The following is a 57,671-nucleotide window of genomic DNA, read 5'->3' on the forward strand; positions in this document are numbered from 1 at the left end:
TGAGATAGAGACAAACAAGTCTAAAAGAAGTTCCAACATGTTATCTCCTCCTTTCATGCATTAATGAAATCATGTTTTAATGCAATTATCCAATTGATATAGAGACAAACAAGTCTAAAAGAAGTTCCAACATGAAATCACCTCCTTTAAAGACTGAACATTCAGATAAATATTGTTATTTTTTAATATTACATTTGAAGATCGAACTCTCTTTAATTCATATTGCAAAATAATAACTCCACAAGAACCCTCCTCTACCAATTTACATAAAATTACACTTAAGGTTTATGTGGACTAATTGAGTAAATAATATCATGAGTTGGAATTTTAGTAAATACTTTAAATTTCTCTTTTTTAATATTTTTGTAAATATTCTGTTATTTTATTTTAATAGTAAAAAGCTTGAAGAGAAAATCTTCTCTTCAAGCTTAGACTTTACCATATACCTAGTACTTTCCACCATAACCCGCCGATCACAAGCCATGTGACAATATGAACGATCGACAGGATAAATCCGATAGACCACCATTTGCCTTGCGAAATGTAGCCTGCTCCGAAGAAGACCGGAGCCGCTCCAGAACCGTAGTGGGTTGTTGACCCGAACAGATTGCTGAAGAATGCGAGGCTCAGCGCTGCTAAAAGCGGCGGTGCCCCCGCTGCCACGACTACAGCCAAAAATGCTGAATACATCGCACTGATGTGAGCCGTCGCACTTGCAAAGAAGTAGTGAGAGTAATAATACACAACAATTAAAATTAAAAATGCCACAATCCAAGAGAATCCTGATACAGATGATTTCATGGCGTTGCTAAACCAAGAAACCATGCCTAATTCATTCAGGAAGTTGGCCAGCATAACGAGCGCCGCAAACCAAGTGAGCGTATCCCAAGCGCCCTGTTCTTTCTTGATATCATCCCAAGTCAGAACCTGTGATAATAAAAGAACTGACAACCCGATCAATGCGGTTGTGGTTGCGTCGATGTTGAAGCTGCCGCCAAAAATCCAAAGAACAAGCACTAAAAGAAACACAATAACCATGGAAAGCTCTGATTTTTTAAATGGTCCCATTTCTTTCAGTTTTTCGGTTGCGATTTTCGCTGCGTCCGGTGTTTCTTTAATTTCCGGCGGATACAGCTTGTAAATCACAAGCGGCGTGATGATTAAACTTACAAGTCCCGGAACAATCGCGGCAATTGCCCAGCTTGTCCATGTTAAGTCCACCCCTGCGACATCATGGGCCAGCTTGGCAATCAGCGGGTTTGCCGCCATCGCCGTCAGGAACATAGCAGATGTAATCAAGTTTCCCTGAAAACCGGTTTTTAATAAGAAAGCACCGATTTTTCTTTCTGTTCCATCTGCCGGGCTTGATCCGAATGTTTCGGATAATGATCTGATAATAGGAAATATAATGCCTCCTGCACGCGCCGTATTACTTGGAATAGCAGGTGATAATATTAAATCACTGAACAGCAGTGAATAAGAAAGTCCAAGGGTTTTCTTCCCGAATTTCTGAACGAATACATACGAAATTCTCGCACCTAGCCCGGTCTTGATAAATCCCCGGGAAATAAAGAATGCGATCACGATAAGCCAGATGGTCTTATTGCCGAATCCGCTTAATGTATCCTCAATTGATAATGTTCCAGTTAGTGCAGTAACCGCCAATGCAAAAATTGCAATTGCACCCATTGGCAAGGGCTTGGAGATAAAGCCGATAATTGTCGCGACGAAAATCGCAAACAAATGCCATGCTTTAGGTTCAAGTCCGGACGGAGCGGGAATAAACCAGATGATTAGTCCCACAGCGACAGTAATAAGCAATGGAACAAGCTTTACTGATGACTGTTTTCCTGCGTCTTTTTCTGAAGCCATAAATAGGTCTCCTCCTATATACTTGTTTTCCGATCCCCTTTTCCATTCTACTCCTTAACTAAGTTAATAAACATTTTAATTAATTAAAAAACACAAAGGTGAGCAGCCCTTTGTGTTTTTTTCATTTCTTAATTTAGTTTACCCGCGCCCGCTTGAGATGTAACATTTGACTTCACATTGGCGGAAGCATCAATTGATCCGTGCAGAGATGGCGTCCATCCGACAGAAGAGCTCAGCCCGTTTGCAGCCGATGCGTTGATCTGCGTACCGTTCAGCAATGTGCCGGAATCATATAAGGCCGTTCCTCCGCTGAATACGCTGATCGTTTTAGCAGCGGTCAAACCCGGAACGTCAATGGCATTGTTTTGTGCGTAAATTTTAGATGATTTTCCGATTCCCCAGGCATAGCTGAAAGCATAACTGGAAGAGCTTGTACTGCCTTCATAATAGTTGTTGTAAACGTGTACCTGTCCAAAACGGACTCTCGGTGCGCGCTGAACGATATTTTTGTAGCGGTTGTGGTGCAGTGTGATTTTTAATTTGCCGTCATCAGAAGTTTTGCTGTCGCTTGATCCGAAAATGGAGCTCTTATCATGATCGTGATAGAAGTTATAAGACATTGTAATATAGTTAGCGCCGTTAGAGGCATCAGTTTGGCCGTCATGGTGCTGATATTCTCTTCCAAAATATTTTGGAGAGGTGCTGTCTGGGCGGGATCCGTCATTAAATGTACAGTGATCGATCCATACATGTGTACCGCCGTTTATTGTGATGTTGTCATATTGTGAGTTCCAGTTTCCTGAACTTCCGTCAGTCGGGTCCCATTGCGGAAAATAGTCATATGCGTCTTGGAATTCGATATTGCGGATAATGACGTTATCGCTCTTGATCTGGAAGTTCCCGCCCAGAATTTTAGCATTTGACCCTGAACCGACGATCGTCGTATTTGCAGGGATATCCACCATCACGCGTGCTTTTTGATTTTTCTGTGAGCGTGCTCTGGCCTCTTCCTGTGTTCCGGATGGTTCTTTTTTGCCCCATGTGCTTGGGTCATAGGCCTTCAAATATTTGTTCAGATCGTACTCTGGATCTTTATAATCATTCAGACCAAGCGGCTTCAGATTGTCATCAACATTCATGTCAATCGTTCCCTTGATATAAATGATTTTTGGCGTTGTGTTTGTGTCCTTACCCAAAGCCGAAACGAGCTGGTTCCTGTTGCTGACTGTATACACGTGGGATGACGAGGCTTTTGATCCGCCTGTTGTGCCGGTCGAGTAGGCTCCCCAGCCATCATTCGATCCTAACGTCTGATGGCCCAAATCCGCTGCGTTCGCCCCAACCGGAGTCAAGCCTAATAACAAAGCCGTAGCTAACATCACTTTTTTCATTCAGTATGAACCCCCATTTTCTATTTTGTGAGAATTTGTTCCATTTTCTCACAAAAAACATAATAGCAAATTCATGGGCATCCATAACCGAAAATATGCCGCTTTTTATTGCGGCATCCTGCAAAAAAACACCGCAAAGACCGCAAATATAAAAAACCCCAAAAGGACGATAATCGCCTTTTGGGGTTAAAATTCTACATTACGCCCAAGATTTTACTTTTTCGTTGTCTGTCACAAAGAGAAGGACTTTCCCTTCATCGAGCCGTTTTTCAAACTGAGCCGCTTCGTCTTCTGAAAAACCGATTTCATGGATTTTATTGCGAAGCTCGTCCCCTTTTTTGTTAAACATGTTCCCTACCGCGTGTTTGAAACCTGTTTCTTTGGCTCCGATCGTGTTGGCATTGGTGTTGTCTGCCAGTCGTTCCGTTCTGTCATCGTCGTGAGTTAAGACGTATACATCCTCTTTTGCGACACCCATTTGCTGTAGTTTTTCTACATCCTTCATGAGCTGTTCGTCGTTTGTATATTCTCTTACAACTGGTTTCATTTCCAATTCCTCCTTCATCATGTCTATGTTATATTCATACCCGATCCTGTTTCTATGAAACAGCATCCAGAGCATTAGGCATAAAAACAGGAAGAATGGTAGTAGATATTTATTTTCTAATCATGGTAAAGTGATAGGAACATAGTATTTTCAGAATAGTCTTAAATCAAAACCGCTGCACGGAGTGTCCGATTTTGAATCGTCATCTTTATCCGTACAAGCAGGAGGTATGTCCAATGCAATACTTTTCACCAAAACAGCAATACAATGCGTGGGTTGTGAGTGATTTAGTAAAACAGGTCTTCCATCAGCGTGTCGGCTATTCAGCAGGCATTCATCAGCTTGCCATCTTCGCCGAGAAAACATTCCACATCGATATTGACTTTGTTTTCTCTATTGTTATGAATATCGGAGACATTGAATTTGCGATCTCTGAAGAAATAGAAAAAAAATTGTCCGGCTATCTCAGCGTTCTCCTTCCCCATGTCAGCAGAGATATGCTTGAAGCCTCTAAAGCCAACGCCAGTTCGTTTTTATCCCACAGACATGGCGATGCTGTGTACGATTTATTTGTACCAGATGACGCTTACATCAAAAAAACATAAAGCAGAGGGCTTCTGTTTCTTTATTTAAAAAATATTGACATAGAAAGCCATACTATTATAGTGTTTATTTGTGATAATGATTCTCATTATTAAATTCAGAAAAAAAGGAAGAAAACAAATGCGCACCTATCCTAATAAGTTTATTGCCATCATCAGTGTTTTATTAATCGCTTGTTTCCTTATATCCGGCTGTTCATCAAGTCAGGATAACAGCGGCAGCAAAGCCGGAAGCAAATCTAAGGATTCAAGAGTCATTCAGCACGAAGACGGGAAAACAACAGTGACCGGCACACCTAAAAGAGTCGTTGTGCTTGAGCTTTCATTCCTGGATGCTGTCTACAATCTCGGCATCACGCCGGTCGGCATCGCCGATGACAACAAAAAAGACATGATTCAAAAGCTGGTTGGCAACTCGATTGATTATACATCAGTAGGCACGCGAAGCGAACCGAATCTTGAGGTCATCAGCTCCTTGAAGCCTGATTTAATCATCGCTGACGCTGAACGCCATAAAAACATTTACAAACAGCTGAAACAAATCGCGCCGACCGTTGAACTAAAAAGCCGGGAAGCGACTTATGATGAAACAATGGACAGCTTCAAAACCATTTCTAAAGCATTAAATAAAGAAAAAGAAGGAAAAGAAAAACTCGCCGACCATACAAAGGTCATTAACGATCTGAAAGCGGAGCTTCCGAAAGATGAAGACCGCAGCATCGTTCTCGGAGTGGCAAGAGCCGATTCCTTCCAGCTTCATACGTCATCTTCTTATGACGGAGAAATCTTCAGCATGCTCGGCTTTACGCACGCCGTGAAGTCAGATAACGCGTATCAAGAGGTCAGCCTCGAGCAGTTAAGCAAAATCGATCCTGATATTTTGTTTATTTCAGCCAACGAGGGTAAAACAATCGTAGATGAGTGGAAAAAGAATCCGCTCTGGAAAAACCTAAAAGCGGTGAAAAACGGGCAAATCTACGATGCAGACCGCGACATTTGGACAAGATTCAGAGGAATCAAATCCAGTGAAACAAGCGCCAAAGACGTGCTCAAAAAAGTGTATAATAAGTAGGACAAAAGAGAAGCGAGGAGAATCCTTGCTTCTTCGTTTTTGCAAACAGACGCAGTAAGGAAGTGAGACTGTTGTATTACTCAGCCAAACGGCGCTCATCATCAAGATTAATGGTTTTTATCATTGCACTAATCATCCTTATTTTCGGACTTGGGCTGAATCTCTCAGTAGGCGCCTCAGACATCGGCATCATTGATGCTTTGACATATCTTTTTGTATGGGACGGATCAAAAGAACAGCTTATCATCTCTACTCTTCGCCTCCCCCGCACATTAATCGGTGTTTTCGTCGGCGCCAGCCTGGCTGTAGCTGGGGCGCTGATGCAGGCCATGACAAGAAACCCTCTGGCTTCACCTCAAATTTTCGGTGTGAATGCGGGTGCATCGCTGTTTGTCGTTGCTTCTCTCGTCATTCTGCCGGCGTCGTCCTACTCATCGGTCGTGTTTGCTTTTGCAGGTGCGGCGGCAGGCGGCGCAATTGTGTATATGATTGCCTCTTCCGGTGGAATGACACCTGTCAAACTAGCGCTGTCAGGAATGGCGGTGCATTTGTTCCTGTCCTCCATGACACAGGCGATTATTATTTTAAATGAGTCGGGAGAGGATGTGCTGTATTGGATGACGGGTGCGATTGACGGCAGCAACTGGCAGGACGTCATGACCATTGCCCCGTTTTCTGTCATCGGCATCGGGCTTGCCCTTGTGTTTTCAGGTCCCGTTTCTGTTCTCGGACTTGGTGATGAAACGGCAAAAGGACTCGGGCAAAACATGAATGGCATGCGGATTCTGATCAGCTTTATCATTTTAATTCTTTCCGGCGCTTCTGTGGCGGTTGCCGGCCCAATCGGCTTTGTCGGGCTGCTGGTCCCGCATATCGTCCGCAAGCTGATCGGAGAAAATTACAAATATGTGCTGCCGTTTTCGGCGCTGTTCGGCGCCATCTTATTGGTGTACGCAGATGTCCTGGCTAGGTGGATTGCATTCCCTTATGAATCCCCGGTCGGCATTGTCACCGCCATTATCGGCACACCATTTTTCTTATATTTAGCAAGGAAAGGGCGAAATCTGAAATGAAGAAATCAACCAGAAAACAAAAACGCCCCTTGCTGGCCATCCTCATATTGGCTGTCATCTTGCTAGTGCTGTCCGTGATCAGCATCGGCTTCGGGGCATTGTATATTTCACCTGATGCGGTGGTTACGAATCTGTTAGGGATGGATCATTCCTTCGAGTTTATTATTCAGCAGTACCGGCTCCCCCGCATTATACTGGCAATTTTGGCAGGCGCCGGACTGGCCGCTGCCGGAGCCATTTTGCAGGGTGTCATCCGAAATCCCCTTGCGTCTCCGGACGTTGTCGGAATTTCAAAAGGGTCCGGACTGGCCGCCATGGCCGTTATTCTCATTTTCCCTGAGTCTCCGGTCTACGTGCTGCCGTTCTCCGCATTTGCCGGAGCAGCCATTATTGCGGTAATATTATTAATGATAGCCCGCAAAAAAAGCATTCAGCCTTCTTCATTGGCTTTATCAGGCATTGCCTTAGGCGCGGTCTGCCACGCCGGCATGCAATATATGATGGTCAAATTTCCGGGGGACGTCAATGCAGCGCTCATTTGGCTGACAGGCAGCCTCTGGGGGAGAAACTGGGAAGAAGTCAAGCTCCTTGCGCCATGGCTTCTTGTCCTGTTGCCGATTGTCTGCATCCTCATTCCGAAGCTGGATCTGATGTCACTCGGAGATGAGCTAGCGCAGGGTCTGGGCGAAAACGCAAACAGGCTGAGATTCATTCTGATTTTCACCGCAGTTGCGCTGGCGGGGAGCTGTGTAGCCGTCGTCGGATCAATCGGTTTTATCGGGCTGCTCGCTCCGCATATCGCCAGAAGGATTGCCGGAGAAAAAGCTAAATATTTACTGCCTGCATCGGCATTAATCGGTGCTATTATATTACTAATCGCAGATACATTAGGACGCGGCATCATGCCTCCAGTTGAGATACCAGCCGGCATATTGACAGCTGTGATCGGCGCGCCTTATTTTTTATATTTATTGAAATTCGAAGCGAGGAAACAGTAGGGAGAGGATACCATGGGAAAACTGGCTGCAGACCAGCTCACTCTTTCATATGACAGCACAGTGATTATTGACGGAGTCGATTTAAAGATTGAAGAAGGAAAGATCACTGTGCTTATCGGCGCCAACGGCTGCGGAAAATCAACAATCCTCAAATCGCTTGCCAGGCTGATGGCCCCAAAAAGCGGCACGGTTCTGTTAGAAGGAAAAGATATTCATCGCCAGCCGTCCAAAGAAGTGGCTAAAAAGCTGGCGATTCTTCCTCAGTCTCCTCAGGCGCCAGAAGGATTGACGGTACAGGAACTATGCTATTTCGGCAGACATCCTCATAAAAAACTGTTATCCAAGCATACGCAAGAGGATCACGATATGGTAGAGTGGGCGCTTGACGCAACCGGGATGAATGAGCTGAAGGATCGGACACTTGATGCCCTTTCAGGCGGTCAAAGACAAAGAGCCTGGATTTCCATGGCGCTTGCACAAGGCACTGATTTGCTCTTGCTCGATGAACCGACCACTTACTTGGACATCTCGCACCAAATTGAGGTGCTGGAGCTGCTGAAAAAGCTGAACCGGGATCATGGACGCACAGTTGTCATGGTGCTTCACGACTTAAACCAAGCCGCTCAATATGCTGACTATCTGATCAGCGTACTGGACGGAAAAATCTACAATGCCGGAACACCGGAAGACGTCTTTACCCAGCCATTTTTCCGGGAAGTCTTCGGCTTGGAATGCTGCATCATGAGAAGCCCGATCGACCAGAAGCCGATGTGCCTGCCGATGGGACTGTGCCCGAAATTACGGACGTGATGAAAAAGGAGAGGATACCCTTTCCTTCAGACTGTTGACAAAAGCTCAAAACGGTTATCGTTTTGAGCTTTTGTCATCTTCAGCGTAATTGAAAAATCCTTGAAATCTAGGAAGGACGAGCATCGGAACAGCGAATGGTAGATTCGTGAGCACCGACGCACAGTTTCTGACAACGATTGCGAGGTTTTGTCGACACACTGAAAAGGAGAGGAATCTGCCTCTCCTTTTTTTATGCGGCTTACTTTTTGTATTTCATCACTTGTCCGTGTTACATTGGTGTCAATCAAATGATAGGAGGATGAATATGACAACAGCTCAACAGCAGATTCAATTAGCCAGACGTCCGCAAGGGGTGCCTGTTCACGAAGACTTCCGCTTTGAAACGATATCCATTCCTGAGCCGAAGCAAGGTGAGGTGCTTGTCAAAACACTCTATGTGTCAGTCGATCCTTACATGCGCGGGCGAATGCAAGACACGAAGTCATATGTAGAGCCATTTGCCTTAGACGAAGCGCTGTCAGGCGGTGTTATTGCTGAAGTCGTGTCAGACGGAGATAAGCTGAAACAAGGTGAAATCGTCATCGGAAACCTGAACTGGCAGGAATATTCCGCTGTCAGCGAGTCCGCCGTGCGAAAAATTGATACAAGTCTCGCTCCTGCTTCAGCATATCTCGGCATTTTAGGAATGACCGGTTTGACGGCTTATTTTGGCCTATTGGACATCGGCAGCCCGAAGGAAGGCGAAACCGTGGTTGTCTCCGGAGCTGCAGGGGCTGTCGGTTCCACTGTCGGACAGATCGCCAAAATCAAAGGCGCACACGTCGTCGGTATCGCAGGCTCTGATGACAAAATTGACTACTTAAAGAATGAATTGCAATTTGACGAAGCAATTAATTACAAAACCGCAGATAATATTCAAAAAGCGCTCGCTGACGCTTGTCCGAACGGTGTCGATGTGTATTTTGACAATGTCGGCGGGCCAATTTCAGATGCGGTCATGAACCTCCTTAATGAGTTTGCCCGCATTCCTGTGTGCGGCGCCATTTCTTCCTATAATGCAGAAAGCGAAGCAGATGACATGGGCCCTCGTGTTCAATCAAAACTCATTAAAACGAAGTCGCTGATGCAAGGGTTTATCGTAAGCGACTACTCCGATCGTTTTTCTGAGGGAGCAAAACAGCTAGCCGAATGGCTGAAGGATGGTAAACTTCATTACGAGGAAACCATCACTGAAGGCTTCGAAAACATTCCTGACGCGTTTCTCGGCTTATTTAAGGGAGAAAATAAAGGAAAACAGCTAATCAAGGTCAGCGATCCGAGCTGAGATTATACCAAAAAAAGGAGGGCTTCCCGCCCTCCTTTTGTTTTTGAGGATACGTCAATGACGAAGAGTCAAAGTGAAAAATCCATCTTCATCCGGCTCTGTTTCTTCCAACATAAACCCGGCTGCTTTAAAACAGGATAAACTGATTTGGTTTTCTTCTTCAATGCAGGCAGCCCATTCACTCACCCTTGCAAAATCGGGATCATCAATTAATTTACGTAAAATCCTTTTCCCATAACCTTGAAGATGATGCTGAGGATTTACGATCAATCCAATATACGCCTTATCCCCTTCAAACTCAATGATGACCACCCCTGCCGGCAGCTGTTGGTCATATGCCATCATGACAGCATTGTTTTCCTCATTACTCACTCGGGCGTACCACTGATGTAATGGCAGCAATCCATCCATTCTCCGCCTGACATTCTCATTATCAAACCAATTTTCAATAATGTTCAGGTCAGACTCCTTCAAGAAATGAAAACTGTCTATTGAAGCCATCCCCTCACCCCCGCTCACATTTCTATTATTTTACAACAAAAAAGAAGGGTTTTTCGCCCTTCTTTTTATTTTGTCTTCAGATTGCCGCCTGAATAAACAGCTTCACTCAGCTCCACGCCAAGCTTCTTCGCCATTTTCTTCAGCTTTGATTCCTCCAGTTTTGTAACGAGACTCAGCACGTTGCCCTCTTTTCCGGCACGGCCTGTTCTCCCTGATCTGTGAACATAGCTGTCTTCATCAGGAATATCGGCGTGGATCACATACGGCAGGTTTTCAATATCCAAACCGCGCGCGGCAATGTCAGTTGCCAATAGCAGCGGAAACTCGCCCTGCTCAAACGCTTTAATGATTTTCGCACGCTCCATTTTTTTCGCCTCACTGTGAAGGATGCCAAGGTCGACATGATGGTACGCCAGCTTTTCCGCGTACACACTCAGGTTGCCGATATCTCTTACAAACACAAGCGCCTGCATGCCTTGAAGCCTTGAAAGCTTTTGCAGCAGCTTCACTTTGTCGCGCTGGTCACAGATGATGTATTGATGCTTCACTTTACCCGCTTCCGCCTTGCTGCGTTCTACCTTCAGAACCTCGGGCTCTTTCGTCATGTCGCGGAGCACATCTTCTGTTTCTTTCTTCAGTGTGGCAGAAAAACAAAGAAGCTGGCGGTCTCTTAATGTCGTTTTAATGATTTGCTTGATCGTTTCACGATGCTCCGGCAGGACAAGCTGATCGGTTTCATCAAGTACGATCGTTTTTACTTCATGCATCTTGAGCTTTTTCGCTTGAATCAGCTCAAACACCCTGCCCGGCGTCCCGACGATCAAATGCGGATGATTCTTCTTCAGCTTTTCGACCTGCTTCTTCACATTCGCCCCGCCGATTAAGGAAACTGCACGTAATTCTGATCCCGTTTTCCAGTCCTGAATCACCTGAAAAATCTGCATCACCAGCTCACGTGAAGGTGCTAAAATCACAGCCTGCGGATGCTTCTGATCAGGTTTGATGCGTTCCAATACCGGCAGTGCGTAGGCAAGTGTCTTCCCCGTTCCTGTCGGCGATTCAGCGATGACATCCTTACCTTCCATGATGAGTTCGGCTGCCTGCTCCTGTACAGGAGTCGGCTCTTGGAAGCCTGAAGCGTTCCAATTCTCTTTGATAAATGATTGTGCATTATGTAAAAATGGCCAAGTTTGCGTCATTTTGTTCTCCTCGATTCTTAAAATCTATTCCATAGTATCTCAAAACAGCGCGCGGAACGCAATTTTTCTTTTTCTTTCCTATGCCTTTCAACAATCGACTTCCTCCTTTATAATCAAAAGGGTGAATATTACACGCCGATTGTGCGTGTTTGATAACGATAGAGGTGTAAACATGAGTATTTTATCTGTAAAGGACTTAAGCCACGGCTTCGGTGACCGGGCCATTTTTAATAATGTATCTTTCCGTCTTTTAAAAGGCGAGCACGTCGGTCTGATCGGCGCAAACGGTGAAGGAAAATCGACCTTCATGAATATTATTACCGGAAAGCTTGAACCTGATGAAGGAAAAGTCGAATGGTCAAAAAATGTCCGTGTCGGCTACCTGGATCAGCATACCGTGCTGGAAAAAGGAAAATCCATCCGTGATGTGCTGAAAGACGCATTCCATTACTTATTTGCGATGGAAGAAGAAATGAATGAGATTTACAACAAAATGGGTGAAGCTGATCCTGACGAGCTTGAAAAGCTTCTTGAAGACGTCGGTGTGATTCAAGACGCGCTGACAAACAATGATTTTTATGTGATTGATTCCAAGGTAGAAGAAATCGCCCGCGGACTTGGCTTGAGTGATATTGGACTTGACCGTGACGTTACTGATCTGAGCGGGGGTCAGCGCACAAAAGTGCTTCTCGCCAAGCTGCTTCTGGAAAAACCGGAAATCCTGCTTCTTGATGAGCCGACCAACTACCTTGATGAACAGCATATCGAATGGCTGAAACGCTACCTGCAGGAGTACGAGAATGCGTTCATCTTGATTTCCCATGACATTCCGTTCTTAAACAGTGTCATCAACCTGATTTATCATGTAGAAAATCAGGAGCTGACACGCTACGTTGGTGACTATCATCAGTTTATGGAAGTCTACGAGGTGAAGAAACAGCAGCTTGAAGCAGCCTACAAAAAGCAACAACAGGAAGTCGCAGAGCTGAAGGATTTTGTTGCCCGCAACAAAGCCCGCGTCAGCACGAGAAACATGGCGATGTCCCGCCAAAAGAAACTCGATAAGATGGATATGATCGAGCTTGCGGCAGAAAAGCCAAAGCCGGAATTCCACTTCAAGCCGGCGAGAACGTCAGGCAAGCTGATTTTCGAAACGAAGGATCTCGTGATCGGTTACGATTCCCCGCTCTCTCGTCCGCTGAACCTCCGCATGGAGCGCGGCCAAAAAATTGCCCTCTACGGCGCAAATGGGATTGGGAAAACGACATTGCTGAAAAGCCTGCTTGGTGAGATCCAGCCGCTCGAAGGCTCTGTTGAACGAGGCGAGCACCTCTTTACCGGCTATTTTGAGCAAGAGGTCAAGGAAACAAACAACAATACGTGTATTGAAGAAGTTTGGGGCGAATTCCCTTCGTATACTCAGTATGAAATCCGTGCCGCTCTGGCAAAATGCGGACTGACGACAAAGCATATCGAGAGCCGCGTCTCTGTCTTAAGCGGAGGCGAAAAAGCGAAGGTCAGACTGTGCAAGCTAATCAATTCGGAAACCAACCTGCTGGTGCTCGATGAGCCGACAAACCACTTGGATGTTGACGCCAAGGAAGAACTCAAGCGCGCCCTTAAAGAATACAAAGGCTCCATTCTTCTTATTTCTCACGAGCCTGATTTCTATATGGACATCGCGACAGAAACATGGAACTGCGAGTCTTGGACGACGAAAGTGCTTTAATGTTACGAAAAAACCCGCCTGGTGAAGGGCGGGTTTTTAAATGTATTTAGATGTATTGTAATTCTGCCAATAGATCCAAGAAGTCACGAAAATCTTCTTTTTCAATCGATGCATCCTTCTTTTTGACACCTATTAAAACAGACAATTCCTTTTCTAACCTCTCGTACATTCCTTGAAATGTAATATTACTGATTTCTTTACCATTCTTAATCTCTAGTATAATATGAACTCTTTCTCCTTTTTGGATATCATCCCATAATAAAGCTGTTTGATATTCCTCTTCACTGTCATAAAGATTTCTTTCTACAGGGTCTTCTTCAAGAATCGGCAGCATTTCTTCTAATTCTATCTGTTCTTCTCTTGTTCTCAAATCTCTTAACACATTTAAGTCGGTTATCTCTAAGCACTTTGATATGCTTTTATAATGAACCATTGGATCATTTCTTAAATCAGATACCTTTACTTTATCAAATTCACAAGCATTATATTTTTGTTTTAAGACAGTACATATTTCTTCAAGTGTGTGTGATAAGGGAAAGTTCCTCTTTATAAACCTTTTATGTAAACTTTCATACCTTTTTTTATCAAGTTCTTTCATACTTACACCTCAATTTAATAAAATGAGTGTCCGCCCTTTCTTTTATAGGCATGATAATGCCAATAATAATCTCCTTTTCTTTTCTTTCCCGTTTTTGGATTGATACGATGATTCTCCGGTCCTACCGGCTTTTTTCCATGTCCAGCTTTCTTAGCAACAGTGTAAGCCTTAGATTTTGAGAGTGAGTAAACATCACCTGATTTGAGTCTTTTTACTGCTTGAGTTTGTGAAAGTGCAGGACCTATATATAATTTACCATTCCCTTTATTTAATGTTGCGGCATAATGATAATACTTCTTTTGTTTTTTGATTTTTTTGGATACTTCAGAATAAACAGTATAAGTAACTCCTGCTATAACCATTGCCAGGGATGCTGCTACTAAATGCTCAACTAAAGCTCCGCCTACTACAACTGCAATAGGTGCTAAAAAAGCAAAAGATGCTTGTGCTTCTTTAGTATTTACATTATAAACCTGATCGGTTTCAATATCTCTGAAAGTAGCCACAATATCGTCGCCGATGGCCTCTTCGATATCCACTTCATATTTTTTTCGATGATTCCAATAGAAATTAAATAACCTGAGCCTATGTACATATAGGACTCAGGTCGTTTAAAACCTTTTTATTCCTGCCTACTTGACAGGAATAACTATTCCTTTTTAATGCCCCGCCTTAATTCCGGCAAGATGTTTACGTCCCATGAGAAGAACAAGCATGCCGACAAAAACGACGATTCCGCCAACTGTATACGGCGTGCTTGCGGTGAAGTGTTCTGACAGCATTCCCGCAATCCACGGAGCGAGCGCGCCGCCGATGAAGCGGACTGAGCTGTAGGCTGAAGATGCGATTGATCGTTCAACAGGCGCAGCCCCCATCACAGCGGTTGTCATGATCGTGTTGACCATACCAAGGACAGCACCAGCGACAACGATACATGTAATAATCAAAGTCTGATGGTCTGTCCAGATCCCCATGATGATCAGAATGACCGCAAAGGCGATAAAGAGAACAACCAAGGAACGCATTGTGCCCAGCGCTTTGTGCACGAGCGGCGCGGTAAAGACTGATGTAATGGCCAGCAGAAGGCCCCAGCCGAAGAAGACATATCCAAGACCGTGCTCATCTAAATCCAGAACGAACGGAGAATAAGCGAGCAAAATAAAAAATCCAAAGTTGTATAAGAAAGCCGATACCGCCATTGTCAGCAGGCCTTTATATTTGAGTGCCTTCATGGCGTCAAATACCCCAACGCGTTTTGCCGGTTTCTGCAATTTCGGCAGCATGAAAGAAATCGCGATTAACGCAATAAACATCAGGACCGATACCCCGAAGAACGGCGCGCGCCATGAGATGCTTCCAAGCTCTCCGCCTGCAAGCGGTCCGACTGAAATCCCGAGTCCGAGCGCTGCCTCATACAAAATAATCGCTTGAGCGCTGCCGCCGACAGACACGCCGACAATGACCGCAAGCGCTGTTGAAATAAATAAAGCATTCCCTAGTCCCCAGCCGCCCCGATAGCCGACAAGCTGAGCAATTGAGCTTGAACTTCCGCCAAGCGCTGCAAAGACAATAATAAAAATAAGTCCGAGAATTAACGTCCATTTTGCGCCGATCCTGCTGGAAATGGCACCTGAGAAAAACATCATAAATCCGGTAACGAGCAAATAACTTGTAAATAAGAGTGATACTTCACTAGGTGAAGCATGTAATTGTGCGGCAATCGCCGGAAGAATAGGATCGACCAGCCCGATTCCCATAAAGGAAATCACACAGGCAAACGCGACAGCCCATACAGCTTTCGGCTGACTGAGCAAGCCCGTTTTCTGATTTACTTGTTTTGTCTTATCCATTTGACCTAACCTCCATCTTTATTCCATTAAAAGAAACGCTACAAAAATAGCGTTTGGCAAACTTTTCATTCGATTGATTGAATGGCACGCTCCGCTTTGTTTTTCATGCCGTGCAGACGTTCCTTAAAGCTTTGGAATGTGCGGATTTTTTCATCAATCAAATCCAGCTGGTGATTAAGCGTTTCCTGAATTTCCTCCAGCTTCTCTTTCCGTTCCTTTGGATCCAGTGACAACAAATACCCCTCTTTTTTTAACTCTAGCTGGCGGCTGGTCTCCATGAAATGCTGAAGCTCCTGAAGGGAAAAGCCAAGCACTTCCTTTGTGCTGATCACTTTCTCGAGCTCTTCCATATCATCCTCTGAATAAAGTCTTACGCCGCCGTCCGTCCGTTTCGGTGCTGGAATTAAGCCGATTTCTTCATAAAACCGAATGGTCCGCTTTGTCAGCCCGCTTCTTTTGGCAACTTGATCAATCTTCATCCATTCCAAGGTAAATCCCCCTTCGCCGTTTCTGTTACCATTATACACCTTTTATACCTTAACGTAAACGTTAAGTTTTGAAATGCAATAAAAAAGACGAGTACCATAAAGCACCCGTCCTTCATTAGCCTATTTTAAGCTAAGCTCCCTGTCACTGACAAAGACTGCTTTTGCATGCTTTCAGAAAACAATCGATACGCAATGACTTTCTTCTTATACTGTTTCACGACGTCGATATGGTCGTCGTAGCTGTACACAAACAGCTTTACATCTTTTTTGCCTTTTTTTGTATCTATCACAAGCGGTGTTCCGCCGTTTTCAGGGTATAAATAACGCTCTTCGTCGCCTGGGTAAATATAATATTTCTCCAGAAAGACAGCTTCGTTAAATTGATCAATCATGTTCCTTTTCTCTTCACCCTCGAGACGTTTTCCATCTACAGAGAGAACAGCATCTTCTTTGTTCACCTTGGCGTGCACCTCAAATTTGCTGAGCAGCCATTCTATGACGCCTGTTGGAAGGCAGGTTAAAACGATTTTTACCAGACTCATGAGGATTAACATCACGATAGCCCATGTCATACTTCATCATCTCCGTTAGTTTTCCATGTGCCGCTGACACACAATTCCATCCTATCATAAGCTGGCCGTTTCGTTTTTGTACATTATGTGAAAAAAAGTGCGGCCTGCTGCAGGCCGCACTTTTTTAGCTTTCCAGCTCTTCTATCATGAGGGACAATTCTGTCCAGCGATCCATCGCTGCCTCAAGCTCTTCCGCTGTTTTTGCCTGCTCGGCCATCAGCTCTTGAATTTTCCCGAAATCACTGCCCGCCGCGGCGATATCCGCTTCGAGCTGTTCATGCTTTTCTTCAAGCTCGGCAATTTTATCTTCAATGCCGTCCCATTCAAGCTGATCTTTGTAAGAAAGCTTTTTCCGTTTTTTCTTCGGTTCCGCCTCAGCTGTTTTGACTTCAGCTGCGGGTTTTTCAGCCATTTTTCTTGCTTTGGCCTGCTCCATATAGTCACTGTAGGAGCCTTGGAACCGTGAAATCACGCCATTCCCTTCAAATACAATCAAACGGTCTACGACGCGGTCAAGGAAGTAGCGGTCATGGGATACGGTGATGACAACGCCAGGGAACTGTTCAATATAATCCTCAAGCACGCTTAACGTTTCTGTATCCAAGTCGTTCGTCGGCTCATCGAGAAACAGCACATTCGGCTCCTGCATCAGAACCTGAAGCAAGTATAAACGCCGCTTTTCTCCGCCGGACAGCTTGCGGATATAGGTTTGCTGCATGGAGCGCGGGAAGAGGAAGCGCTCAAGCATTTGTTCAGCGGTGACGATATCGCCGTCCTCTGTTTTCACGACTTCCGCTGTTTCTTTAATGTATTCAATCATCTTCAGCTCACCGTTCATTTCACTGTGATCCTGGGTATAGTAGCCGATTCGTACTGTCTGGCCGATCGTAATATGGCCGCCGTCAGGAGTGATTCGTCCGGCAAGGCTGTTTAACAGCGTTGTTTTTCCAATGCCGTTCGGCCCGATGATCCCGATTCGTTCACCCGGTATGACCAGTTCATTGAATCGATCGACGAGTACGTTTCCTCCGTAAGCGATCATCACGTTCTCCGCTTCGATTACTTGCTTTCCAAGGCGGTGGGAGCCAATCGCAAAGTCGAGCGAGCCGGCTGACTGAGGGCCTTTCTGCTCCTTAAGCGACTCTACCCTGCCGATTCTCGCCTTTTGTTTTGTGGAGCGTGCTTTCGCTCCGCGTCTGAGCCAGGCCAGTTCACGGCGCAGCAGATTTTGCCGCTTCGTTTCTTTTTGCTCAGCCTGCGCTTCACGTTCCGCGCGCTTTTCCAAAAAGACTTCATAGTTGCCTTTGTAGGTATAGAGACTGCCCCGTTCAAGCTCATAAATGCGGTTTGTCACGCGGTTTAAGAAGTACCTGTCGTGCGTCACCAGCATGACGGCGCCTGGATATTGCGCCAAATACCCTTCAAGCCATTCAATCGTTTCATTATCCAAATGGTTCGTCGGCTCGTCTAAAATCAGAAGATCAGCGGGTTGAATTAAGTTTTTCGCAATCGCCACCCGTTTTTTCTGTCCGCCTGAGAGCTCGTTGACAGGCTTTGTCACGTCAGTTACTCCCAGCTTCGATAATACTGTTTTCGCCAAGGTATTCGCATCCCACGCATTGTTTGCATCCATTTTCGCCTGCGCCGCCAGCAGGTGTTTCTGGCGTTTTTCATCTTCCGGGTCTTCTCCCAGCTCATAGAGCGCCTTTTCGTATTCACGGAGCGTTCTCATGACAGCCGATTCACCGGAATAAATATGCTCCAGAACAGTTTGTCCAGCAGGCAGCTGCGGGTCCTGGTGAAGAAATTCAACATGCACGCTGCCGGATTTGGCGATGTCGCCTTCTTCAACAGATTCCAAGCCGGCAATCACTTTCAGCAGCGTTGATTTTCCGGTGCCGTTCGGCCCGATTAATCCGATTCTCTCATTCTCTTCAATATGAAAGGAGATATGGTCAAATAACGTCTTATCTCCGTATGTTTTGTAAAGGTTCTCCGCTTTTAATATGCTCATGGTTCCTATCAATCCTCACGTAAGTTCATGTGTACATTTTAAATCAGCCGCTGGAATAAAACTAGTAAAAGAGCAGACAAATTTCATGGGACAGAAAAAAAGACCGGGGACTCTGTCCCCAGTCTCTTACTCTTCTTCAAGCGCTTTTTCTGCCATTTTAGCGAGATGCTGCGCACTGCCTGAGATCTCCTGCATCGTGGCGGAAATCTGTTCAACAGCAGCAGCTTGTCCGTCAGTATGCTGATTAATCGATTCAATCGATTCTTCTAGCCCTTTTAACAGGCTGTGGATTTTTTTCGTGATCTGATCGATCTGGCCGACATTTTCTTTCGAATGCGTCGCAAGCTTTCTGATTTCATCCGCTACGACAGAAAAGCCTTTTCCGGACTCTCCTGCTCGTGCCGCTTCAATCGCAGCATTTAAACCGAGAAGATTACTTTGATCAGAAATGCCTTTCACGGTTACTGAAATATCGGCGATTTCTCCCGCGCTTTCGCTTACCTTTTTCGCTTGTGAAGAAATGCCCGACATTTGCGATGAGAATCCGTTAATGGAGTCAGAAATATCGGAAATGGCCGCAGCCGTTTGTTCAACGACAGCCGATAAGCTTTCCGCTACATCATGAAGCTTAGAGGACTCCTCAAGGCTCGTGCCGAGGCCCACTCCTCCAATTACTCTTCCGTTCTGGTCATGAAGCGGGATGGCGCGTGCGATCAATGGGAAACCGAATAATTCCTTCGGCACCATGCTCGTTTTTTTCTGATTGCTGCGGATCGCGTCTGTGATGATATCTCCTTCTTGCAGCGGATCTCCGGCTTTTACGTTAAGGGAAAAGGTTTTTGCCGGAATATTGACCAGCAATTTCTCCGTATCATAAATGCCGATTGTAATATCATCCTGAACCAGGCTGTTTAAATAAGGAGCTACTTTTACAAATGCGTCTAGAAGATCTGCTGTTTCATTTTCCGTTCTTATGCTCAATTCCAATCACTCCTTTTATTAGTAAGGGAAGCTGCGTTTTTCGTGCTGAACTGAAATCCATTTCAGTGTCGTAAATTCTTCAAGACTCCATTCGCCATTTAATCGGCCGAGGCCAGATTGCTTTTCACCGCCGAATGCCACATTCGGTTCATCATTAATCGTCGTGTCATTCACATGAATCATGCCTGTTTCAATGCGTTTCGCAAAAGCCACACCGCGTTCAAGGTTAGAGGTATGTACGGCTCCGCTTAAGCCAAACGGGGTATCGTTTGCAATATCCACCGCTTCGTCTTCTGAATCAAATGTCATGAAGGATACGACTGGCCCGAACAGCTCTTCCTTGGCAATGCTCATAAACGGTTTCACGTCTTTTAAGATGGTCGGCTCCACGATCGTTCCGTTAAATCCGCCAAGCTTCACCGGAACAGCCCCTTCTTCAATCGCCTTCTCAACAGATTTCATTAACCCGTCAGTCTGCCTGCTGTTGATTAAAGGCCCGATAATCGTATCAGGGTCCATCGGATCGCCGACTTTCAGCGATTCCACTTTTGCCTGATACAGCTCAAGGAATTGATCATAAATTGATGAGTGAACCAGTACGCGATTGGCTGACATACAGATCTGGCCTTGATGGGTAAATCTGCTGAACACTGCCGCATTGACTGCATATTCGATATCCGCATCTTCAAGCACGATAAAGGCACTGTTTCCGCCCAGCTCAAGAAGCGGCTTTTTAAAGTGCTTCATCGCGAGCTGGCCGATGTAGCTGCCCACTTTCGTAGAGCCTGTAAATGAGATGATCCGCGGCACCGGGTGTTCGACAAAGCTGTCACCGATTTCTGCAATGTCAGTGACAACAACATTCAGCAGTCCTTCCGGAACGCCTGCATTTTCAAAAATCTTCGCAATCAGCGTACCGCCGCAAATCGGTGTTTCTTCGTGCGGCTTCAAAACGACCCCATTGCCTGCTCCCAGTGCCGGGGCTACTGATTTCATAGATAAAAAGAATGGGAAGTTAAAAGGACTGATGACACCGACAACGCCTGCCGGCACGCGATATAATCTGTTTTCCTTGCCGTCTATTGTAGAAGGAAGGATTTTCCCTTCCATGCGGACAGGGAACGTCGCCGCTTCTTTGATGATGTTTTTCACGAGTCCGATTTCAAAAGCTGCTTTCAGTCTTGTTCCGCCCAGCTCTTCCATAATCAAATAAATGATGGCTTCTTCATTCTCTTCAATATACGTAACGGCTTTTTCTAAGATTGCTCTTTTCTCGAATGGGTTGACCGCATCCCATTTTTTCTTTGCCAAAGCCGCTGCCCGGTACGCTTCATCTACATCATAAGCAGTCGCTTTTTGAAAGGATGTGATTGTTTTTTGAGTATAAGGATTTTTGTTTTCCAATACATTTGGGCTGCTGCCCTCCTGCCATTTTCCACCAATAAATTGTTTGTTTAATTCTTCATATTGAAACATGGTCAGCATCTCCTTTTTACCAGCAAATCAAAATATGGCCAATCTATCATTTCTATCGGTTCACCATCAGCAAAATTCAATATCTCCTTTGTAAAAATTACTATATTATGATACGACAACGCTTTTTAGCTTCTATCGTTTAAAGCAGAAAAATATATGATTGACTGTGTCAAATTTCGACAATATAATACAACAAGAAATGTATATAATGATTAGAATATTTTGAAATCTTCAGGAGGAACTTTTCATGAGTTCATTATTTAGAAAAAAACCGCTTGAAACATTAAATGCGCAGAGCCAATCCAACAGCCTCGCTCGTACTTTAAGCGCATTTGATTTAACACTTCTCGGTATCGGGTGTGTCATCGGCACTGGGATTTTCGTTATTACAGGTACAGTGGCCGCGACCGGTGCCGGTCCCGCCCTGATCTTATCGTTTATTTTAGCGGGTCTTGCCTGTGCACTTGCCGCCTTCTGTTATGCTGAGTTTTCGTCTTCGATACCAATCTCGGGAAGCGTGTACTCATACTCCTATATCACACTTGGAGAGCTGCTCGCCTTTTTAATCGGTTGGGATCTCATGCTTGAATATGTCATTGCGCTGTCGGCGGTTGCCACGGGCTGGTCGTCGTACTTTCAATCGCTGCTCGCCGGCTTCAACTATCATATTCCGGCTGCGCTGGCAGGAGCTCCGGGAAGTACGCCGGGTGCCGTGTTTAACCTTCCGGCTGCGGTCATTATTCTCATCATCACTGCAATTGTCAGCAGAGGCGTCAAAGAAAGCACACGCTTCAACAACGTGATTGTGCTGATGAAAATTGGAATCATTTTATTGTTCATTATTGTCGGCTTCGGTTATGTCAAACCTGATAACTGGACGCCTTTTATGCCGTTTGGAATGAAAGGCGTCATTGTCAGCGCGGCAACGGTTTTCTTCGCGTATCTCGGATTTGACGCGGTATCCAACGCTTCAGAAGAAGTGAAGCATCCGCAAAAAAACATGCCGATCGGCATCATTTCAGCTCTGGCCGTCTGTACCATTTTGTACATCACGGTATCGCTTGTTTTGACAGGTATGATGCCTTATGCCAAATTAAATGTCGGTGATCCGGTTTCCTTTGCGCTTAAATTCGTCGGCCAGGATGCGGTTGCGGGAATTATTTCTATCGGTGCCATCATCGGAATTACAACAGTGATGCTCGCATTGCTGTACGCCCAGGTCCGTTTAACCTTTGCCATGAGCAGAGACGGTCTTTTGCCGGGATTGTTCGCAAAGATTCATCCGTCATTCAAAACGCCGTTCCGAAACACATGGCTGACAGGAATCGTCGCGGCGGGAATCGCAGGGTTCATTAATCTCGGCACACTTGCCCACCTTGTAAACATGGGAACGCTTGCGGCATTTACAGTCATTTCGATCGCTGTTATTGTGTTAAGAAAGAAACATCCGGAAATCAAAGCCTCCTTCAGGGTGCCGTTCGTTCCGGTTGTGCCAATCATCAGTGCTGGAATATGCCTTTGGTTTATGTACAGCCTTCCAGGCATCACATGGCTTTCATTTGTGATCTGGATCGCCGTCGGAACGCTCGTTTATTTCCTTTATGCAAAAAAACACAGCTTATTAAACAAATAATTGTAAGCCGTCGGTGCGGACATTTCAAACGTCCAATCCGCCGGCTTTTTTCGTTTTGGCGTGTGCTATACTTTGAGTACACATACAGAAAGGAAGACAAGCCTTGAAACCATACCGCACTTTATTATTTGATGTAGATAATACCATTTTGGATTTTACAGCAGCAGAAAAATCAGCACTGCGCCTGCTGTTTGAAGATCAGAACATTCCCCTTACCGATGAAATGGAGTCCCGTTATCGGACAATTAATCAAGGCCTCTGGAGAGCCTTTGAAGGAGGAAACATGACTCGCGATGAAGTGATGACCACCCGCTTTTCCGCTTTGTTCAAGGAATATGGCTATGAAGCAGACGGAGTGCTGCTAGACCAGAAATATCGCAGCTTTCTTGAAGAAGGGCACCAGCTTATGGACGGTGCCTTTGATCTCATCGCAAAACTGGAACAGCATTTTGATTTGTATATCGTGACAAACGGCGTTTCCAGAACTCAATATAAGCGTCTCAGAGATTCAGGATTATTTCCGTTCTTCAAGGACATTTTCGTTTCTGAGGACACAGGTTTTCAAAAACCGATGAAAGAGTACTTCGACTATGTGTTCGAACGGATTCCCCATTTTTCAGCGGAGCACACCTTACTCATCGGCGATTCGCTGACAGCAGACATCAAAGGCGGACAGCTCGCCGGAATTGATACGTGCTGGCTTAACCCTGGTATGAATGTCAATGAAACAGAGGTTGTGCCGACGTATCACATCCGTAAGCTTGAAGAGCTATATCATATTCTCAAAATCGAAAACACAATCATCAACTGTTAAGCGGCAGGTGCTGCTTCCTTCCAGAAGGAGTCTTTTTTCCTGTTGATAAATCCTTCACCTTATGAATAATATGGTGGTATGCACTGGTTATATATGTTAGGAGGAGAATCATTTGGCTATTGCCGCCCCGCTTAAAGAAAAACCTGTTCAAAAACCCGGCACCACCGTGTATCCGATCTTAATGATCATTGGAATCTGCCATATGCTCAACGATTCGCTGCAGGCTGTGATACCGGCCATGTTCCCTATTTTGGAACGCTCCATGAGTTTGACGTTCACACAGCTCGGCATCATCGCCTTTACGTTAAACATGGTGTCATCCGTCATGCAGCCTGTTGTCGGCTGGTATACGGATAAACGGCCGAGGCCGTACGCCCTGCCGATCGGGCTGACTGCCAGCATGCTCGGCATATTGGGCCTTGCATTTGCCCCGTCATTTGTGACGATCTTGTGCTGTGTGTTTTTTATCGGATTAGGCTCCGCCATTTTTCATCCGGAAGGCTCCCGTGTGGCATATATGGCCGCCGGCACAAAACGCGGGCTTGCCCAGTCCATTTATCAGGTCGGAGGAAACTCAGGCCAAGCGATGGCACCCCTGATTACCGCGCTGATCCTTGTTCCGCTCGGACAATTTGGTGCTGTATGGTTTACACTTGTTGCCGCGCTCGCAGTTATGTTTCTGCTTTATATTGCCAAATGGTACGCCGCTCGGCTCGGTAGTCTTGCACAGAAGCAGGGCACCCAAAAGAGAGTCGCTGTACAAAACTCGTCTGTCACCAAGTCCGTTATATCTGCTCTTATTATTATTATCTTTTTGATTTTCGCGCGTTCTTGGTATACGAGTGCGATCGGCAACTTTTACACGTTTTACGCGATGAATACATATCACGTAAGCATTCAGCAGGCTCAGAGCTATATTTTCGTCTTTTTGCTGTTTGGCGCTGTCGGAACCTTTCTCGGCGGCCCGCTCGCAGACCGTTTCGGAAAACGATTCGTCATTCTCTGCTCGCTGCTGTGCTCTGCGCCGCTGGCGATTCTGCTTCCATTTGCCGGCCCGGTTCTGGCCTATGGCGTACTCGCTTTGATCGGCTTGGTTCTCATGTCGAGCTTTTCCGTAACGGTTGTGTATGCACAGGAGCTTGTCCCCGGAAAAATCGGCACGATGTCCGGTTTAACCGTCGGCCTCGCCTTCGGTATGGGAGCAATCGGCGCTGTGGCGCTTGGTGCTCTGATTGACGCCGCGGGACTGACCCCGACCATGATTGCCATCGCGTTTCTTCCGATTCTTGGCATCCTCGCGTTTCTTTTGCCGAGTGACCAGAAACTGAGAGAATGGCATAGCTGAAAAAACCCCTGCCGGGCGGCAGGGGTTTTTTAATCAAGCTGTATAAAATGAGTGTCCGGCACCGCGTGTTTCGGGATAAAGCCGTCTGCAAAGTCCGGAAATGCCGTCTGTATTTCGTCAATCCACCTTTTCAGATTTAACACATACGGCATATAAATCATTTCAATGGCCGCTTCGTCTTCAATGCGGTAATACCAGCATAGATTAAATTCGTTCTCCGTCACCAACGTAAACCCAGAGAAATGATAGAAAATCAGCGGCGTTTCATCTAGATAAACGCGGCCGTTCTTTTGAGTCACCTTATAATTTTCTATATTCCAAAGCGCCGTATTGACTCCGGTTGATTTGACAACATGCACACCCTGATACTGCGCCGGCCACTTCTCCACATACCTTTGATCTCCGTACGTCTTTCTTTCCGTATTCATTTCCACCGTGCAATATTCAATGCAATCCTGTCTCCATTGCCATACCGCTTTATAAGCTTCTTCTGTATTCCGGGCGCCGACAAAGCCTGTGTTAAAACGTCCGGTCCGCTCATAATAAGACATGAACCGCGGCGAGTTGCGGTGATCGGTCAAATACAGAGCTGCCGCCGGGTTTTCGGCAAAAATGCGCGCTGGATCAGAAAAGAAAAACAAATCGGTATCCATATGGGCAAAATATTCGGCTTCATCCCACTGGCTCATGACATGGAACAAAAATGCGGGCTTCAGTGTCCAGCAATACTCATGGAACGTTCTATTGCTTTTCGCTTCCAATAGCTCCGGATCTTCCATTTCATGAAGCTGTACAAAGGTGACATGCTCCCATGGCACGTGCTGAAGCAATTCATATGCCTTCTGATCAACACACAGTACATATAAATGAAAATCATCACAATGCTCATGGAGGGAATGAATCATAGGCATCAGTTTAAAGATGTGCGTCCTTGACACTATTGTTGAAAAATGAAATTGACTCACCATACCACATCCATTTATCTAAGATCCACGTGCAGTAAATCATTGACAAGCGCATACAGTGCATTAGAAAAATCGTTCACGCCAAGCTTCTTCTTCGCTTTTGGCAGAAGCTTTTTTACGGCTTGCAAATCAAAGTTTTTCGCAGTCACCCTCGGTGTTTTTTTCTGCCAATCCGGGTCCAGATTGCGATCCTTCACGACATGGAGCAGCTCAAGAAACAGATGTAGCAGCATGTCGTATTTCTTCGAGTCCAGCAGCTTGTGTATATCAGACATGATCCTGTTGGTCATGTCTGGAGGGAATGGGCCGTTAAAGGCAAGATGAACATCTAATGACTGAATGTTGTTATATTTGTCGCACATATAGGCAATGTTTGTTCTGATATCGTCTACTGACTGACAATTGCTTGGGTGCTCCTGATGAACGCTGACAATATCGCGATGCAGTCTGAACGTCAGTCCGGCCTGATGGAGCCTGATCCCAAGATCATAATCCTCGAACCCGTACCGTACAATGCCTTCGTCAAACAAACCGAGATCAGCCACATGCTTTCGTTTTACTGATGAATTGTTTGTGATAAAAAAACGCCACGGCATATGGTAGCCCTTTAAGTCATCGCCGTATTCATCCAGTATCCGCTTCAGCACGTCAATAAAATCGGTATCAAGGTCAAAGCTTTGATTTAGGAAGCTTTCGTTTTTGATATCCGCCTCTGACAGAAGCTTTTGTTTGTCTTTTTTCGGCATTTCATCATATAACTTTGCGAGCTGCTTCTTATGTTCATCTTCAAAGCGCTCATAATAATAGCTGTAGATCCTTTTCCAAAACAAACCGCACACGACAAGATTCTCTTCGTTTTCATGGGCTTTGATATGCTTTGCCACAAGATCCTTGGCAGCAAGCATATCGCTGTCATGGAATATCAGAATATCTCCTCTGGCATTGCGGACTGCCTGATTTCTTCCGTAGGCAATGCCCCTGTTTTCTTTAATCCGTACAAAAATCAGCGGAAAGTCCGCTTGAAACGATTTGAGCATCGAGAGTGTCCCGTCCTCAGAGCCATTATCCGCTACGATGACCTCAAACTCTTCATCGCACTCCTGCTGGTTTAAGGACAGAAGACTGTTATAGAGGCGCTCCTTTGAATTATATGCAGGAATAATAACGCTTGCTTTCACTTCATTTTCACTTCCTGTATTTAATCATTTATTTGTTATCATCTTTTGAAGCAAAACCGTTAAATTCAGGGTCTAGCGCTTTGATATGCTGAATGATATGCGGCAGGGTCTGCTGGTACAGCTCATGCACAAACGGCAGGTCTGTGCGTGTTGTTTCGTGAATCTGTTTGATTTCATTGATGCTGACGATTCGATATCCGCTGAAATGATAGAAGATCAGCGGGTTTCCATCTTCCAATACAATCCGTCCATCCTTCCAGGAAAACGTGTGCTGTCCGTAATTCCAATGGCCGATGTTCACACCTGGTGTCGTAATGTCACACACATTCGGAAACAGCTCAGACATATAATCCAAATAGCCCTGATCCCCGAATTTCCCTTCACCCGGCGCATTTTTACACTCCTCAAGACAGCGCTCCTTCCACCACTCCAAACAATCCGTCCCTGCTTTATCATGTTTAAAGCTGATAAAGCCCGAGTTATATCTGCCTAACAGACGCTGCAGCATATCAATTTGCTCTCTTTCAAACGAAGGGATAATGATATCGCCCCGGGAAAGCAGCACCGAGCAGTCCGGCTGGTTCGCAAATATCGGTGACGGATCGGCGTAGAAAAATAAATCTCCGTCAATATACGTCACTCGTTCCAGCTCGGGATTGCTGTTCAGCACAGCTTGGAGAAAGATCGGCTTCATCGTCCAGCAGAATTCGCTTTGATCTCGTGTATCCTTCAGCTTCAGGAGCGTTTCATTTTCAAGCGCTGCCACCGGCACAAGAGTCAGCTGCTTCATATTCAATTTCTGCAATACGCGGTGCGTGTCATCATCCATACAAAGCGTAAAAATGGGGCTGTCTTGATCGACTTGCGCTAAAGACTTAAATAGAGCGACTGCCTGATATAATCTTCCTTTTGATAAAACGGTGCAATAGGCGCTCGTCATGGTATGTTCACCTCATTTCGCGTTACTTTTTGAAGAATTCTGTATACCACCCAATGGTTTTTTCAAGTCCTTCATCAATGGTGTAAGCAGGTGTCCAATTCAGCAGCTTTCTCGCTTTTTCCGCGGATAAATATTGGTGCTTGATTTCATTGCTTCCCTGGTTCAGCACCTTTGGCTTCAGATTGCTGTTCATTTTCTTTAATATTTTTTCGACTAATTCAAGCACAGTCAGCTGAATCTCATTGCTGAAGTTAAAGGCTTCCCCGGCGAGATTGTGTTCCTCCATTTTCTCCGCCAGAAGCAGGTAAGCCTGAACGGCATCTTCAATATAGAAATAGTCGCGGACAAAGGTGCCGTCGCTGCGGATTTCGGGAGCTTCCCCGTTCAGCACGAGCTGAATCGTCTGCGGAATGATGCGGTTGAAGTTCAAATCCCCGCCGCCGTACAGATTTCCGCAGCGCGTAATACAGACCGGAAGGCCATAGGTGTGAAAATACGTATGGCTGATCAGATCCGCGCAGCTTTTCGATACGTCGTACGGATGCTTGCCTTGCAGCGGCATATCTTCATCGTACGGAAGGTTTTCTTGATCGCCGTATGCCTTATCGCTTGACGCGACAATGACACGCTTGATTAACGGATGCTTCCGGCAGGCCTCAAGAACATTCCACGTGCCGAGAATATTCGCCTCAAAAGTGGAAACCGGGTTGCGGTTCGCAACGCCGACAATCGCTTGTGCAGCGAGGTGAAACACCGTGTCGATTTCATACTCTCCAAGCGCGCGTTCAATCACGGGCAAATCTTCAAGAGCGCCCTGCACGATGTTCATTTTCTTCACATGTTCTCCCTGATAAAGATTGGACTGAGGCACATGATCTCTGACAAGCCCCGTCACGTTTGCGCCCTGTTCGATCAGCTCTTTCACCAAATAGCTTCCTAAAAGACCTGTACAACCCGTGACAAATACGTTTTTATTTTTCCAGAAACTCAAATCAGTTCACCATACCTTCCATACATGTTGTCCTTGATCCCACATCTTGTTGACTTCCAAAAGATTTTTATACGTATCGATTGCCGTCCAAAATCCGTAATGGCGATACACGGCAAGTTCACCGTCTTTCGCAAGGTTTTTCAGCGGTTCATCTTCGAACATGGCGTTCCCGTCCTTCGGCAAATAATCGAAAACCTTTGGATCGAGAACGAAAAATCCGCCATTGATGATGCCGTCACTCGATGTCTTTTCAGAAAATGTTTTCGCTATACCATCCTCAACCGTCAAGGTGCCGAACTGCGAGACCTTATCAATGCCGGTGACAGTCGCAGCAGCACCCTTTGTCTGATGATAGCTGATGAGATGAAAAAGATTGATATTGGCCAGCCCGTCCCCATAGGTGAGCATAAACGTTTCATTGCCGATATAGTCCTTCGCCTGCAAGATTCTTCCGGCTGTCAGCGTATCTTCCCCTGTCTCCAAAAACGTAATTTTCCACGTTTCAGGCTTTCCCAGCATCTGCACCTCTCCTGTAGAGCTGTCGAGCGTGAGGCTGTTGTGCTTCCATTCGTAATTCAGAAAATATTCTTTAATTTTTTCTCCTTTGTAGCCTAAAAGCAGAATAAACTCGTTCACTCCGTAGTACTGATAGATTTTCATAATATGCCATAGAATCGGTTTTCCGCCTATCATGGCGAGCGGTTTAGGAAGTTCATTCGTGACCTCACTCATTCTCGTTCCTTTTCCGCCGCAGAGAATGACCGCTTTCATCTCTACCCCTCATCTCTATGAATATTGAGTTCGAAACCTTGGTACCTCCTTACAATCTATCAAGGCATTTCCCCGATAATTTGTCCGATTCCAATACCGGTTTCAAAATCTACTGTAATGATATGAGAGAGAGGCGGCCTTGGTGACCAAATGGAATCTATTTTTTCAACTTGGTTATGTAACCACACAAAAAAAGAGCCCTGAGCGCGGCAATGCGCCCGCTCAAGGCTCTTCTTTGTCTTATTCGATATCTTTTTCCTTGCCGTAATGATAATCAGACGGATCAACGGCTTTAAAGTCACTGAGTTTGTGGAATCTCAGCAGGTCTTTGTAAAGGACACTGTCTGAAAGCTTCAGCTGCTGTGTCACTCTTGTTTTCAGGTTCTTCGTATCTTCATTCGCTTTTACTTCTTTACCTGTCTTCGTATCATAGATGATATTGTCGACAGATGTGTACTTCGGCGTTACGAAGTCGCCGTTTCTAAACGCCACTGTGTCGTCGTGGTCTTTAGAGAATAAATCGGTACCGAAGTTGATATATTTCTCAGAATCAATACCTTGCAAGTGAAGAAGTGTCGGCATGACGTCAATTTCGCCGCCATACGTATGATTCACTCCGCCTTTTTTGCCAGGGATGCGGATCATCAGAGGCACGCGCTGGTTTTGCGCGTTTTGATAATCTGTGATCTCTTTTCCGAGAATTTCTTTCATCGCGCGGTTATGGTTTTCAGAGATACCATTGTGGTCACCGTAAATCATGATAACTGAGTTGTCATACAGACCTGCTTCCTTCAGTTCCTTGAAGAATTGTTCAAGGGACTCGTCTAGGTAACGGGCAGTCTGGAAATAGCTGTCGACTGTATTATCGCCAGTCGTCGCTTTCTTAATCGTCGCGTCTTTTTCATCCAAGTTAAACGGATAATGGTTTGTCAAGGTAATCAAATGTGCGTAAAACGGCTGTTTCAGAGATTCAAGTTTTGGAATCGATTCTGTAAAGAACGGCTTATCCTTGAGCCCCATATTAATGATGTTTTCTTCTGACATGTCATACGTGCTTGCGTCGAAAAATTTGTCATAGCCGATATGTTTGTAAATCTGGTCGCGGTTCCAGAACGATTTGTAGTCACCATGCAGGACGGCGCTAGTATAGCCTTCCTTCTGATCCAAAATCGCAGGAAGCGACTGGTATGTGTTTTCGCCTTTTGTAACAAATGCGGAGCCTTCCGGAAGACCGAAGATCGAGTTATCCATTGTCAGCTCGGCATCAGATGTTTTCCCCTGACCTGTCTGATGGAAGAAGTTATCGAAGTACGTGACGTCTTCGCCGCCGTGGGCCAGTTTATTTAAGAATGGCGTAACTTCTTCACCGTTCAGCTTGTAATCAATCAGGAACGACTGGAAGCTTTCCAGGTGAATCTTAATGATGTTTTTGCCTTTGGCAGACCCAAAGTACTCAGCGTTCGGCTTCGCGTAATGAGACGTCGTGTAATTCTCGACACTTGTCAGATCATCGCTGCTTGCATACGCTCTTTGCGTTTCTGTTTGAGCCGTCTGCACACCGTCATAAATGGTGTAATTGTAAAGACCTAAGTATTTTACGATATAATTGCGGTCAAACGTTCTTGTCAGCAGCTGCGGGCGGTCTTTTTCCGCAAAATGCAGGTTGATGAAAAACAGTGCGACCCCGGAAAGAATCACCAAAGACGCAAAACGTTTTTTCATTTTGAATTCTTTGAATTCAGGTCTCCAGATCAATACCGCAATCAAGATGATAATATCTAAGAAATAGAAAATATCATGACCAGCCATGATGCTGAAAATACCGTCGCCCATGTTTCCGACGTTGCCGGACTGTTTAATGTTCGGGAACGTTAAGAAATCATCAAAGAAACGATAGAATAAAATATTTGCATATAAAATGAACGTCATCACAAAATCAATAATCAGCATGATAATAGCCGATTTTCGCCCTTTCGCAAGCAAAGCCAGTCCTAAAAAGAAGACGGCGCTTGAGAACGGGTTAAACACCAAAAGGATTTCTTGGGTTGTGCCTTTTACCCCAAGGTTAAACTCTGTTTTGTAGGATAAATACGTTTTTGCCCAAAACAGTATAACAGCCAACACAAAAAAGCTAAGTTTGTAAGAAAAAAGTTTCTTCATGGCAACCTCTACTTTCTTAAACACTTTAAGTCTTTATTTACTTTTACTTTCTCTTTTATCCTGTCTTCCAATTCCTTCTTTCCAAACAAAATCAAGGCATCACACAACAAATAAATATACCGCGCTATACCGGGATATTTACGTTTTGCACCATACCATTTCTATTACACTTATTTCAAACCAAACACTGGACGAAAGAAGCCCTCAATTCGTTTCACTTTTTTCTCGGAAATAAAAAAGGTTTCTTTTGTCCTGCCCGCTTTTGGAAAAAAAGAAATAGATACCGAGTATAAGAATAACATAAACTAGCAAAAACGAAAAATAGGTCTTAAGGACAGCCCGCCCTTCAGGCGGACTGTGGTTATTGTATGCACAGACGTTTAGCGAGATCACATTTTTTTAAAAAGGACATAACAAAAAGACTGGATCTCTCCAGTCCTTTGTAAAAACAATCAAATCCCCGACCAGACATCCTTTGCATACATGCCTGTTTCCTGCAGATGTCTGAGCCAGCCTTGCGCTTCTTCTTCACTGGTGCCATGAACAGATTGATACGCGTTCTGCAGCGCGGCCTCCACATCAGGCGCCATCCTGCTGCCGTCACCGCATACATAAAGACGGCCGCCGCGGTCGAGGATCGAAATTAAGGTTTCCGCATGCTCCGCCATGAGGTGCTGAACGTACGTTTTCGGTATGCCTTCTTTACGGGAAAAAGCCGTGTGCACAGTAACAATTCCGTCTTGTTCAAACTGCTTAAGCTCATCACGGTAAATAAAATCGCTGTCGTTTCTGCAGCCAAAATAAAGATGGGCTTCGCCGAGCGTTTTCCCCTCGCGTTTTAAAGCTGACCGGGCTTGCAGGAATCCGCGGAATGGCGCAACCCCTGTTCCCGGCCCCACCATGATGATTGGTGTTTCAGGGTCTTCCGGAAGCTGAAATCGGGATTCCGGCGTGCGGACAAACATCACAACATCATCTCCCGCCTTCCGCTCCGCCAAGTCATTCGATGCCACTCCGCGATATTCGCCGCTGCCGCTCCAAGCCGGCCCGCGCACAATGCCTACAGTTATCGCGGCTTGTTCCGGATTCACCCGCGGGGAGCTTGAAATCGAATAATACCGCGGTTTTAACGGGCGTAAAAGCTCTAAAAACCGTTCAAACGGCATTTCACATGATTCATATTGCTCGAACAGATCCAGCATGGAAATCCGTTTTTTCAAAATTTGTTCCTGATAAACGCCCTCTTTCGTCATATCTTCCAATTCACGTTTATGAGGCGGACAGACGGTAAATGCGGCCAGCTCGCGTATTTGCGCCCTGGTTGCCGCTTCCTGCACCTCAACGCTGTAGCTGAGCAGATCATGCAGGCTGACAGGCCGATCCAAAGGCAGGTGCCCGGAGCTGCGCCCGCTTGCCGTCAGTGTAACTTGGTCTGTTCCTTTTAAGCCGAATCTGTGAAGAATCCGGCTGACATTTGTCCGGCTGTTCCTTGGAAGAACGCCAAGGTGATCGCCCTCCCGATATTCGACGCCAGAAGGCAGCGCAATTTCGATATGGCGGGTGCTGCGGCCACTGTCTGCGGACTGGAGTTCTCGATTTTCCGCAATGGATGCGTGAACCGCTTCATACGACCGGGCTAATGGGGATTCTCCCAGCCCCCTGACAAACTGAAGGCTCAGCGTGCTTCGCTCCTTATCAGCGTTTTCATTAAGCTCGAGTCCGAAGGCTTTGATGGCGTCCGACCACATGCTTTTTTTCCACTGGTCAAGCTGTCCTTCAAAATCCCCGCTGACATCGCCCTCTCCGCGTGCAGAAAAGCGGGTCGCCCCTTTTTCCGCTAGCTGCTCGTCAATGGTTCGCGGAACGTACTGATACGTGCTTGCCCAGTTATGATCTCCGCAGCCAAACACCGCATAATGGACACCCTCCAGCTCACCTGGCTGTATTTCTTCAAGCCACTGCACAAACTGACCCGCATTACTTGGCGGTTTTCCATTATAGGAAGAGGTGACGATCACAACGGCTCCCTCTTTCGGCAGCTTTCCAATCTGATCGTTCAAGGGCGCCACCTCAGTCCTTACGCCGTGAAGACTCGCTGTATCAGCAAGCTCCCGGGCGACGCCTTCCGCGGTGCCGGTATCAGAGCCATACAGTACGAGTAGCGGCCGGTTATTGAGACCAATAACCGAAGCACTCTTCGTTTCCTGTTTGCTCTTTTGTTCATCGTCACGCGCCGCTTTTTCCTCCGACGGGACGCCGGCATGAATCGCTTCCTGATTTCGCGTTTGAACTCGGATGTGAAAATCACCGGGCTTAAGTGTCAGCGTTTGTTTGATATCAAGCTCATAATTCTCGTGATCAATCAAAGTAAAATATTTTAATACCATGCCCAGTACAAGTGTAGCCTCATGCAGGGCAAACTGCATGCCAATACAGGCTCTCTGTCCATTCCCGAACGGCTTGTAGGCATGATGAGGCACTTGGTCCTGATGTTCGAACCGTTCTGGACGGAATTCTTCAGCGTCCTCTCCCCATGCGTCTTGATCGCGGTGAAGCTGCGGAATCAAGACAGAAATTCTGTCCTTGGTTGTGATCGGATATTTTCCGCCAATGACCGTATCTTCCTTCGGATAAAGACTGAAAGCCGGAGCCGTCGGCCATAAGCGCAGTGATTCATTTAAAATCATCCGTATGTATTTCAGCTCGAGCACTTGTTTATAGGTCGGCGCTGCACCCGTCAGCACCCGGTCGACCTCTTCATACGCCTTTTTCAGTTTGTCAGGATGCTTCAATAAAAAGTAGATCGCAAACGACAGCAGGCCGCTCGTTGTTTCATGCCCGGCAATTAAAAATGTAATGATCTGAAAACGGATATTTTCATCATCAAGCTTCTCTCCGGTCTCCGGGTCTTCCACCTTGAGCATCCGGGCAAGCAAATCTTTTTCATCCTGATCCCCATCCGCCTTGCGCTCCGCAATAATGCTGTCGACTAACGAAAACATCGTTTGAATATCGTGGTGGAATTGGCGCTTTGTTCTCACCATGAGTTTATCTTGAACATCGAGCCGCTGCATCTGGTGCATCGCTTCATCCAGCGCGCGTACCATGCTGTTGATAAACGGATGAGGTGTTTCTCTGTAGTAGCTGTTAAAACGATAGTTAAACCCGCATAATCCAATTGTGTCCAGCGTCAGCCGGGTCATATCAGCGGGAACATCGACTGCTTCATTCGGATTGAGCCTGGCCCACTTTTGAATCAGCTGAACAGCGATATCAACCATTTTTTCATGATAATCCTTCATGGCCCGCTGACTGAACGTCGGCATCAAAATGTTGTGCGCTTTTCTCCAGTTGGGCTCATGCGTCCAGCTTGTAAACAATCCGTCACCCGAAAACGCGCGAACCTTTTCCAAAGCGCCTTCAATGCTTTTATCGAAACGCTCTTCATCACAAACCTCTTGCACGAATTCATGGCCGGACACCACAATTGTCGTACCCGCCGGTGTGTGAATTTGAAAAATGGGGCCTTGCTCTTCCGCCAATTTGATCAGTGACAGAGTCGGTTTATCTTTATCAATTAAAGGAAGATTGCCGAGCGGTCCAAACGTCTTCGGCTGAGGAATCGGGCTTGTTTCCTTCATCGAACCATTCCTTTCCGTATGTAATGCTTTCTATCTGAATACATTTCCCTTTCATGGTGACGATTATTCGATTTCTCTGATTGACGTCTGATCGTTGTTTTTTCTATACTTGAGAAGCTGTACAATACGCAAATAAGGTGAGTTCACATATGGATTTTGAAATTCGATTTTTATCCTTTTATGTCATACAGGTGGAAGGCAAGGATGAGCAGGCAAACAAGCAATTCAAGCACTTCCAGACCCTTGATACAGAGGAGTTTGAAGAAAGCGAGCTGAAGGACTTTCTTGACGGAGAGCTGAAAAAAATCGTCAAACGGAAAGCCGACCGCCATCCGCCATCCGAGCAGGTGCCGACGAAAATCGGCCATTTTATCGTCGAGCCCGGCCACGAGCTGGATTCCAACCCGAACTACAACTTGTTCAACCGCGCCCGCCTGGCGGAAACCAAAGAGGACTTTAACGAGCTGAGCGAACAGTTCGTCCGCACGTACCTCGACACGAGCGCGGTCCGCGGCGGTGTGTTCTTAGTCGCTTCGGCTGTGCCGAGAAAATACTTCGACGAGTCATTTGTCTTCATTATGAAATGTGATTTTGAGCCGAAGGTCGCCCGCATCTCAGACGCGTCTTCCCTCATTAAAAAAGTCGAAATGGCCATCACGACAAAAAACATGAAGAGCATCCAATACCCGTTCATGCCGGAGGAAGGAATGATCGAGGAAGGCGAGCTGAAAATCCACCAGGCCTCGCACGCCCGCTATTTCGAGGATTTCCTGAAATTCGTTGAGTACGGTGAATCAATGCCGGAAATCATGAAAACCCAGGTCATGAACATGGTGCAGGAGCACGTCTATGAGACATTTGAGGACAACAGCGAAGAGCTCAAGCAGTTTGAACAAGACATCGAAATCTGGGAAGCGAGCGAAAAGCGGGAAATCCAAGAACGCCTCGACACACATCAAGTGATCGAAGCCTCCGCCCAGATCATTGAGCACACGCCGGAGGCCGAGCTGAAAATGAAAGTCGGAGAAACCGAGATTAAAGGATTGCTAGCTGATTTTGGCGAATCGATTCATCTCGCAAAAGTGAACGGGCGCTATGTCGCGCTGATTGAAGCGGAGACGATTTCGTTTGAGAAGGGCAGCTCGCCGGTGGAGTTTTATAAGCCTGAGGGGCTGCATGAGGTGATTGAGCGGATACAACAGAGGAACACAGAACAGCAATAATATAAATCTTTCAAATTATTTAAAGAAAACATAGTCTATTAGATTTATGTAATTTTAAAAAAGGTAGTTAATAATATTTAAAATAAGAAATACTGAATATTTTAGAGTAACGCTGCCAGCAGTATAAATGCAGGCAGCGTTATAATTTATCGTTTGACTATAAAAGCTGGGGTTTTAATGTTAAATTTTGCGCCAGAGGCTCTATTAGTAGCTATAAGTCTTACTCGGGCACTATTTTTCCCCTTTTTTAATGACTTCTGATTTTTCAACTTAAACACCTTTGCTGGTGTTGAGTGGCTAAAGGAACCCTTTTTCACTTCATTTACAACCCAATCATGACCATTCCACACTTCTACTCTCATTGAGTAATCAAATGTTGCAATTGAACCTCCACCGTATGTTGCTACACAATCAATCGATGTGGCCCTCTCTGAATAAGAATCAGCATCTGTACAAATTTTCAACACATAATCTGAATAATAAGTATTACATGGCATACAAATTTCCCCTTCCTAAAGTTCAGTTCACAGCACTTAAAATGTTTAAAAAATACTGTGTTCATCTATAAGTGGCAAACGTATGACATTTCTAATATCCTCCCCTCAACACCGCATAGCACTCTCCAATCAGCTCTTCCGCTCCCGGCTCTCTTTTCAGCCCGCGGCGGACGATTTCTGAAGATAAGTCCTGCACTTTGAGTGCTCTTGGTGCTCTTCTTTCATAGTATGCCTGAAACGCGGGTTCGAGGTCGTCATGCTTTTTGAGCTCTTCGGAAAGCACAATCGCATCTTCAATGGCCATGGCCGCTCCTTGTGCCAAGGTCGGCGCTCCGGCATGGGCGGCGTCTCCTCCGATGACGACGCGGCCTTTGTACCATGGCTCCTGCACTGCGATTTGTTCTAGTTTATTAAAAATGATGGGGTGTTCTTTTGACATATGCTTTGTGACAAAATCAAGCCCCGGGAAGCCTGAGAGAATCTCTTTGACTCTATCAAACCGGGTCTCTTCCTCATCCCAATAATCGCTCGTGCAAGGCTGGAGGACGAAGACATAGCCGGCGTGTTCCGCCAACGGCACAACGCCGATTTGTGTCTCGCCGCTTCTGTACATCAATGTCGCGTCCTCAAATGTGTCATCGGGAAGCTCGATATAAAAGCGCCACGCCCCCATGCCGAGAAACTCTTTTTCTATTTCTTTTTGCAGCATGGCATCCCGCACAATGGAATGAATGCCGTCAAAGCCCGCCAGAATGTCAGCCTGCATCCTTTCTCCATCATCACATACGGCAGTAACCGCTTCAGGCGTTTCTTCATAAGCCACAATCTTTTTCCCCCACAAAATCCTTGCGCCCGAAGCTTCGGCATGCTTGATGAGAATGTCATTTAACGTTTTTCGCAGGATATTATTGCGGCCCGGAAGCTTATCATCTAAGAAAGACTCACTGACTTTGAATAATAGATTCCCCTGCTTATCGAATGTTTTAAACCACGCTGTTTGAAATCCATGCTCGCAGCACTCTTCACATACGCCCAGCTCCTTTAACACCGCCAGTGCGTTTTGCGGCTGGAGAATCCCCGCGCCGGTCTTGCGGTTTTCTGCAGCCGCTTCACATAAGGTGACGGAAAACCCTGCTTTCCTGAGAGAAATGGCTGCCGACAGCCCGCCAATTCCGCCTCCCGCTATCAGTATATGTTTCATGTTGATAACCACCTTTTCAGTTCGCTGTATGTAGTTAGGCACCTAACTACATTACCTTACTATGTCCGGCAAACAGCTGTCAAACACCTCTAACGCAGGTTGCGTTCTGATTTTCCCTCCATTATAATCGTGTCACGACAAACGTACGGGAGCTTATTGTGATGGAATTAAAACATTTACCGAAATACAAGCATATAACAGAACATGCCGAGACGTATTCCAATGTGGACGCCGGCTCTCTTGAATTGTTTTTATCTTTGTTTGATATCTCGAAAAAAATGAATCATGTGATGGAGCATTATTTCGCCAGACGCGGATTGTCTGAAGGAAAATTTAAAATCCTGATGCTTTTGTTCGACGCAAAGGGCCACACGTTAAGCCCGACGGAGCTCGCCAAGCAATCAAACGTCACGAAGGCAACGATTACCGGCCTGCTTGACGGACTGACGAGGGACGGATTTGTCCGCCGCAGGCATCACAACGAGGATAAACGAAAAATTAGCATTGAGCTCACAACGGAAGGCAAAGAACGGCTGGAGCAATTTCTGCCCGGCCATTTCAGCAGGATTTCTTCAGTAATGGAAAACTACAGCAATGAGGAAAAAGACATGTTCGTAAATATGCTGAGTGATATGTTTGAAAAGCTAAGCGTGTTTAAAGACTAAAAAACCCGTCCGATCTGGACAGTCTACAGCACTTTTTCTTAAGGAACGGTGACAAATATGCCGTTGAACACAAACACAATGCCGATCAGAACGGATGTAAAAATGCCGGACACCTTTGTCAGGGCCACTGGTACATAAAAAAACGCCAACCGTTACAAAAAGCGCCTATCTCAATGACAGGCGCTTTCTGATTAATCATCACTGCTTAAAATGCCAAAGAAGCGAAGCAGGTTGATGAACAAGTTGATAAAGTCAAGGTACAGCGATAATGCCATAACCGGAATTAAGTCCTCCGTAATATCGCGGTGTTTGATTTGGTTCAAATCATACAAGATGTAAAGGGAAAAGACGATGGTTCCAATAACGGAATACGCCATCATCGCCGCGGAATTCAGCGGGCTGAAGATGCTGAAAATGCCAACCGCAATTAGTGCGATGAGCGCTACGAGCAGAAACGATGACAGGAACGATAAATCCTTCTTCATCTTTGCGCCGATTGTACCGAGCACAGCAAAAATTAAAAATGTAGATCCGAACGCTTCAAGCACCACATAGGCGCCGGCAATTGAAGCGTAGTGGCTGACAATTGGAAATAGGGTAATGCCGGAAACAAAGGCGAATGTATAAACAAACGCATACCCGACCGCTTTTCTTCTGCGCATCCAGAAGGCGATAATGATCATCGCCACTTCAAGGATCGAAAGCGGCAGCATTAAAGCGACAGGAATAAACTGGCCGATGTACAGCCCGACCGTTGCGATTAGCAGTGTAAAGATAAACACTGTCAAAATGCGCTGCATGATCGAATGCTTACTCTCATGAACTGTAGCTTGCATGTCAAAAATCCTCCTAAGAAATGATCTTAAAGGTCTATTATATAAAAAATGGATGAAATATGTATATGTTTTAAGGAGAATTTAATGTCGAACAAAAACCTTTAAAACACCTCTTTTACTTCGATTCTTTGCTTTTCAGTGAGAAACGGTGCTTTTCCACCTTCTCAATCTGGGTGACCTGGGAATCATGTACGGTGATTTGAACGGTGCCGAAATCCAGTGTTTCCAACGAGCTGATGATTTTTTCAATCACTTTCGGATCAACGGTTGTTTTTGAAAGCAATGACCTTCCCCCCTGTTCAGTTTTAATCCATAGTATTCTTATAAGAATTATAATATTATGTTTTTTCCAATAAATCAATAGTGATTTCCATTCAAATCAAAAAGGCATATGATCACCCAATCAAGGGACGGTCATATGCCTCATCAGATTTCATCTTAGTTCTTCCAATTCCTCAACAATACAACGGACACCCATGTTTTCAAGCGCCTGCTTCAACGAGCCGTATGTTTCATATTCACTGAAATCAAGCCCTAATTGAATCGATGTTTGGGCGACATCCGGCCGAATACCTGAAAAAACGGCTTTGACGCCAAGTAAGAAAAGTGTTTTCGACAGGTTGTACAATTGCTGCGCAACCATTGTATCCACAATTGGGACGCCGGAAAGATCGACTACAAGGCTTGTAATTTTTCTCTCAATGCATCGGACCGGCACTGTTTCTAAAATCACCTGCGCACGTTTTGTGTCGACAGAGCCAATCAGCGGCAATATGCCGATTCCATCCGCAATGGAAATCACCGGACAGCCTAATTCACTGATTAATTCCTGCTGAGAAGTGAGCCTCATCAGCATAAATTTTTGATACTGCTCAGAAAACTCAATAATCAGCTTATCGAAAGACTGATTCACAATACGGTTCCAGCGGTCAGCATCCTCATTTGTGACGATATCCCGATGCTCTTTTATAAACGTAACGACAGCATCCCAGAATGCGATTCTTGAATTTGAAATGGCTTCAACGACCTCATGCACCTGAACATCTTGCTCTACTCTTTTTTTCGCAACATTCATCGCCCATTTTGCCATATTGTCTTGAAATTCGGTTTGTTCCTCCAGGAATGCACTTGCGATTGTTATATTAGTAAACGTATGTTGCTCCGTCAAAAGCTTTTTCGTATCTTCACTTAAATGCTCGGCGGAATATAATTCGCCCTGCAGCTGCCTCCGTAAACTGAACCATTTCTCAGTAATGTCAGCCGTATGGTCTATGATATATTGATATAGTTTTTGATCGATATTCACGGTCTGTCTCCTTTTTCGTAATAGAAGCTCTTATATTATAAAATTATAAATCGAAATTGTGAATGGGACTAGGGAAAAATAGATTGATTCTGCACACTGAGCGCATGCCAATTCTATCCATAGGCAGATTCACCAATATAAGCCCACTCTCATATCCTGTCAAATGTACAGTTTACTTGAGAAAGGACGTTACGATATGTATTATGATCCATATATGTATGATGGGCCCATCTATGATCCATGGTCCCCAGTAGAATATGATTACCGCTACCCAGTTGGATATCCAGGGCCTGGTATTGGCGGAGGTGCTGTTCCTGGTATCGGCGGAGGCGCCGTACCTGGAATTGGCGGAGGTGCTGTTCCTGGTATCGGTGGAGGCGCCGTACCTGGATTTGGTGGAGGTGCTGTTCCTGGTATCGGTGGAGGCGCCGTACCTGGATTTGGTGGAGGTGCTGTTCCTGGTATTGGCGGAGGCGCCGTGCCGGGTGTTGGTGGAGGAGCGCCGCAAGGGCCTCCGCCTCATCAAAAGCCGGCAAAACCGAAAAAGCCTCAGGGCTTGCATGGGGCAGCTTATTTAGTTGAACCCGTTCTCATTCAGCCTTGTCTCTTCCGATTTACCTATGTTTGGTTAACCAACGGCAGCTCATTTTGGTTCTTCCCAATCATTCTTGGAAGAGAATCCGTCGGCGGCTTTTATTGGGATGCCTCACACCATCGCTGGTTTTATTACGCCTTGGACACAAAACATATAGATGTCGTAAGCTGTTCATATTAATGGTCAATCAGCCGGTTCTTCCGGCTGATTTTCCTGTGTTCCTTTATCTTTAAACAGGTTATGATATACATATCTATTGAATTGGAGGTTTCCCTATGATCAAACAAATTGGCACTGTGGCTGTATATGTCGAGGATCAGCAGAAAGCGAAGCAATTTTGGTCGGAGAAGGTGGGTTTTGATATTGTGGCGGACCATCCGATAGGTCCAAACGCAAGCTGGCTGGAGGTCGCGCCTACCGGGGCACAGAGTCGTTTAGTCATTTATCCGAAAGCGATGATGAAAGGCGCCGAACACATGAAGGCTTCTATTGTCTTTGAGTGTGAAGACATCTTTGATACATATGATAGAATGAAGGCAAACGGTGTAGAATTTCTCAGTGAGCCGAACCAAATGGAGTGGGGCACCTTTGTTCAATTTCAGGACGAGGACGGCAATGAGTTTTTATTGAAAGCATAAGTACCGCGGCGGAGAAAATGCTCCGCCGTGCTCTTTTTTTGACATTGAGAATGAATTTCATTTACAATAACGGATATATGAGTGTGATTGGGGAGAGATAAATGTTTGTTCAGTTGAGAAAAATGACGGTAAAAGAGGGCCATGCTGATCAGGTGATTGAACGTTTCAGCGCTGAAGGAATCATTGAAAAACAGGAAGGCTTAATTGATGTGACCGTGCTTGAGAAAAACGTCCGCCGCGGCGATGAGGAAGTCGTTGTTATGATCCGCTGGCAATCCGAGGATCACTGGAAGCAGTGGGAAAAAAGCGATGCGCATATCGCCGGGCATAAAGCGAACAAAGGCAAGCCAAAGCCTGACTATATGATTAGCACTGAAGTGAGCATGTACCACGTGAGAGCTGTCAAACAAGGGACTCATCAATAACGGAAAAAGAGCTTGGGCTGCGCCGCAAGCTCTTTTTTCATGAAAATCTGCTTTCTTCAAATGTGACGGCGTACAGCGGTTTATTAGGATGCCATTCAGCAAATAATACATCCTCAGTCTTTTCAATCCCCTGCTTTTTCAGCTTTTGCCGCAGCCATTGTTCGTCTACCCCCGCTTCTCGCAGGTTGTCATACACAATCTCTCCATCAAGAATTAACGTGGTGGGCAAAGACACATCTTGCGGCGGAAGATTCATATCTTTTCTCGTCGGATTGCCAAAATCGGATTTCTGAAGAACGCTGACCATCCCGTTTGTTTCTAATATGGCATATTCCACTTCCTGTATGGAAAAGCAGCCTGCCTGCCTTAAAAGGCTCTGCAGCTGATTAATGTCGAGCTTGTTTTTCTTCAGCATCTCATATTTCAGCTTTCCTCTATGAATAACGATACTCGGTTCGCCTTCCAGGAACTTTCTGGAGCCCTTTATTTTTTGGGTAATGAATTCAATCAGATAAATCAGCAATCCCCACAGCAGCGAAGAAAAAATGATCTCTTTGATCTTAATTTCGTGATCATACACTGCATTTCCGACCAGTTCCCCTAAAATCAAAGCAGAAATAAAGTCAAACGGAGTGATTTGAGAGAATTGGGTTTTTCCGAGAAACTTCAAAATGACAAATAAAATACCCAAACCGCAAACTAATTCTGCCGCTACACTAAGATAATCTCCCATGTTGATAGCACCTACTTCTTGAGAGCTACTATCATTATGGTCAACTGCACTATTTCTAAACGCCCACTGTCCGCTATTATAAAATCGGCTGGTGCTTTGACAGCATGTCGCCAAAAAGCTGCTCCGCATCATGGCGGTCGAGTGTGACAAGCGGGTCATTGAGAAACGCTTGAAAAGCGAGGCCGCGGTCCTTTGTTAACCCCGCTTCCGCCACTGCCTCCTGATTGGATACGTGTCGTGCCGCCAGCAGTTCCACACCCTTCGGCAGCGCTCCGGAAACAATTGGCTGGACACGGTTGCGGGTAATGAATGCGTTTGTTTCCACAATCGCATCTAATGGCAGATGAGCGACCTGGCCTTGATTCGGCAGATTCACATTTGTTACAAGTTCGCCCAGCCCAAGGAGTGCCGCCATGATGTTCACGCCCTCTTCTCCTGATGCTTTCCTCTCAACACCCCGTTTTTGCTGTGCCATGTAATCCGTTTCTTTTTGTTTCCGGTCTCTGTCCTGTTTTCTGAAGGATATGGGTGTGAGGTGAAACTTCCATGTCTCAGGCTGTTTGAGATAGCAACCGGGGAGAAACTCAGCCAGATGCCTGTCACCCGCAGCGGGGATGGCACCGTACGTTTCAAATAAATCAAATGCAATACGGTGTGCAGAGCGAAATACACTGTCCTTCCAGCTTTCCCCCTCCAGCTCATAGCCGGATTCGGCATAATGCGCACAGAAATCATGGAAAACAGGCAGCAGATCAATATGCCGGTAAGAAGCTGCTGTCACCCATGTAAAATGGTTAATGCCCAGCACATGAACATGAATATCTTCACGCCGCTTCACCTCTAGTCCAAGCCTATTTGTGACCATCTCTGCCAGCAGTTTTTGCGTGCCGAATACTTCGTGGCAGCAGCCGAACGCTTTTATGCCGGGAAACACTTTATACAGCGTTCTCGTGCACACTGACATTGGGTTTGTATAATTAATGACCCATGATTCGGGGGCGTAGTCTCTTATTGCCCGGGCAATTTCTGCAAACATTGGAACGGCCCGCAAACCTCTTATGATTCCCCCAGGTCCGACAGTATCACCAACCGATTGATAGATGCCGTATCGCTCAGGCAGATGAACGTCCGTTTCCATGTCATCCAAGGTACCCGGCAAAATCGAAATAATCACGATATCCGCACCCGATAATGCCTTTTTCAAAGTAGAAACCGCCTCATACCTCCATCTGCCGTCTCCGCTGTGATTGCCGATGATTTCATTTTTCTTTGCCGCTTCAAAATTCAGATCATAGAGTGCCACCGTGCCTGACATTCGTTCATCAAGGGACAAATCGCTCATCAAGCTTCGGGCCCAGCCTTGGGAGCCTCCGCCGATATACGCGATTTTGATCTGATCTAACGTACTGATATGAAACACTCCCTTTCTCAGCCTTTCACAGAACCGATCAGCATGCCTTTGGCAAAATGTTTTTGTAAAAATGGATAAACCGCCAAAATCGGTATGGTCGCGATGACAATGACAGCAAGCTTAATTCCCTGCTCCGGCGGAATTGTATTTTGCATCGTATCGCCATTGGTCGCCGTTAAGTCCGATAAAATCGTGACCTGGCGAAGCACCATTTGCAGCGGCCATTTTGCACTGTCATTGATATATAAGAGAGCATGGAAGAAATCATTCCAAATCCCGACCGCATAAAACAGCGCAAAAGTGGCAATGACCGGCTTTGACAGGGGCAAGGCGATCCGCCAAAAGACGCCGATTTCTGAACAGCCATCAATTTTTGCTGATTCCTCAAGCTCCCGCGGCAGCTGCTGAAAGAAGTTTTTGATAATAATGAGGTTAAACGGATTGATCGCCATCGGCAGAATCAGCGCCCAATAGGAATCTAGCAATCCAAGTGATTTGACGACAAGATACGTCGGAATCATGCCCCCGGAAAACAGCATCGAGAAAATCACCAGGTTTAACAGCAGATTCCGTCCTTTCACATGCCGCTTCGCCAGCGGATACGCCATCGTAAAAGTGAAAAACAATTGCACGGCTGTCCCGACTACAGTGATGAAGATGGATACGCCCATGCTTCTGATAAACGTCGGTGTCGAAAACACGTACCGATAAGCGTCAAGGGTAAAGGTTTCCGGGAAAATAAAGAAGCTGCGCTGAGCCAGCTCAGCTTCTGTCGCAAAGGAACCTGCGATAATATACAAAAACGGCAAAATGGTAATCGCGCCGACGCCGCCGAGAAACAGAATGTTGCAGACGTCAAATACCCGTCCAGCTTTTGTGTTGTGCATCGTGTGAATGTCAGCCATACTCTCCCTCCTCTAAAACAATCCTTCCTGATCGAACTTTTTCGCGATGTAATTGGCACCGAAAATTAAGATAATCCCGACAACCGATTTAAACAAACCGACAGCCGTGCTGTAGCTGTATGCGCCTTGGGTAATCCCCATCATGTAAACATATGTGTCGAAGATGTCGGCCACGCTGCGGTTGAGCGAGTTTGTCATCAAATACACCTGTTCAAAACCGATATTTAAAAAGCTTCCGATCCGTAAAATTAAAAGTACAATGATGGTGCTCCTGATTGCCGGAAGCGTAATATGCCACATCCGCCTGAACCGGCCGGCCCCATCCATGATCGCCGCCTCATATTGCTCCTGATCCACCGTTGCCAACGCGGCGAGAAATAAAATCGTGCCCCAGCCTGTCTCCTTCCATATGCTTTGCATGACAATCATCGGCCGGAACCAGTCAGCGTCTGATAAGAAAGAGACCTGATTCCCCGTCAGGCTCATGACCATTTTGTTGATGACGCCTGTATCGACTGTAAAGAAAACAAAGGTGATGCTGACCACGATTGTCCATGATACAAAATGGGGCACGTAAATAAGGGTCTGAATGCACCTTTTATACACAGCCTTCCTCAGCTCATTCAACAGCAAAGCCAAAATGAGCGGCGCGGGAAAGGCAAAGAGCAGATCAAGGCTTGCCAGCATGAGCGTGTTGCGCAGCAGCCGAAAAAAATCCGGATTCATAAAAAAGTCTTTAAAATAATCAAGACCGACCCATTCGCTTTTCCAGAAGCCCAGATATGGCGAATAATCCTTAAATGCAATGAGAACGCCCCACATCGGCAGGTATTTGAAAACCAAAAAATAAAGCAGACCGGGAATAAGAAGAAAATAAAGCCATTTGTCTCTTTTGAGCGCAGCCATCCAGCTGATGCCTTTCTCAGCAGTGAGAACAGGTGCGTTTCCCTTTTTCGGCACCGTTTCCATATCTGTTCTCCTTTCGTGATACCGGCGCGCCCGCCGAACGGCAGGCGCATCGGTTTATTTTGACGTTTGATACAATTTGTTTAAGTCCTTCATCAGTTCATTGCCGCCGCTGTTTTCCCAAAGCTTCACCGCATCCTTAAAGCCTTTTTCATCGATTTCTCCGATAATAAATTGCGTTCTCGCATCAAGAATGATGTTATCAAGTTGGGCTCCTTTTTGGGTATAGACATCAGAGACAAGCGACTCAGCCGGGTTAAAGACGGCTATTTTTTCTCCTTTCGTGATGATGTCCTTGCGATGCTGGAAGAGCTTTGTTTTCTGATCTTCGATGTAGTACTCGCTTTTCGGAATGGACATGCTGAACTGGGCCAAGCCTTCATGCTCATACAGGAGGGATTTGTTGTTTTTTTCAAGAGAGGTGAATACGCCGTCCTTCAGCTCATAGTTTCGGTCCTCCACTCCGTTGTTGGTCAGAATCTGTGCTTCCTTATCGTTCAGCTTATCAAGGAAGGACAGTACCTCTTTCAGCTCTTTTTCCGTTTTCACGCTTGATTTTGGTATCGCAATCATGCCTGAATATCCTGATGTCGGGAAGGTGCGCTTACCTTTTGGTCCTTCTACTGTGCCGACGATATCAATGATATCTTTGTTCGACTCATCCGCTTCTTCCATGGCACTTTGAATTTGCGACGCTCTGGAGCCTGTATCAACGATGACACCCGCTTTTCCTTTTACAACCGGGTCATTCCACTTCGCCGAATCCATAACAGCAAAATCCTTGTTGATCAACCCTTCATCATACAGCTTCTTAAAGAAGGTGAGCGCCTCCATATATTCCTTCGTTGTAAAATCAGGCACGAGCTTCCCGTTTTCAACGCCGTAGCGATTCGGGGCGCCGAACCAAATTTGCAGAACATCCCACGGGCTTCCGTTGCCAAGCCCCATCCATTTCGGCACGACCATGCCGTACGTATCGTCCTTGCCGTTTCCGTCAGGATCTTTTTCCTTAAAGGCTTTCAGCACTTCATAAAAATCATCTAGCGTTTCCGGCATATCGAGCCCGACGTTTTTGAGCCAATCGGTTCTGATGATCATACAGGCTCTGATCAAGTCTCTCGATCTGTAGACCCCGTACACCTCGCCATTTATTGAGCTGTTCTTGAGTATCTTTTCATCAGCCTGGCTTAAATTCTTGTAGTCTTTTAAATAAGGAGACAGCTCCCAAAAAGCGCCCGCTTTGACAGACTTGATAAAGCCGGCTGACTTATCTTTAATCACAATGGCATGAGGCATTTCTCCAGAGGCCATGACGATGTTAAATTTATCGTTGTAGGATGAATCAGGCACCCATGTGACCTTAATATTTTTGCCTGTGTATTTCTCTAACGCTTTTAATGATGGGCTTTTATCACTCGGGCTTTCCGGTGACAGCAGCGGCGCCATGATGTTGATCGTGTTTTTTGAATCGCTCGCTGAATTGGATGTTTCTGAATTGCTGCACCCGGCTACCATCATGGCAGCGAGCGGTAGAGCGAGCCATTTTTTTCGTATTCTTTTTTTCATGATGCGTCAGTCCCCCTTTTTCTCCTTTTCATTTCACCTTTGCCACCCCTAATATAAAGCGCTTACATAAATTCCTGCAATCTTCATTTTTTGCATCATTTTTCCTATAGAATGAAGGCTGTTATCCTTTTTTGCAGGATATATCTTTTTTTGCAGGGAGGTATTCACCAATTAATTCAAGAGCCGCAATCACATTTAAACACCATTGAGATATAGTGTTTGTCGTTACCCACGGAAGCTCTTCAAGCTGAGTCCATGTCTCGATTTGCGCGGGTTTGATCGGAAGCGGCGTATGGCTCAGTTTATGGTCGAGTAAAAGATTCCACGCTTTTTCGGCGAGGTTATGGTCTTGTTTTTTTCTCGCAGCATAGGCTGTCATACCAGCCGCAAACATGGGCCAGTGAAAGTGCCCGTCATGGAGCACACCCCCGCTTTTTTTGCGTTTTTCTTCATCACTGAATGTGTAAAACTCGCCAAATTCACTCAGCATCTCCTCCCATTCGCGGTCATCGAGAAGCTCAGCCAGCTCCATCCACACTTGCGGCGCGCCAAACGCAATGATCATATGATAACCGCCTGCGATGCCGTCTCCCATGTGATGAAGCATAGACGTCGCCGGATCATATTCAAACGTCGGACCTGATAATAAGCGAAGCGGCAGGCGTTTCAGACAGCTGATGCCTGTTTGAATTTTTTTGCGATATTCAGGATTCTCAGTCCGCTCCCATTCCGCCAGCCAGTTCGAGCAAAAAGCCGCCCAATCCGGCCCCGTTCTGACATGAGTCGGATGCTCTCCTTTCTCGTAGAAAGCACGCATCGGATCGGTGTTCACTAGGGCGGCATCGGCGTCCTTCACTTCTGTCAAAAGATCTCCCGTGCGCTCATCCCCCGTCAGATAATAGTAGAATTTATAAAGGCCGGCCATGCTGATTCTCGCTTCCTTGCAGCCGCATCCCCAGTGCACCACGTTATGCCGGGAGCCAAGCCCCGCATATTCTCCGAGATGAAAACAGTCGGTTTCACTTGTATGGCGCGTCATTGCTTCTGCCATTCGGAACAGATCTTCTCTGCCGGAGCGGAAAAACGCCTGCCACAGCCACAAGGTCGGAACGAGTTCATTATTTTGCCACGCGTATCCGCCGAGATCATACCGCCACATATGCCGAATCGGGTCATACGTATGCATGACGTCCCCATAGTTCCAGAACCCGTACCATCTGCGTTGCTCCACTTCTTTTTGATAAAATAAGAAGGCAGCGTCCAGCTGTTCTTCCAGCTCTTTTTTGACCGGATCGGCCGTATCGATCACACTCCAAACGCCAAGCGCTTTTGACTCGTAATAAACGTCCGGCTCACAAATAAGCAATGGCGGCGCCTGCCATTTGTCCGCTAACGCATTCAGCACGCCATCTGATGGCATCTGAGAGAAGCATGACAAGCTGATCTCGTTTGTGTTGGCAATGCCTGTCGGATCAGAACGCATCTCATCAAACCCTTCGTACGCGCTGACGACATGGGTGTTCCCTGTATAATGCCTGAAATCCATTGCTTCCGCGTCTGGCGGCCAGAGCCAGACGGTCATGTTCGGTTGATCACCGGCAAGACCTGTTATCTCAATTGACGACGGATATTTTTCAAAAAAATACCGCAGGCCGAGTGCTACCCCTCCATTTTCGCCGCCCGCATAGCAAAGCCCCTTCGCCCGCGTACCATGCAGCATGTCAACCCACGAATATTCCTTGCCGGTCCGTTTTGCCAGACGGTAATGATCGCTGGAGTCCTGTACGAGTTTCATATCATTCCAAACTGCGTTCTGCACGCCGTGTGCAAACCATTCCTTGTGCTCTTCACTTGGAGAAATCGATTCGCCGTTGATATGCCTCTGATAATGAGGATACCGTTCATTCCATTTGCGGGTGCCAAACAGCTGGGCGGGTTCTTTATAAACGCCTTTGTCCCCCGCAAAACGGAAATGGCGGTTGTACGGCTCTCCCTGTAAAAAGAGGTCAAACTGCATGCCAAGCCCTTTGATGAACTCTCGCTTGAAATTCCTGTCGATCAGCTGAGTATGCATGATATTCATCTCTGAAAGCCCGGCATAAAATGTGAATCTGATGTTAAAGGGCAGCCATTCTTCATTTGTCTTGTGGAGTACATGAACCCCCTCCATCTTGATGACTGCTTTTATAGGACCTCTCTGTTCAATGACCGCACGTTTGATAAGACTGACCGATGTTTCATGAGAGAAAACCTTTTCTGCCGCCATTTCCTTTCTCGTTTCCTTTATTGCGATCAGCCGCCCGCCTGCGGCGATCGGCTTTCCGTTCATCAACAGCGATTGAATGATATCGGGGCCCGTTTTATTCACAGTGCAGACAAGCGCTCCGGTATCTATTTGGATTGCATCCTTTGACTCGTGGATCATGAGCTTTTTCGCTGGCGGCTGGGTTTCTTCTTTTTGCAGGGTCAAGCTTGTATCGGTTTGTTGACTGAACACAGCCGCGTGCTTTGTCCATTTGATGCTCCCGTCCGGCCAATAGGCCGACGGCTCGCTTTGCACATAGCGGCTTTCACCCTTTGCATTGATAAGCGCCAGACAGTCTCCCTTATTCAATTCTCCTTTTTTCCAAGGCACCCCCCACGTTACACCGCTTTTCAGCTGAGGCTGCTCTGATAGCCATTTGATCTTTTTCATCGGTCTCTCCTTCCATATAAAAAAAGCTGATTCGATACAAAGAATCAGCTGCGATTTTCAAACTGAATCACACGGTATTCGTGTGATCCGACTGACAGTCTCCCGGCTCCGATTGAACGATTGGCCAAAAGGTCGGTCCCCTCTTGTGGAAGCGTCACACTTCCGCCTTTTCCATTCATATTAACAATGACCCATACGAAGCCGTTTTCTCCTTTTCTCGGAGCAACAATCGTGCCGGGGGTGACATCGGATCTGACAGAAACGGCTGCTTCTCCCGCATAATGCCTGACGAGTGCTTCCAGCATCGCATCTCCTTTTTTGCCTGATGGAAGCGAGCCAAGCAAGACGATTTTCCCTTTGCCGTGCTCTCGTTCTGACAGAAAGGCATGGCCGGCACCAGGCCCGGATTCAACTGTGCCCAGAGTATTTCCGCTCCCTGCATCAAACACCGCGCTCCACAGTCCGAGCGGCGCCGTCATGCCAAACGCTTTTCCTGTATTTGCATCCTCGTTCATCGGGAACGTGAACAGCGTTTTGATTCCGGCTGTTTTCTCCAATTCTCCAAGGCCATAATCGGTATGAACCGTATGCTCGCCCGTACGGCCTCCTGTCAGCGGCCCGGCAATCCATATGCCGCCCGCTTCAGCAAATGCGGAAGCTTTTTTGATAAACGCAGAGGACAGATAAGGCACAAATGGCGTAAACAGCACACGATAGCCCTCCAGCGGAAAGCCTTCAGGAACGAGATCGCGATGAATGCCCGTGTTGAGGATGCGCTCGTAAAAGTGTGTGATAATCGTTCGGTGTTGGAGCCCCCGGTGAGGTTCTGTTTTCAGAAACACTTTCGCCCTGTCGGAATAGGTCATCGCAACCTCAGCCTGAACGGGCACAGTAGAAAGAATGATCGGTTCGATTTCCTTTCTTGCCCGCTCAACCGCCAAAACGTTTTGATAACCGATCGTCGGCTCTCCCCATGCACTAAGGACGGAACCGTGTGAAATCTCGCTGCCTGAACGCTGCTGGCGCCACAGCCAGTAGCAAAATCCCTCGCTCCCCAAGGCGTAAGAAGACACGGCTTCAGCTTGTAAATACCCATCGGCGTGCGGCATGGCACAGCTTTCGAGCGAGGCTGCATACGACGGACTTGTTTCCAGAATCCAGAACGGGCGGTCTTTTTTGAGATGCCTCCAAATATCACAATTTAACAAAAATGCAGATGCATTATCCTGGGAAGCGTACGTATCATAGGAAGCAAAATCGAGATTCTGAAACATCCGCTCATTGTCTGTGCTGAACATGACCGAGCCGTTATGAGTGATCGGCGCATCCGAATAACTGCGAATGATTTTCGCCTGTTCATCCGCAAATTGAGCGATCATCTCCATCGAAAACAGCTGATACATCGTGCGCAATGAAGCGTGATGCAAAAACGGGGCCGGACCCGGCTGCGGCACCTGCTCAAAGGTTTGATAGGTTTCGCTCCACACATCGGTTCCCCACGCTTCATTTAACCGTTCAATCACACCGTAACGGTTCCTGAGCCAGTCATGCCATAAGCTTAAGCACGTCTCACACATGCATTCAGCCACATGACATTTAAATTCATTATCGAGCTGCCACCCGATCAGCCCTGGCAGGTGTCCCAGCTCTTTGGCGATGCTTGTGGTGATGATGGCGGCTCTTTTTCGGAAATATGGGTTATTTGTACACGCATGCTGACGGGAGCCGTGTCCCATCACCTCTCTTTTTTCGTTAATGTGCATTCGCTCCGGCCGCCCGTGCGAGAGCCAAATAGGCGGTGTCGGCGTCGGTGTGCACATAATCGTTTCGATGCCGTTGTCATACATCCTTTTGATCATTTCCTTAAAAAAGCTCACGTCAATGTTTCCTTCTTCCGGCTCGATCACAGACCAGGCGAATTCACCAATTCGCACGACATTGATGCCGACCTCCCGCATCCTGTCAATGTCCTGCTGAATCGTGTCTTCATCCCATAATTCCGGATAATAGCAGGCGCCGTGATATAGTTTTTTCCCCAAGTCCTTCACCCTTCTTTGACGATAGATTCTGTTAATGGCAGGCCGAGCTCCTTCATGCCTTTCGCTACGAGTTTTGCCATTTCATTTGCGCCTTTTTTTGTAAAGTGCGTGTAATCGTCAATCCCCTCAGAAACCATAAAATAGGTGTATACTTTTTCTTCGCCCTTCTCAGTAAAGAAAGCGAGGCTTTTTTCCATTAGATCAATAAGCTGGACATTCTCCTCAGCAGCCGTCTGCTTCATGGCAATGCAATAATCAGGAAAGTCGTTCAAAAACACGCCGTTTTCATAATGAAAGCGGGCTACTGGGGTAATGAGAAGCGGATGCGCGCCTTTTTCCCGCGCGCCTGCGATATATTGCTTTAAATATTGTTTATAGGTGGTATAGGGCTCAGTGTAGCGCTCAGGTTTGTTTTTCGACGCGTCATTATGGCCCATCTGCACAAACAACCAATCATCCGGCTCGATCACATCAAGGATCGCCTGAAGCCTGCCTTCCTCCACAAAGGTTTTTGAGCTTCTGCCGCCGATCGCTTTATTGATCACCTGAATATGCTCCGGCAGATGCGAACCGAGAAACTGCCCCCAGCCCCCTTGATTTGTACTTTCTCCATACGTTTGGACAGTCGAATCACCAGCCAGATAAATATGATTTGCCATGTCTCATTCCCCCTCGTTTTTTTCACTTAATATAAACTCAATGGCAGAAAGCTCTTCGTTTGAAAAGTCCGCTGATTGCAAGGCTTGAACGTTTTCCTCTATTTGTTGCGCCCGGCTTGCTCCAATTAAAACAGAGGTCATCCGGGCATCCTTTAAAAGCCATGAGAGCGCCATTTGCGGAAGCGATTGTCCCCGTTCATTCGCAATCTTGTTCAGCCTTTGCGCCTTATTGACCGCCCTTTCGGTTATGTGCTCCGTCTGCAGGAAAGGGCTGTTCGCATTTTTAGCTCTTGATGTTTCCGGGATGCCTGAAACGTACTTTGTCGTGAGAAGCCCTTGAGCAAGCGGCGCAAACGCGATGCAGCCGGCTCCCTTTTTGTCCAGCACATCAAGCAGCCCCTTTTCCGGATCGCGGTGAAACATCGAATATTGCGTCTGATGAATGGCGAGCCGAACGCCGAGTTGATGTAAAAGTTCGGCCGCGCGCTCTGTCTCTTGCGGGCTGTAGTTTGACAGTCCCACGTACAAAGCTTTTCCCTGATGCACAAAGCCCGCCAGCGCCTCCATCGTTTCCTCAAGCGGCGTCTCAGGATCAGGACGATGCGTATAGAAAAGATCCACGTAATCAAGCCCCAGCCGCTTTAAGCTTTGATTCAAGCTGGCAGTCAAATGTTTTTTCGAACCGCCATTGCCGTACGGCCCCTTCCACATGTCATAGCCGGCTTTTGTGCTGATGATGAGTTCATCACGGTAAGGCGCAAAATCCGATTTCAGCATGCGCCCGAACATCTCCTCAGCGGAGCCGGGCGGCGGGCCGTAATTGTTTGCCAGATCAAAATGGACAACGCCTGTATCAAATGCGGTTCTGAGCATGGACCGCGCGTTTTCCGGAGAATAGGCATCGCCGAACTGATGCCAGAGGCCAAGAGAAACAGCGGGAAGTCTTAATCCGCTTCTCCCGGCATGGTGATAGGTCATTTTGTCATAGCGTTCAGCCTTTGCTTCGTATCCCATACGTTCCTCCTAAAGCGGCGTCGCCGCTTTGTTTCCCGCTATGTACAGAGCGGGCTTCGGCGGTTTTTTCATCCCTGTTCCGAGATAAAAGCTTGTGTGCGGCGGCTGGTTGTACGCGGTATTCTGCCAAGCAATCCCAAGCCTGTAAACCGGATCGTGCATCAGCGTGTACATACGGTGACGGGTGAGATGTGTCGTTGTATAAATACGGAGCGCGCTGCTGTCTTCGGTTCTCCAAATGACCTCTTCCCGCCAGTCTCCGAACAGGTTGGCCTGAAGAACCGGGTTTCCTTTTGTCCCGTTGTTGGACAGCACACCTTCCGGCTGAAAAATCGTTTTTAAACAGCGGTTTTCAGCATCCCACTTTTCAATCCTTGGTTTGCCGACCGTTCCGTTCCATTCATGATCCAAAAGCTCCCTGACTAAGTCCCCGTCCCACCAGATGGCGAAATTGGCTGAAGCAGGCGCTTTGTCGCTGATTTTTTCTCCTTTGCTCGTATAGAGCCCATATGACATTCCATCATTGCCCGGCGGATCGATTCCCCAGACAAGCGATCCCTGATACCGAGGGTCAATATGAGCAGCCATTCCTCTGCCGACATCTGTTCCGGCATGGACGCCCCATAACACCTCACCTGTTCCGGCATCACGCAGCGACAACCCATACGGCTTGCTTGCGTCCTCATGAACCTGAAACACTTCAAGCCCTTTGCGTGACGGATCAAGATCACCGACGTGCATGGCGTCTCCGTGTCCGAGTTCGGTTGTATACAGACCAGTTCCGTCATGATCGACCGCCATGGCGCCGTAAATAATTTCATCTTTTCCATCTCCATCAACATCAGCCACGCTCAAACTGTGGTTTCCCTGTCCCGCGTATGCTTCATGCCCCGGCTGATTGGAATCAAACGTCCAGCGTTTTTTCAGCCTGCCGTTCCGGAAATCATAAGCGACGAGTACTGTTCTCGTATAATAACCCCGTGCCATCACCAGGCTCGGCCGCTCTCCATCCAAATAAGCGATTCCGGCGAGAAAACGGTCCATCCGGTTGCCGTAGCCATCTCCCCAATCCTCCAGTTTTCCCCGAGGCGGTTCATAATCGACAGTCGTGAGCGCTTCACCGGTTTCCCCTTTAAACACTGTCAAATATTCCGGACCTGACAGAATTCGGCCCTGCTCATTCCTGAAATCAGCATGCTCGTCACCGATGATGTTTCCTTTGCCGTCTATTGTGCCGTCGGCTGTTTTCATAGCGATTTCTGCTTTTCCGTCACCGTCTAAATCGTAGACCATAAACTGCGTATAATGGGCACCCGCTCTGATGTTTCTGCCGAGGTTGATGCGCCACAGAAAAGTGCCGTCCAGTTTATAGGCGTCAATGAGAACGTCTCCGGTATACCCATGGTGAGCGTTATCTTTTGAGTTGGACGGGTCCCATTTCAGGATGATTTCATATTCTCCGTCCCCATCCACATCTCCGACGCTCGCATCATTGGCGCTGTAGGTATACGGCTTTCCGTCCGGCGTCACGCCCCCTTCCGGTTTGTTAAGCGGGATCTCGAGAACGTTTTCCCGCCAAACGGGAGCTTCCTCCGAAAGCCTTTCTTCACGGCCTTTATAGACAGCCGCCACTTGATAGAGAGAGTCCTCCGTTCCCTTTTCATCGAGAAAATTGGTGCTATCCGCAATCGGCTCGCCAGTGATCTGATCTCCGTCCCGATAAATATGAAAAGCTACAGTCTCATGATCGGTTCCGAGAAAACGCCAGCTCACCAATACGCCTTGCTCCGTTTTGACCGCGATCAAGCCTCTTGTCAAGTACTCCATCTGCCTCTTTTTTGGTTTCATTTTAAATGGGAACGGGCCAAGCGTGCGGCCCGTTCCTTCCCCCCTTCTGTTAAGGCGTATACATATTCGGTTTAGGCTGTGCCGCCATGCCTTCTCCTAAAAAGAAGCTTGTGTGCGGCGGCTGGTTATACGCGACATTTTGCCAGGCGATGCCTAGCCGATACACAGGGTCATGCATCAGCGTATACAGCCTGTGCTCGGTCGGAATGGTTGTCGTGTAAATCCGGAGCGCACTGCTGTCCTCGATTCTCCACACAGCCTCCTCCCGCCAGTCACCGAGCAGATCAGCCTGAAGCGCCGGTGTTGCTTTTGTGCCGTTGTTGGCAGCCACGCCTGAAGCAGTCAGCATATTTTTCGATACGCCGTTTTGATAATCCCACTTATCGATTCGGTTGCTGTCCAGCTGTTCCCGCAGCAGGTCACCGTCCCACCAGATGCCGAAATTGGTAGACGACGGAACACTGCTGCCGATTTTGGCGCCTTTCGATGTATAAAGAGAACCGTTCGCCCAAACCTCCTGTCCCGGATAGCGCGGATCAATATCAGCGGCCATCCCCCGGCCTACATCCTTGCCGGCGTGAACACCCCAAATGATTTTTCCTGTCGCGGCATCCCGGAAGGATAAACCATATTGCGCATTTTTGTCCTCATGAACTTGAAACACCTCAAGACCCGGCCGGCTCGGATCAAGATCCCCGGTATGGAGGGCATCCCCATGGCCTAAGCCAGTCGAGTACATGCCTTTTCCGTCATGATCAACAGCCATTGAGCCGAAGATGATTTCATCCTTGCCGTCTCCGTCAACATCCGCAATGCTTAGATTGTGATTACCTTGTCCGGCGTACGCTTGATTACCCGACTGCGAGGAATCCAGCGTCCAGAGTTTTGACAGTTTTCCGTCTCTGAAGTTATAC

The 57,671-nt window shown here is 46.6% G+C and carries 50 protein-coding genes and 1 pseudogene (1 of these 51 cut by a window edge); 15 read left to right on the plus strand and 36 right to left on the minus strand.

What is annotated here, in order from left to right:
- Nucleotides 1-435 precede the first annotated feature (435 nt).
- The 3 genes from V6D42_RS15460 to V6D42_RS15470 form a co-directional block, all read right to left on the minus strand.
- On the minus strand, nucleotides 436-1,872 hold the full coding sequence (locus V6D42_RS15460) for an anion permease (protein ID WP_326329334.1): 1,437 nt from the start codon (nucleotides 1,870-1,872) through the stop codon (nucleotides 436-438).
- A 128-nt stretch (nucleotides 1,873-2,000) separates the two neighbouring features.
- Nucleotides 2,001-3,263 carry a pectate lyase gene (locus V6D42_RS15465; protein ID WP_333513812.1) on the minus strand — a complete coding sequence of 421 codons (1,263 nt, stop codon included), beginning with the start codon at nucleotides 3,261-3,263 and terminating at the stop codon, nucleotides 2,001-2,003.
- Nucleotides 3,264-3,462: 199 nt separating this feature from the next.
- Nucleotides 3,463-3,810 carry a general stress protein gene (locus V6D42_RS15470; protein ID WP_010333357.1) on the minus strand — a complete coding sequence of 116 codons (348 nt, stop codon included), beginning with the start codon at nucleotides 3,808-3,810 and terminating at the stop codon, nucleotides 3,463-3,465.
- Between the two features lie 236 nt (nucleotides 3,811-4,046).
- On the opposite strand from V6D42_RS15470, the gene V6D42_RS15475 reads away from it, so the two are divergent.
- The 6 genes from V6D42_RS15475 (at nucleotide 4,047) to V6D42_RS15500 (ending at nucleotide 9,689) form a co-directional block, all read left to right on the plus strand.
- Nucleotides 4,047-4,415 carry a DUF3212 family protein gene (locus V6D42_RS15475; protein ID WP_010333356.1) on the plus strand — a complete coding sequence of 123 codons (369 nt, stop codon included), beginning with the start codon at nucleotides 4,047-4,049 and terminating at the stop codon, nucleotides 4,413-4,415.
- A 118-nt stretch (nucleotides 4,416-4,533) separates the two neighbouring features.
- Nucleotides 4,534-5,484 (plus strand): ABC transporter substrate-binding protein, encoded by a 951-nt coding sequence (locus V6D42_RS15480; RefSeq protein ID WP_333513813.1) that lies wholly within the window; start codon nucleotides 4,534-4,536, stop codon nucleotides 5,482-5,484.
- A gap of 71 nt (nucleotides 5,485-5,555) precedes the next feature.
- Entirely contained in the window at nucleotides 5,556-6,557 is a 1,002-nt protein-coding gene (gene fecD / locus V6D42_RS15485) for a Fe(3+) dicitrate ABC transporter permease FecD (RefSeq protein ID WP_024120546.1), read from the plus strand.
- Nucleotides 6,554-7,555, plus strand: coding sequence for a Fe(3+)-citrate ABC transporter permease YfmE (gene yfmE / locus V6D42_RS15490; protein WP_333513814.1), 1,002 nt, complete (start codon nucleotides 6,554-6,556; stop codon nucleotides 7,553-7,555). The genes fecD and yfmE overlap by 4 nt, the downstream gene beginning before the upstream one ends.
- Nucleotides 7,556-7,567: 12 nt before the next feature.
- A complete protein-coding gene (gene yfmF / locus V6D42_RS15495; protein WP_010333352.1) occupies nucleotides 7,568-8,365 on the plus strand; it encodes a Fe(3+)-citrate ABC transporter ATP-binding protein YfmF in 798 nt (265 codons plus the stop codon).
- 304 nt (nucleotides 8,366-8,669) lie between these two features.
- Nucleotides 8,670-9,689 carry an NADP-dependent oxidoreductase gene (locus V6D42_RS15500; protein WP_333513815.1) on the plus strand — a complete coding sequence of 340 codons (1,020 nt, stop codon included), beginning with the start codon at nucleotides 8,670-8,672 and terminating at the stop codon, nucleotides 9,687-9,689.
- A 54-nt stretch (nucleotides 9,690-9,743) separates the two neighbouring features.
- Here V6D42_RS15500 and V6D42_RS15505 read toward each other — a convergent pair whose 3' ends face one another.
- Nucleotides 9,744-10,190 carry a GNAT family N-acetyltransferase gene (locus tag V6D42_RS15505; RefSeq protein ID WP_333513816.1) on the minus strand — a complete coding sequence of 149 codons (447 nt, stop codon included), beginning with the start codon at nucleotides 10,188-10,190 and terminating at the stop codon, nucleotides 9,744-9,746.
- A 65-nt stretch (nucleotides 10,191-10,255) separates the two neighbouring features.
- Entirely contained in the window at nucleotides 10,256-11,389 is a 1,134-nt protein-coding gene (locus V6D42_RS15510) for a DEAD/DEAH box helicase (protein WP_333513817.1), read from the minus strand.
- 172 nt (nucleotides 11,390-11,561) lie between these two features.
- Here V6D42_RS15510 and V6D42_RS15515 point away from each other — a divergent pair, with 172 nt between their 5' ends.
- Nucleotides 11,562-13,118, plus strand: a complete 1,557-nt coding sequence (locus V6D42_RS15515; protein ID WP_333513818.1) for an ABC-F family ATP-binding cassette domain-containing protein — start codon at nucleotides 11,562-11,564, stop codon at nucleotides 13,116-13,118.
- A 46-nt stretch (nucleotides 13,119-13,164) separates the two neighbouring features.
- On the opposite strand, the gene V6D42_RS15520 is transcribed toward V6D42_RS15515, so the two are convergent.
- From V6D42_RS15520 to yfmT, 8 genes and pseudogenes are all read right to left on the minus strand, one after another.
- On the minus strand, nucleotides 13,165-13,716 hold the full coding sequence (locus V6D42_RS15520) for a hypothetical protein (protein WP_333513819.1): 552 nt from the start codon (nucleotides 13,714-13,716) through the stop codon (nucleotides 13,165-13,167).
- 14 nt (nucleotides 13,717-13,730) lie between these two features.
- On the minus strand, nucleotides 13,731-14,255 hold the full coding sequence (locus V6D42_RS15525; RefSeq protein WP_333513820.1) for a hypothetical protein: 525 nt from the start codon (nucleotides 14,253-14,255) through the stop codon (nucleotides 13,731-13,733).
- Between the two features lie 120 nt (nucleotides 14,256-14,375).
- Nucleotides 14,376-15,566, minus strand: a complete 1,191-nt coding sequence (locus V6D42_RS15530; protein WP_333513821.1) for an MFS transporter — start codon at nucleotides 15,564-15,566, stop codon at nucleotides 14,376-14,378.
- A gap of 65 nt (nucleotides 15,567-15,631) precedes the next feature.
- Nucleotides 15,632-16,054 (minus strand): MerR family transcriptional regulator, encoded by a 423-nt coding sequence (locus V6D42_RS15535; RefSeq protein WP_333513822.1) that lies wholly within the window; start codon nucleotides 16,052-16,054, stop codon nucleotides 15,632-15,634.
- A 125-nt stretch (nucleotides 16,055-16,179) separates the two neighbouring features.
- Entirely contained in the window at nucleotides 16,180-16,626 is a 447-nt protein-coding gene (locus V6D42_RS15540; RefSeq protein WP_333513823.1) for a YfmQ family protein, read from the minus strand.
- 124 nt (nucleotides 16,627-16,750) lie between these two features.
- On the minus strand, nucleotides 16,751-18,640 hold the full coding sequence (locus tag V6D42_RS15545; RefSeq protein WP_333513824.1) for an ABC-F family ATP-binding cassette domain-containing protein: 1,890 nt from the start codon (nucleotides 18,638-18,640) through the stop codon (nucleotides 16,751-16,753).
- A 126-nt stretch (nucleotides 18,641-18,766) separates the two neighbouring features.
- A pseudogene (locus tag V6D42_RS20365) lies at nucleotides 18,767-19,132 on the minus strand (methyl-accepting chemotaxis protein); the annotation flags it as partial.
- A 507-nt stretch (nucleotides 19,133-19,639) separates the two neighbouring features.
- Nucleotides 19,640-21,097 (minus strand): benzaldehyde dehydrogenase, encoded by a 1,458-nt coding sequence (yfmT, locus tag V6D42_RS15555; RefSeq protein WP_333513825.1) that lies wholly within the window; start codon nucleotides 21,095-21,097, stop codon nucleotides 19,640-19,642.
- Nucleotides 21,098-21,344: 247 nt separating this feature from the next.
- Here yfmT and V6D42_RS15560 point away from each other — a divergent pair, with 247 nt between their 5' ends.
- The 3 genes from V6D42_RS15560 to V6D42_RS15570 all read left to right on the plus strand — a co-directional run bounded on the left by V6D42_RS15560 (nucleotide 21,345) and on the right by V6D42_RS15570 (nucleotide 24,889).
- Nucleotides 21,345-22,730 carry an amino acid permease gene (locus tag V6D42_RS15560; protein WP_333513826.1) on the plus strand — a complete coding sequence of 462 codons (1,386 nt, stop codon included), beginning with the start codon at nucleotides 21,345-21,347 and terminating at the stop codon, nucleotides 22,728-22,730.
- Between the two features lie 103 nt (nucleotides 22,731-22,833).
- Nucleotides 22,834-23,544, plus strand: coding sequence for a YjjG family noncanonical pyrimidine nucleotidase (locus tag V6D42_RS15565; RefSeq protein WP_229148858.1), 711 nt, complete (start codon nucleotides 22,834-22,836; stop codon nucleotides 23,542-23,544).
- A 112-nt stretch (nucleotides 23,545-23,656) separates the two neighbouring features.
- Nucleotides 23,657-24,889: an MFS transporter gene (locus V6D42_RS15570; RefSeq protein WP_333513827.1), complete on the plus strand. Its 1,233-nt coding sequence runs from the start codon at nucleotides 23,657-23,659 to the stop codon at nucleotides 24,887-24,889.
- Nucleotides 24,890-24,918: 29 nt separating this feature from the next.
- Here V6D42_RS15570 and V6D42_RS15575 read toward each other — a convergent pair whose 3' ends face one another.
- The 7 genes from V6D42_RS15575 to V6D42_RS15605 all read right to left on the minus strand — a co-directional run bounded on the left by V6D42_RS15575 (nucleotide 24,919) and on the right by V6D42_RS15605 (nucleotide 35,535).
- Entirely contained in the window at nucleotides 24,919-25,854 is a 936-nt protein-coding gene (locus V6D42_RS15575) for a putative nucleotide-diphospho-sugar transferase (protein WP_333513828.1), read from the minus strand.
- Between the two features lie 14 nt (nucleotides 25,855-25,868).
- Nucleotides 25,869-27,032 carry a glycosyltransferase family 2 protein gene (locus V6D42_RS15580; RefSeq protein WP_229148854.1) on the minus strand — a complete coding sequence of 388 codons (1,164 nt, stop codon included), beginning with the start codon at nucleotides 27,030-27,032 and terminating at the stop codon, nucleotides 25,869-25,871.
- Between the two features lie 28 nt (nucleotides 27,033-27,060).
- Nucleotides 27,061-27,972 carry a putative nucleotide-diphospho-sugar transferase gene (locus V6D42_RS15585; RefSeq protein WP_333513829.1) on the minus strand — a complete coding sequence of 304 codons (912 nt, stop codon included), beginning with the start codon at nucleotides 27,970-27,972 and terminating at the stop codon, nucleotides 27,061-27,063.
- A 22-nt stretch (nucleotides 27,973-27,994) separates the two neighbouring features.
- Complete coding sequence (locus V6D42_RS15590) at nucleotides 27,995-28,963, minus strand: GDP-mannose 4,6-dehydratase (RefSeq protein WP_268446577.1); 969 nt, start codon at nucleotides 28,961-28,963, stop codon at nucleotides 27,995-27,997.
- Nucleotides 28,964-28,969: 6 nt separating this feature from the next.
- Nucleotides 28,970-29,734, minus strand: a complete 765-nt coding sequence (locus V6D42_RS15595; RefSeq protein ID WP_333513830.1) for a glucose-1-phosphate cytidylyltransferase — start codon at nucleotides 29,732-29,734, stop codon at nucleotides 28,970-28,972.
- Between the two features lie 240 nt (nucleotides 29,735-29,974).
- Nucleotides 29,975-31,894, minus strand: coding sequence for a lipoteichoic acid synthase LtaS1 (gene ltaS1 / locus V6D42_RS15600; RefSeq protein ID WP_333513831.1), 1,920 nt, complete (start codon nucleotides 31,892-31,894; stop codon nucleotides 29,975-29,977).
- A 452-nt stretch (nucleotides 31,895-32,346) separates the two neighbouring features.
- Nucleotides 32,347-35,535 carry a bifunctional cytochrome P450/NADPH--P450 reductase gene (locus V6D42_RS15605; RefSeq protein ID WP_333513832.1) on the minus strand — a complete coding sequence of 1,063 codons (3,189 nt, stop codon included), beginning with the start codon at nucleotides 35,533-35,535 and terminating at the stop codon, nucleotides 32,347-32,349.
- A gap of 149 nt (nucleotides 35,536-35,684) precedes the next feature.
- On the opposite strand from V6D42_RS15605, the gene V6D42_RS15610 reads away from it, so the two are divergent.
- Nucleotides 35,685-36,758 carry a DUF3900 domain-containing protein gene (locus tag V6D42_RS15610; protein ID WP_333513833.1) on the plus strand — a complete coding sequence of 358 codons (1,074 nt, stop codon included), beginning with the start codon at nucleotides 35,685-35,687 and terminating at the stop codon, nucleotides 36,756-36,758.
- A gap of 146 nt (nucleotides 36,759-36,904) precedes the next feature.
- Here V6D42_RS15610 and V6D42_RS15615 read toward each other — a convergent pair whose 3' ends face one another.
- Nucleotides 36,905-37,255: a hypothetical protein gene (locus V6D42_RS15615; protein WP_103672159.1), complete on the minus strand. Its 351-nt coding sequence runs from the start codon at nucleotides 37,253-37,255 to the stop codon at nucleotides 36,905-36,907.
- 91 nt (nucleotides 37,256-37,346) lie between these two features.
- Nucleotides 37,347-38,456 (minus strand): FAD-dependent oxidoreductase, encoded by a 1,110-nt coding sequence (locus V6D42_RS15620; RefSeq protein WP_333513834.1) that lies wholly within the window; start codon nucleotides 38,454-38,456, stop codon nucleotides 37,347-37,349.
- Nucleotides 38,457-38,617: 161 nt separating this feature from the next.
- On the opposite strand from V6D42_RS15620, the gene V6D42_RS15625 reads away from it, so the two are divergent.
- Complete coding sequence (locus tag V6D42_RS15625) at nucleotides 38,618-39,121, plus strand: MarR family winged helix-turn-helix transcriptional regulator (protein ID WP_333513835.1); 504 nt, start codon at nucleotides 38,618-38,620, stop codon at nucleotides 39,119-39,121.
- Nucleotides 39,122-39,312: 191 nt separating this feature from the next.
- On the opposite strand, the gene V6D42_RS15630 is transcribed toward V6D42_RS15625, so the two are convergent.
- The 3 genes from V6D42_RS15630 to V6D42_RS15640 all read right to left on the minus strand — a co-directional run bounded on the left by V6D42_RS15630 (nucleotide 39,313) and on the right by V6D42_RS15640 (nucleotide 41,263).
- Nucleotides 39,313-39,957 (minus strand): Bax inhibitor-1/YccA family protein, encoded by a 645-nt coding sequence (locus V6D42_RS15630; RefSeq protein WP_010333322.1) that lies wholly within the window; start codon nucleotides 39,955-39,957, stop codon nucleotides 39,313-39,315.
- 115 nt (nucleotides 39,958-40,072) lie between these two features.
- Entirely contained in the window at nucleotides 40,073-40,240 is a 168-nt protein-coding gene (locus V6D42_RS15635; RefSeq protein WP_010333321.1) for a YezD family protein, read from the minus strand.
- A 150-nt stretch (nucleotides 40,241-40,390) separates the two neighbouring features.
- Entirely contained in the window at nucleotides 40,391-41,263 is an 873-nt protein-coding gene (locus V6D42_RS15640; protein ID WP_333513836.1) for an STAS domain-containing protein, read from the minus strand.
- Between the two features lie 196 nt (nucleotides 41,264-41,459).
- On the opposite strand from V6D42_RS15640, the gene V6D42_RS15645 reads away from it, so the two are divergent.
- From V6D42_RS15645 to hmoA, 3 genes are all read left to right on the plus strand, one after another.
- Nucleotides 41,460-42,038 carry a hypothetical protein gene (locus V6D42_RS15645; protein ID WP_333513837.1) on the plus strand — a complete coding sequence of 193 codons (579 nt, stop codon included), beginning with the start codon at nucleotides 41,460-41,462 and terminating at the stop codon, nucleotides 42,036-42,038.
- A gap of 95 nt (nucleotides 42,039-42,133) precedes the next feature.
- Nucleotides 42,134-42,496, plus strand: coding sequence for a VOC family protein (locus V6D42_RS15650; RefSeq protein ID WP_333513838.1), 363 nt, complete (start codon nucleotides 42,134-42,136; stop codon nucleotides 42,494-42,496).
- Between the two features lie 101 nt (nucleotides 42,497-42,597).
- Nucleotides 42,598-42,921, plus strand: a complete 324-nt coding sequence (gene hmoA / locus V6D42_RS15655; RefSeq protein WP_268446572.1) for a heme-degrading oxygenase HmoA — start codon at nucleotides 42,598-42,600, stop codon at nucleotides 42,919-42,921.
- A 37-nt stretch (nucleotides 42,922-42,958) separates the two neighbouring features.
- Here hmoA and V6D42_RS15660 read toward each other — a convergent pair whose 3' ends face one another.
- The 11 genes from V6D42_RS15660 to V6D42_RS15710 form a co-directional block, all read right to left on the minus strand.
- On the minus strand, nucleotides 42,959-43,654 hold the full coding sequence (locus tag V6D42_RS15660) for a DUF421 domain-containing protein (protein WP_333513839.1): 696 nt from the start codon (nucleotides 43,652-43,654) through the stop codon (nucleotides 42,959-42,961).
- A gap of 76 nt (nucleotides 43,655-43,730) precedes the next feature.
- Nucleotides 43,731-45,074: an alpha-galacturonidase LplD gene (gene lplD, locus V6D42_RS15665; RefSeq protein ID WP_333513840.1), complete on the minus strand. Its 1,344-nt coding sequence runs from the start codon at nucleotides 45,072-45,074 to the stop codon at nucleotides 43,731-43,733.
- An 8-nt stretch (nucleotides 45,075-45,082) separates the two neighbouring features.
- Nucleotides 45,083-45,970 carry a carbohydrate ABC transporter permease gene (locus V6D42_RS15670; protein ID WP_010333314.1) on the minus strand — a complete coding sequence of 296 codons (888 nt, stop codon included), beginning with the start codon at nucleotides 45,968-45,970 and terminating at the stop codon, nucleotides 45,083-45,085.
- Nucleotides 45,971-45,982: 12 nt separating this feature from the next.
- On the minus strand, nucleotides 45,983-46,939 hold the full coding sequence (locus tag V6D42_RS15675; RefSeq protein WP_326201180.1) for an ABC transporter permease: 957 nt from the start codon (nucleotides 46,937-46,939) through the stop codon (nucleotides 45,983-45,985).
- Nucleotides 46,940-46,993: 54 nt separating this feature from the next.
- Complete coding sequence (locus V6D42_RS15680; RefSeq protein WP_333513841.1) at nucleotides 46,994-48,502, minus strand: extracellular solute-binding protein; 1,509 nt, start codon at nucleotides 48,500-48,502, stop codon at nucleotides 46,994-46,996.
- A 121-nt stretch (nucleotides 48,503-48,623) separates the two neighbouring features.
- Nucleotides 48,624-51,197 (minus strand): exo-rhamnogalacturonan lyase family protein, encoded by a 2,574-nt coding sequence (locus V6D42_RS15685; RefSeq protein WP_333513842.1) that lies wholly within the window; start codon nucleotides 51,195-51,197, stop codon nucleotides 48,624-48,626.
- A gap of 44 nt (nucleotides 51,198-51,241) precedes the next feature.
- The gene (locus V6D42_RS15690; RefSeq protein WP_333513843.1) at nucleotides 51,242-53,236 is read right to left on the minus strand and encodes a beta-galactosidase; all 1,995 of its coding nucleotides are present in this window, start codon (nucleotides 53,234-53,236) and stop codon (nucleotides 51,242-51,244) included.
- Between the two features lie 5 nt (nucleotides 53,237-53,241).
- Nucleotides 53,242-53,895, minus strand: a complete 654-nt coding sequence (locus V6D42_RS15695; RefSeq protein ID WP_333513844.1) for a rhamnogalacturonan acetylesterase — start codon at nucleotides 53,893-53,895, stop codon at nucleotides 53,242-53,244.
- 3 nt (nucleotides 53,896-53,898) lie between these two features.
- A complete protein-coding gene (gene mgrA / locus V6D42_RS15700) occupies nucleotides 53,899-54,909 on the minus strand; it encodes an L-glyceraldehyde 3-phosphate reductase (RefSeq protein WP_333513845.1) in 1,011 nt (336 codons plus the stop codon).
- 9 nt (nucleotides 54,910-54,918) lie between these two features.
- Nucleotides 54,919-56,757: a rhamnogalacturonan lyase gene (locus V6D42_RS15705; protein ID WP_333513846.1), complete on the minus strand. Its 1,839-nt coding sequence runs from the start codon at nucleotides 56,755-56,757 to the stop codon at nucleotides 54,919-54,921.
- A 49-nt stretch (nucleotides 56,758-56,806) separates the two neighbouring features.
- Nucleotides 56,807-57,671 carry the end of a rhamnogalacturonan lyase gene (locus V6D42_RS15710; protein ID WP_442893245.1) on the minus strand. It continues 980 nt past the right edge of the window, so 865 of the gene's 1,845 nt are visible here — the last part of the coding sequence; its start codon lies beyond the right edge, outside the window; the stop codon is at nucleotides 56,807-56,809.

The sequence above is a fragment of the Bacillus sp. 0909A genome (genome assembly GCF_036765115.1).
Classification (GTDB): Bacteria; Bacillota; Bacilli; order Bacillales; family Bacillaceae; genus Bacillus; species Bacillus mojavensis.

Coding starts and splice junctions, on each gene's coding strand:
- V6D42_RS15460 (WP_326329334.1), bottom strand. CDS start 1,872: ATGGCTTCAGAAAAAGACGCAGGAAAACAGTCATCAGTAAAGCTTGTT.
- V6D42_RS15465 (WP_333513812.1), bottom strand. CDS start 3,263: ATGAAAAAAGTGATGTTAGCTACGGCTTTGTTATTAGGCTTGACTCCG.
- V6D42_RS15470 (WP_010333357.1), bottom strand. CDS start 3,810: ATGAAACCAGTTGTAAGAGAATATACAAACGACGAACAGCTCATGAAG.
- V6D42_RS15475 (WP_010333356.1), top strand. CDS start 4,047: ATGCAATACTTTTCACCAAAACAGCAATACAATGCGTGGGTTGTGAGT.
- V6D42_RS15480 (WP_333513813.1), top strand. CDS start 4,534: ATGCGCACCTATCCTAATAAGTTTATTGCCATCATCAGTGTTTTATTA.
- yfmE (WP_333513814.1), top strand. CDS start 6,554: ATGAAGAAATCAACCAGAAAACAAAAACGCCCCTTGCTGGCCATCCTC.
- yfmF (WP_010333352.1), top strand. CDS start 7,568: ATGGGAAAACTGGCTGCAGACCAGCTCACTCTTTCATATGACAGCACA.
- V6D42_RS15500 (WP_333513815.1), top strand. CDS start 8,670: ATGACAACAGCTCAACAGCAGATTCAATTAGCCAGACGTCCGCAAGGG.
- V6D42_RS15505 (WP_333513816.1), bottom strand. CDS start 10,190: ATGGCTTCAATAGACAGTTTTCATTTCTTGAAGGAGTCTGACCTGAAC.
- V6D42_RS15510 (WP_333513817.1), bottom strand. CDS start 11,389: ATGACGCAAACTTGGCCATTTTTACATAATGCACAATCATTTATCAAA.
- V6D42_RS15515 (WP_333513818.1), top strand. CDS start 11,562: ATGAGTATTTTATCTGTAAAGGACTTAAGCCACGGCTTCGGTGACCGG.
- V6D42_RS15520 (WP_333513819.1), bottom strand. CDS start 13,716: ATGAAAGAACTTGATAAAAAAAGGTATGAAAGTTTACATAAAAGGTTT.
- V6D42_RS15530 (WP_333513821.1), bottom strand. CDS start 15,566: ATGGATAAGACAAAACAAGTAAATCAGAAAACGGGCTTGCTCAGTCAG.
- V6D42_RS15540 (WP_333513823.1), bottom strand. CDS start 16,626: ATGACATGGGCTATCGTGATGTTAATCCTCATGAGTCTGGTAAAAATC.
- V6D42_RS15545 (WP_333513824.1), bottom strand. CDS start 18,640: ATGAGCATATTAAAAGCGGAGAACCTTTACAAAACATACGGAGATAAG.
- yfmT (WP_333513825.1), bottom strand. CDS start 21,097: ATGTTTCAATATGAAGAATTAAACAAACAATTTATTGGTGGAAAATGG.
- V6D42_RS15560 (WP_333513826.1), top strand. CDS start 21,345: ATGAGTTCATTATTTAGAAAAAAACCGCTTGAAACATTAAATGCGCAG.
- V6D42_RS15585 (WP_333513829.1), bottom strand. CDS start 27,972: ATGACGAGCGCCTATTGCACCGTTTTATCAAAAGGAAGATTATATCAG.
- V6D42_RS15595 (WP_333513830.1), bottom strand. CDS start 29,734: ATGAAAGCGGTCATTCTCTGCGGCGGAAAAGGAACGAGAATGAGTGAG.
- ltaS1 (WP_333513831.1), bottom strand. CDS start 31,894: ATGAAGAAACTTTTTTCTTACAAACTTAGCTTTTTTGTGTTGGCTGTT.
- V6D42_RS15605 (WP_333513832.1), bottom strand. CDS start 35,535: ATGAAGGAAACAAGCCCGATTCCTCAGCCGAAGACGTTTGGACCGCTC.
- V6D42_RS15610 (WP_333513833.1), top strand. CDS start 35,685: ATGGATTTTGAAATTCGATTTTTATCCTTTTATGTCATACAGGTGGAA.
- V6D42_RS15615 (WP_103672159.1), bottom strand. CDS start 37,255: ATGCCATGTAATACTTATTATTCAGATTATGTGTTGAAAATTTGTACA.
- V6D42_RS15620 (WP_333513834.1), bottom strand. CDS start 38,456: ATGAAACATATACTGATAGCGGGAGGCGGAATTGGCGGGCTGTCGGCA.
- V6D42_RS15625 (WP_333513835.1), top strand. CDS start 38,618: ATGGAATTAAAACATTTACCGAAATACAAGCATATAACAGAACATGCC.
- V6D42_RS15630 (WP_010333322.1), bottom strand. CDS start 39,957: ATGCAAGCTACAGTTCATGAGAGTAAGCATTCGATCATGCAGCGCATT.
- V6D42_RS15645 (WP_333513837.1), top strand. CDS start 41,460: ATGTATTATGATCCATATATGTATGATGGGCCCATCTATGATCCATGG.
- V6D42_RS15650 (WP_333513838.1), top strand. CDS start 42,134: ATGATCAAACAAATTGGCACTGTGGCTGTATATGTCGAGGATCAGCAG.
- hmoA (WP_268446572.1), top strand. CDS start 42,598: ATGTTTGTTCAGTTGAGAAAAATGACGGTAAAAGAGGGCCATGCTGAT.
- V6D42_RS15660 (WP_333513839.1), bottom strand. CDS start 43,654: ATGGGAGATTATCTTAGTGTAGCGGCAGAATTAGTTTGCGGTTTGGGT.
- V6D42_RS15670 (WP_010333314.1), bottom strand. CDS start 45,970: ATGGCTGACATTCACACGATGCACAACACAAAAGCTGGACGGGTATTT.
- V6D42_RS15675 (WP_326201180.1), bottom strand. CDS start 46,939: ATGGAAACGGTGCCGAAAAAGGGAAACGCACCTGTTCTCACTGCTGAG.
- V6D42_RS15680 (WP_333513841.1), bottom strand. CDS start 48,502: ATGAAAAAAAGAATACGAAAAAAATGGCTCGCTCTACCGCTCGCTGCC.
- V6D42_RS15685 (WP_333513842.1), bottom strand. CDS start 51,197: ATGAAAAAGATCAAATGGCTATCAGAGCAGCCTCAGCTGAAAAGCGGT.
- V6D42_RS15695 (WP_333513844.1), bottom strand. CDS start 53,895: ATGGCAAATCATATTTATCTGGCTGGTGATTCGACTGTCCAAACGTAT.
- mgrA (WP_333513845.1), bottom strand. CDS start 54,909: ATGGGATACGAAGCAAAGGCTGAACGCTATGACAAAATGACCTATCAC.
- V6D42_RS15705 (WP_333513846.1), bottom strand. CDS start 56,757: ATGAAACCAAAAAAGAGGCAGATGGAGTACTTGACAAGAGGCTTGATC.